This is a genomic window from Flavobacterium sp. P1_E4 (assembly GCF_056405915.1).
The window spans coordinates 173,015-230,685 of the sequence record NZ_JBFUBE010000001.1; the positions used below are offsets into that span (position 1 = coordinate 173,015).

The 57,671-nt window shown below is 35.3% G+C and carries 42 protein-coding genes (1 of these 42 cut by a window edge); 12 read left to right on the plus strand and 30 right to left on the minus strand.

From position 1 onward, the window contains the following. Positions 1-443: 443 nt before the first annotated feature. The 4 genes from capB (at position 444) to AC1DY0_RS00825 (ending at position 4,151) form a co-directional block, all read left to right on the plus strand. Positions 444-1,706, plus strand: coding sequence for a cysteate-C-fatty acyltransferase (gene capB / locus AC1DY0_RS00810; RefSeq protein ID WP_477186789.1), 1,263 nt, complete (start codon positions 444-446; stop codon positions 1,704-1,706). A 247-nt stretch (positions 1,707-1,953) separates the two neighbouring features. Next, on the plus strand, positions 1,954-2,778 hold the full coding sequence (locus tag AC1DY0_RS00815; RefSeq protein WP_477186790.1) for an alpha/beta hydrolase: 825 nt from the start codon (positions 1,954-1,956) through the stop codon (positions 2,776-2,778). Between the two features lie 3 nt (positions 2,779-2,781). Next, positions 2,782-3,330 (plus strand): RBBP9/YdeN family alpha/beta hydrolase, encoded by a 549-nt coding sequence (locus AC1DY0_RS00820; RefSeq protein WP_477186791.1) that lies wholly within the window; start codon positions 2,782-2,784, stop codon positions 3,328-3,330. 2 nt (positions 3,331-3,332) lie between these two features. Continuing rightward, a complete protein-coding gene (locus tag AC1DY0_RS00825) occupies positions 3,333-4,151 on the plus strand; it encodes a sulfurtransferase (protein WP_477186792.1) in 819 nt (272 codons plus the stop codon). 168 nt (positions 4,152-4,319) lie between these two features. On the opposite strand, the gene AC1DY0_RS00830 is transcribed toward AC1DY0_RS00825, so the two are convergent. Next, positions 4,320-5,852 (minus strand): SulP family inorganic anion transporter, encoded by a 1,533-nt coding sequence (locus AC1DY0_RS00830; protein WP_477186793.1) that lies wholly within the window; start codon positions 5,850-5,852, stop codon positions 4,320-4,322. 452 nt (positions 5,853-6,304) lie between these two features. On the opposite strand from AC1DY0_RS00830, the gene AC1DY0_RS00835 reads away from it, so the two are divergent. Next, a complete protein-coding gene (locus AC1DY0_RS00835; protein ID WP_477186794.1) occupies positions 6,305-6,883 on the plus strand; it encodes a YceI family protein in 579 nt (192 codons plus the stop codon). A 35-nt stretch (positions 6,884-6,918) separates the two neighbouring features. Here AC1DY0_RS00835 and AC1DY0_RS00840 read toward each other — a convergent pair whose 3' ends face one another. From AC1DY0_RS00840 to AC1DY0_RS00855, 4 genes are all read right to left on the minus strand, one after another. Next, positions 6,919-7,254, minus strand: a complete 336-nt coding sequence (locus AC1DY0_RS00840; protein ID WP_116795720.1) for a tRNA-binding protein — start codon at positions 7,252-7,254, stop codon at positions 6,919-6,921. A 149-nt stretch (positions 7,255-7,403) separates the two neighbouring features. After that, a complete protein-coding gene (locus tag AC1DY0_RS00845; RefSeq protein ID WP_477186795.1) occupies positions 7,404-8,336 on the minus strand; it encodes a peptidylprolyl isomerase in 933 nt (310 codons plus the stop codon). A 242-nt stretch (positions 8,337-8,578) separates the two neighbouring features. Further along, positions 8,579-9,115, minus strand: a complete 537-nt coding sequence (locus tag AC1DY0_RS00850) for a GNAT family N-acetyltransferase (protein WP_477186796.1) — start codon at positions 9,113-9,115, stop codon at positions 8,579-8,581. Positions 9,116-9,188: 73 nt separating this feature from the next. After that, entirely contained in the window at positions 9,189-9,752 is a 564-nt protein-coding gene (locus tag AC1DY0_RS00855) for a DUF4256 domain-containing protein (RefSeq protein ID WP_477186797.1), read from the minus strand. Between the two features lie 257 nt (positions 9,753-10,009). Here AC1DY0_RS00855 and AC1DY0_RS00860 point away from each other — a divergent pair, with 257 nt between their 5' ends. Together AC1DY0_RS00860 and AC1DY0_RS00865 are read left to right on the plus strand one after the other, a co-directional pair. Next, the gene (locus tag AC1DY0_RS00860) at positions 10,010-11,575 is read left to right on the plus strand and encodes a protein adenylyltransferase SelO (RefSeq protein ID WP_477186979.1); all 1,566 of its coding nucleotides are present in this window, start codon (positions 10,010-10,012) and stop codon (positions 11,573-11,575) included. Positions 11,576-11,831: 256 nt separating this feature from the next. Next, on the plus strand, positions 11,832-12,170 hold the full coding sequence (locus AC1DY0_RS00865; protein ID WP_477186798.1) for a hypothetical protein: 339 nt from the start codon (positions 11,832-11,834) through the stop codon (positions 12,168-12,170). A 192-nt stretch (positions 12,171-12,362) separates the two neighbouring features. Here the strand turns inward: AC1DY0_RS00865 and AC1DY0_RS00870 are convergent, their stop codons facing one another. Then, positions 12,363-14,759 (minus strand): mechanosensitive ion channel family protein, encoded by a 2,397-nt coding sequence (locus tag AC1DY0_RS00870; protein WP_477186799.1) that lies wholly within the window; start codon positions 14,757-14,759, stop codon positions 12,363-12,365. Positions 14,760-15,252: 493 nt separating this feature from the next. Further along, positions 15,253-15,717, minus strand: coding sequence for a DUF1456 family protein (locus AC1DY0_RS00875; protein WP_477186800.1), 465 nt, complete (start codon positions 15,715-15,717; stop codon positions 15,253-15,255). A 198-nt stretch (positions 15,718-15,915) separates the two neighbouring features. Here AC1DY0_RS00875 and AC1DY0_RS00880 point away from each other — a divergent pair, with 198 nt between their 5' ends. After that, positions 15,916-17,427 carry a redoxin domain-containing protein gene (locus AC1DY0_RS00880; RefSeq protein ID WP_477186801.1) on the plus strand — a complete coding sequence of 504 codons (1,512 nt, stop codon included), beginning with the start codon at positions 15,916-15,918 and terminating at the stop codon, positions 17,425-17,427. 119 nt (positions 17,428-17,546) lie between these two features. Here AC1DY0_RS00880 and AC1DY0_RS00885 read toward each other — a convergent pair whose 3' ends face one another. Beyond that, positions 17,547-18,353: an alpha/beta hydrolase gene (locus AC1DY0_RS00885; protein WP_477186802.1), complete on the minus strand. Its 807-nt coding sequence runs from the start codon at positions 18,351-18,353 to the stop codon at positions 17,547-17,549. 58 nt (positions 18,354-18,411) lie between these two features. On the opposite strand from AC1DY0_RS00885, the gene AC1DY0_RS00890 reads away from it, so the two are divergent. After that, on the plus strand, positions 18,412-18,813 hold the full coding sequence (locus AC1DY0_RS00890; protein ID WP_477186803.1) for a TerB family tellurite resistance protein: 402 nt from the start codon (positions 18,412-18,414) through the stop codon (positions 18,811-18,813). Here the strand turns inward: AC1DY0_RS00890 and uvrB are convergent. The 21 genes from uvrB to AC1DY0_RS00995 all read right to left on the minus strand — a co-directional run bounded on the left by uvrB (position 18,810) and on the right by AC1DY0_RS00995 (position 48,342). After that, the gene (gene uvrB, locus AC1DY0_RS00895) at positions 18,810-20,801 is read right to left on the minus strand and encodes an excinuclease ABC subunit UvrB (RefSeq protein WP_477186804.1); all 1,992 of its coding nucleotides are present in this window, start codon (positions 20,799-20,801) and stop codon (positions 18,810-18,812) included. The genes AC1DY0_RS00890 and uvrB overlap by 4 nt on opposite strands. A 42-nt stretch (positions 20,802-20,843) precedes the next feature. Beyond that, positions 20,844-21,149: a type II toxin-antitoxin system RelE/ParE family toxin gene (locus tag AC1DY0_RS00900; protein ID WP_477186805.1), complete on the minus strand. Its 306-nt coding sequence runs from the start codon at positions 21,147-21,149 to the stop codon at positions 20,844-20,846. After that, positions 21,134-21,352, minus strand: coding sequence for a hypothetical protein (locus AC1DY0_RS00905; RefSeq protein WP_477186806.1), 219 nt, complete (start codon positions 21,350-21,352; stop codon positions 21,134-21,136). Before AC1DY0_RS00905 ends, AC1DY0_RS00900 begins: the two co-directional genes overlap by 16 nt. Before the next feature lie 152 nt (positions 21,353-21,504). Beyond that, positions 21,505-22,443, minus strand: coding sequence for an alpha/beta fold hydrolase (locus tag AC1DY0_RS00910; RefSeq protein WP_477186807.1), 939 nt, complete (start codon positions 22,441-22,443; stop codon positions 21,505-21,507). Between the two features lie 114 nt (positions 22,444-22,557). After that, positions 22,558-23,505, minus strand: coding sequence for a 23S rRNA (adenine(1618)-N(6))-methyltransferase RlmF (gene rlmF / locus AC1DY0_RS00915; protein WP_477186808.1), 948 nt, complete (start codon positions 23,503-23,505; stop codon positions 22,558-22,560). A 276-nt stretch (positions 23,506-23,781) separates the two neighbouring features. Beyond that, the gene (locus AC1DY0_RS00920) at positions 23,782-24,444 is read right to left on the minus strand and encodes a thiamine diphosphokinase (protein WP_477186809.1); all 663 of its coding nucleotides are present in this window, start codon (positions 24,442-24,444) and stop codon (positions 23,782-23,784) included. Between the two features lie 319 nt (positions 24,445-24,763). Continuing rightward, entirely contained in the window at positions 24,764-25,585 is an 822-nt protein-coding gene (locus AC1DY0_RS00925; RefSeq protein ID WP_477186810.1) for a DUF4249 family protein, read from the minus strand. A gap of 40 nt (positions 25,586-25,625) precedes the next feature. Next, the gene (locus AC1DY0_RS00930) at positions 25,626-28,034 is read right to left on the minus strand and encodes a TonB-dependent receptor (RefSeq protein ID WP_477186811.1); all 2,409 of its coding nucleotides are present in this window, start codon (positions 28,032-28,034) and stop codon (positions 25,626-25,628) included. A 330-nt stretch (positions 28,035-28,364) separates the two neighbouring features. Then, complete coding sequence (locus tag AC1DY0_RS00935) at positions 28,365-30,083, minus strand: T9SS type A sorting domain-containing protein (RefSeq protein ID WP_477186812.1); 1,719 nt, start codon at positions 30,081-30,083, stop codon at positions 28,365-28,367. A gap of 766 nt (positions 30,084-30,849) precedes the next feature. Then, positions 30,850-37,353, minus strand: coding sequence for a T9SS type A sorting domain-containing protein (locus tag AC1DY0_RS00940; protein ID WP_477186813.1), 6,504 nt, complete (start codon positions 37,351-37,353; stop codon positions 30,850-30,852). Between the two features lie 819 nt (positions 37,354-38,172). Then, positions 38,173-39,444: an MFS transporter gene (locus AC1DY0_RS00945; RefSeq protein ID WP_477186814.1), complete on the minus strand. Its 1,272-nt coding sequence runs from the start codon at positions 39,442-39,444 to the stop codon at positions 38,173-38,175. Positions 39,445-39,454: 10 nt separating this feature from the next. After that, the gene (locus AC1DY0_RS00950) at positions 39,455-39,682 is read right to left on the minus strand and encodes a hypothetical protein (protein ID WP_477186815.1); all 228 of its coding nucleotides are present in this window, start codon (positions 39,680-39,682) and stop codon (positions 39,455-39,457) included. 11 nt (positions 39,683-39,693) lie between these two features. Beyond that, positions 39,694-40,284, minus strand: coding sequence for a TetR/AcrR family transcriptional regulator (locus AC1DY0_RS00955; protein WP_477186816.1), 591 nt, complete (start codon positions 40,282-40,284; stop codon positions 39,694-39,696). A 179-nt stretch (positions 40,285-40,463) separates the two neighbouring features. Next, positions 40,464-41,627: an FAD-dependent oxidoreductase gene (locus AC1DY0_RS00960; RefSeq protein ID WP_477186817.1), complete on the minus strand. Its 1,164-nt coding sequence runs from the start codon at positions 41,625-41,627 to the stop codon at positions 40,464-40,466. Positions 41,628-41,658: 31 nt separating this feature from the next. Continuing rightward, complete coding sequence (locus tag AC1DY0_RS00965) at positions 41,659-42,417, minus strand: DUF6597 domain-containing transcriptional factor (RefSeq protein ID WP_477186818.1); 759 nt, start codon at positions 42,415-42,417, stop codon at positions 41,659-41,661. Positions 42,418-42,854: 437 nt separating this feature from the next. Continuing rightward, complete coding sequence (locus AC1DY0_RS00970; RefSeq protein WP_477186819.1) at positions 42,855-45,077, minus strand: NADP-dependent isocitrate dehydrogenase; 2,223 nt, start codon at positions 45,075-45,077, stop codon at positions 42,855-42,857. A 287-nt stretch (positions 45,078-45,364) separates the two neighbouring features. Beyond that, positions 45,365-45,715, minus strand: a complete 351-nt coding sequence (rplS, locus tag AC1DY0_RS00975; RefSeq protein WP_077370497.1) for a 50S ribosomal protein L19 — start codon at positions 45,713-45,715, stop codon at positions 45,365-45,367. Between the two features lie 211 nt (positions 45,716-45,926). Continuing rightward, positions 45,927-46,298 (minus strand): hypothetical protein, encoded by a 372-nt coding sequence (locus AC1DY0_RS00980; RefSeq protein WP_477186820.1) that lies wholly within the window; start codon positions 46,296-46,298, stop codon positions 45,927-45,929. A gap of 68 nt (positions 46,299-46,366) precedes the next feature. Beyond that, positions 46,367-47,044, minus strand: coding sequence for a tRNA (guanosine(37)-N1)-methyltransferase TrmD (gene trmD, locus AC1DY0_RS00985; protein ID WP_100841719.1), 678 nt, complete (start codon positions 47,042-47,044; stop codon positions 46,367-46,369). 176 nt (positions 47,045-47,220) lie between these two features. Then, on the minus strand, positions 47,221-47,868 hold the full coding sequence (locus AC1DY0_RS00990) for a DNA/RNA non-specific endonuclease (protein WP_477186821.1): 648 nt from the start codon (positions 47,866-47,868) through the stop codon (positions 47,221-47,223). A gap of 30 nt (positions 47,869-47,898) precedes the next feature. Beyond that, positions 47,899-48,342 carry a DUF1569 domain-containing protein gene (locus tag AC1DY0_RS00995; RefSeq protein WP_477186822.1) on the minus strand — a complete coding sequence of 148 codons (444 nt, stop codon included), beginning with the start codon at positions 48,340-48,342 and terminating at the stop codon, positions 47,899-47,901. Positions 48,343-48,523: 181 nt separating this feature from the next. Here AC1DY0_RS00995 and AC1DY0_RS01000 point away from each other — a divergent pair, with 181 nt between their 5' ends. Next, on the plus strand, positions 48,524-50,650 hold the full coding sequence (locus tag AC1DY0_RS01000; RefSeq protein ID WP_477186823.1) for a M3 family metallopeptidase: 2,127 nt from the start codon (positions 48,524-48,526) through the stop codon (positions 50,648-50,650). Positions 50,651-50,996: 346 nt separating this feature from the next. After that, positions 50,997-51,503: an OsmC family protein gene (locus AC1DY0_RS01005; protein WP_477186824.1), complete on the plus strand. Its 507-nt coding sequence runs from the start codon at positions 50,997-50,999 to the stop codon at positions 51,501-51,503. Positions 51,504-51,859: 356 nt separating this feature from the next. On the opposite strand, the gene sucC is transcribed toward AC1DY0_RS01005, so the two are convergent. Next, complete coding sequence (gene sucC / locus AC1DY0_RS01010; RefSeq protein ID WP_477186825.1) at positions 51,860-53,053, minus strand: ADP-forming succinate--CoA ligase subunit beta; 1,194 nt, start codon at positions 53,051-53,053, stop codon at positions 51,860-51,862. A 406-nt stretch (positions 53,054-53,459) separates the two neighbouring features. Between sucC and gltB the strand changes: the two genes are divergently transcribed. Continuing rightward, a protein-coding gene (gene gltB, locus AC1DY0_RS01015; RefSeq protein WP_477186826.1) for a glutamate synthase large subunit crosses the window boundary here: on the plus strand, positions 53,460-57,671 show its 5' portion. Its footprint extends 306 nt past the window's final position; 4,212 of the gene's 4,518 nt are visible here — the first part of the coding sequence; the start codon lies at positions 53,460-53,462; its stop codon lies beyond the right edge, outside the window.

Consider the following 57,671-nt stretch of genomic DNA (forward strand, 5'->3'; position numbering starts at 1 on the left):
ATTATAGATTATTGGATTGGTCGATTTTTGGATTTCTAATTTTTATAATGAAATCATCATAGTTATTGCCATTTTAATCGAACTTGATTCAAATATACGTGTTTTTATTGAAGAAAGTTGTTGATTATTGCATTAGCCCTGATGGAAATGGAAAGCCTCGACGGAATAAACCTATTTTTTCTTGTGCCGCAAGAGCGACCGGAGGAAGCTCCTTGCGGCACAATAGAAAAAAAGGTTTATGACAGAGAGCTTGTAATGGACAGCAGGAAATAGCTCCTACATCCGACTGAACTCAAAATGACAAGATTAGTTATTATAATGGTTTGGATTTTAAAAAATAAATATACTTTCAAGATGCTAATACATTATAAATAATTATTTTTGCACCCGATTCCGAAACTTCGGAACGAGACTTTAAATTAATAGTAGTAGAAATATATATTATGGTAAAAGATTTATTCGAAAGAATTCAAAACAATAAAGGACCTTTAGGAAAATGGGCTTCACAAGCGGAAGGTTATTTTGTATTCCCAAAATTAGAAGGAGACTTAGGTCCGAGAATGAAATTTCAAGGGAAAGAGGTTTTGAACTGGAGTTTGAATGACTATTTGGGTCTTGCAAACCATCCAGAAGTTCGTAAAGCAGATGCAGATGCAGCTATTGAGTATGGTGCCGCTGCCCCAATGGGTGCGCGTATGATGAGCGGTCACACTAAATATCACGAACAATTAGAGAATGAATTGGCTGCTTTCGTAATGAAAGAATCAGCTTATTTGCTGAATTTTGGTTACCAAGGAATGGTGTCTATCATTGATGCTTTGGTTACTAGAAATGATGTGATTGTTTATGATGTTGATGCTCACGCCTGTATTATTGATGGGGTTCGTTTGCATAGCGGAAAACGTTTTACGTACAAGCACAACGACATCGAAAGTATGGAGAAAAACTTGGATCGCGCTACAAAATTAGCCGAAACAACTGGTGGCGGTATCTTATTTATTACCGAAGGTGTTTTTGGAATGCGCGGACAGCAAGGGAAGCTGAAAGAGATCGTGGCAATGAAAGAGAAATACAATTTCCGCTTGTTAGTTGACGATGCACACGGTTTTGGTACACTTGGTGAAACAGGTGCCGGAGCTGGTGAAGAGCAAAATTGCCAAGACGGAATCGATGTTTACTTCTCTACATTTGCAAAATCAATGGCTAACATCGGTGCTTTTGTGGCTGCCGATAAAGACATTATCGATTACTTAAAATACAACTTACGTTCTCAAATGTTTGCAAAAGCATTGCCAATGATCCAAACTATTGGTTCATTGAAACGTTTGCAATTGTTGCGTGATAACCCAGGATTGAAAAACAAATTATGGGAAAACGTAAATACTTTGCAAAATGGTTTGAGAAGCAAAGGATTTAATATTGGTGATACCAATACTTGTGTTACACCAGTTTACTTGGAAGGAAGTGTACCAGAAGCAATGGTAATGGTGAATGACTTAAGAGAAAACTACGGTATTTTCTTGTCGATCGTAATTTATCCAGTTATCCCAAAAGGAATGATTTTATTGCGTGTTATCCCTACCGCTTCTCATACATTGGAAGATATTGCTGAAACGCTTACTTCTTTCGAAGCTATCCGTGAGAAATTAGTAAATGGAACGTACAAAGAGATTGCAAGTAGAACTACAGTAGATTTGGACGCTTAATTTTTAGCATTTCATTTAAATATAGAAAATCCATCGGTCGAAAGGCTGATGGATTTTTTTTTGAAGCAGACATTTTTGCATCTATGCTATTCAGTCCCGCTGTCCTTCCAATCTTATATGCCGAACACCGGCACATAAGGATTTTCCCTCCCATCGGGGCTCCCCTACAACTTTAGATTTTCATAAGAACCAATGCAAACAAAATATAAAAATGCTGTACTTTTATGGTTTCAAATAAAACCATATAATGAAAAAAACACTTCTTTCGTTAGTACTGCTGCTTTCCATAACATTAATTTCTGCTCAAAAAACAGAATATACCATAGTTACCAATATCCCCTATTATAACGAAGCCACAACCAATACCGATTCTTACATCAAAGAACGTTGTGTTCTCGATATCTATTACCCAAAAAACACTAAAGGATTTGCCACTGTAATTTGGTTTCACGGAGGAGGATTAACCGGTGGAAACAAAGAACTTCCCGAAGGGCTCAAAGACAAAGGATTTTGTGTTGTTTCGGTGAATTATCGATTGTCACCAAAAGTAAAAGCACAAAAATGTATTGAAGATGCCGCAGCAGCCGTTGCTTGGACATTCAAAAATATTACCACTTATGGCGGTGATAATTCCCTGATTATAGTTTCAGGACATTCTGCTGGCGCGTACTTAGCATTAATGGTGGGATTAGACAAAAAATGGTTAAAAGCAGATGGCATAGATGCTAATTCCATTGCAGGATTAATTCCGTTAAGCGCACAAACCATCACCCATTTTGAAATCCGAAAAGAAAGAGGCATTCCAGACACCCAACCTGTAGTTGATGAGTTTGCTCCGTTGTATCACGTTCGCGCCGATGCTCCGCCTTTATTGTTAATTACAGGTGATAGAGAATTAGAAATGTTGGGACGCTATGAAGAAAACGCCTATATGATGCGAATGATGAAAATTGCCGGCCACAAACAAACGACTTTATATGAACTACAAGGTTTTGGACACGGTATGACAGAACCAGCTTTCCCATTGGTTGTCAAAGAAATTCAAAGAATAATAGCTTCAAAAAAGAAATAAAAAATGATTCCACATTTATTGATTATTCCAGGACTTGGTGATTCTGGCGAAAAACACTGGCAAAGCTTTTGGCTACAAAAATTCACCAATTCAACCAAAGTCATACAAGACAATTGGGACGAACCTCAACTTGAGGAATGGCTTGAAAGACTTTCAAGAACCATTAAAAAAATAGATGAACCAACTATTTTGGTGGCTCATAGTCTGGCAGTTTCCCTAGTGATGCATTGGATTTCCCAAAACAACAATCCAAACATCGTGGGCGCTATGCTCGTTGCTCCCGCTGATGTAGATTCGCCCGAACACACACCCGATTTCCTAAGACACTTTTCCCCTATTCCAACACAAGCTGTTCCATTTCCATCACTGGTTGTAGGAACCGAAAACGACACTTATATGTCACTCGAAAGAGCCAAAGAATTAGCCGCTTATTGGGGAAGCGATTTTATAAACGTTGGCCAAAAAGGACATATAAATTCCGATTCTAATCTCGAATATTGGGAAGAAGGCCAAACATTTCTTCAGCAATTAATCACAAAAATAAAAAGCTAAAAATGACAAATCCAATAGTTTCTGCAACTTGGTTACAAGAACATTTAAACAATTCTAATTTAATCATACTCGAAGCAAGATTAGAGCAAAATCAATCGAATTTGGAGAATCAAAATCCAGATTTACAAATAAAAGGCGCTCGTTTATTTGACATCAAAAACAATTTTAGCGATACCAATAATCCGTTGCCCAATACTTTTCCTTCGGAAGAGAAATTCACTGCCGAAGCTCAAAAATTAGGCATCAACTCAAACAGCACAATTGTGGTTTATGACACTTTAGGAATCTATTCCAGCCCAAGAGCTTGGTGGATGTTCAAAGCGATGGGGCATCCGAATGTTTTTGTATTGGATGGTGGACTACCGGAATGGATTAAAGAAGGTTTTCCAACAGAAAATCAACAACAAACAACTTATCCAAAAGGGAATTTTACAGCAAAATTTCAGCCCGAATTAATCAAAAACAAAGAACAGATTCTGGAGAATATCGCAACCAAAGAGGCTGTTCTTATGGATGCTAGATCATCTGATAGATTTAATGCCACTCACGAAGAACCTAGAGCTGGATTGAGAAGCGGACATATTCCCGGTTCCATCAACGTTCCTTTCACTGATTTACAACAAGACGGAAAATTCAAATCAAAAGAAGAATTAAAGGAAATCCTAAAACTGAACGACCAGCCTTTATTCTTTACCTGTGGTTCCGGAATTACTGCCTGCATTGTTCTATTGGCCGCCGAATTGATTTCGGACAATCCAAAAGCCGTTTATGATGGTTCTTGGACTGAATGGGGCTCAACTGATTTACCGATTGAAAAATAAAAAAGGGGATTCTGACATAATAGACAACTTAAATAAATTAGGTTTAATGCTCCTGCAAGGTCTTTTTCCAGACCTTGTAGGTATCTTATTATCAACATTTACATTTATACCTACAAGGTTAAAAAAAACCTTGCAGGATATCCAATAAATAATCAACCCTGATTATTATTACTCGACCGCCACTTTATAAGTTGGATCTTCCAGAATATTCACGTCAATTACTGCATCCGCGTTTTGCAATAACTGCCTGCAATTTTCACTTAAATGACGCAACCGAATTGTTTTATTCACATTGGCGTATCGCTCAGTAATTTTATTCAAGGCATCAATGGCGCTCATATCCATAATTTTGCTTTCCTTAAAGTCGATGATAACCTCATCTGGATCATTGGCAACATCAAATTTTTCGGCAAACATAGTAGTGGATCCAAAGAAAAGAGGGCCGTATATCTCATAATGTTTCACTCCATTTTCATCAATGTATTTTCTTGCACGAATTCTTTTGGCACTTTCCCAAGCAAAAACCAAAGCGGATATAATCACACCTATCAATACAGCCAAAGCCAAATTGTGCAAAAAAACCGTTATTAAAGCCACGGTCACCAATACAAAAATATCGTGTTTGGGCATTTTATTGAATATTCGGAAACTAGCCCATTCAAAAGTTCCAATCGCCACCATCATCATTACCCCAACCAAAGCCGCAATAGGTAATTTTTCGATTACTGGAGCTCCAAATAATATAATTAACAAAATAGTTATCGCAGCAATTATTCCAGATAATCTCGCCCTAGAGCCCGCAGACACGTTAACTAGTGTTTGTGCAATCATCGGACATCCTCCCATTCCGAAGAAGAAACCATTTAAAATATTGGCACTTCCTTGAGCAATACATTCTCTGTTACTATTCCCTTTCGTATCTGTTAATTCATCAACTAGATTTAAAGTCAACAAACCTTCTGTCAGTCCTACACCTGCCATAATCAAAGCATAAGGAAAAACAATTTGCAATGTATTAAAATCCAAAGGAACATTCGGAATATGAAAGGGCGGGAAACCGCCACTAATGGAAGCAATATCTTTTACAGTTTTTGTATCAATATTCAGAACAATAGTTACTATAAAGATCACAAAAATAGCCACTAAGGATGCAGGAATCTTTTTGGTTAATTTTGGAAAACCAATCACAATCGCCACTGTCAAAGCCACCAAACCCAACATTACATACAATGAGTCTCCCGAAAGCCAAACGGTTTCTCCAATAACAACAGTTTTAAATTGTTCTATCTGTGACATAAAAATAACAATCGCCAGTCCATTTACGAAACCATACATAACAGGCTGTGGCACTAACCGAATGAATTTTCCCAGTTTGAACAAACCCACTAAAATCTGAAAAACTCCCGCCAAAGCAACTGCGGCAAATACATAATCTAATCCATTCGATTTCATTAAGGCAATCAAAACGATAACAGTTGCTCCTGCTCCACCCGAAATTAAACCAGGTCTCCCTCCAAATATTGCCGTAACCAATCCCATTATAAAAGCAGCATACAAACCTACTAAAGGCGGAAAACCAGCAAGTATAGCAAAAGAAAGTGATTCTGGAATCATTGTCATCGCTACAGTAAGACCCGCTAAAATTTCTATTTTATAATCTACTTTTTGATTAAAATTGAATAAATTAAAATAACGATTCATAAATTGAAAATGGTATTATTTTTAGAGGTGCAAAAATACAGTTTTAAACTTCAATGTAACTCAAAAATCATCCTACTGATCTTAATCTATTTTCAAATTTGAACTTGAACATCATTAAAATCAAAGCTCCCCGCCTACCACTCTGTTTCAACAAAATCTTAACATAAAATTTTTCTTTCTTTTGAAATAAAAACAAATTAAAACACTAAACAACAGCTCATTACATGATAAAAATCAATTAAAATTGAGTTTAAATCACTAACTTTGTTCGTTGTTCTTATGTTGTTTTATTCCTTACAAATTAAAAAAAGATAATTATGAAAATGAGCTATCCTTTGTCTTTTGAAGAATATTTATGCTCTTCTGATTATCATTTGATGCCAAAGCGTAGGATTAGAAAAACCTAAACCCCAATAGTTTCTTTTACAAATCTTTCCTAAACTTCAATAAAAATGTCACTACAAACAACCATTAAAGAAAACCCAAACATAAAAACCAGCATTATGGAAAATATGAAATGGGAAATAGATCCCTCACATTCAGAAGTGTATTTCAAAATTAGACATCTTGAAATTGCTACTCTAACAGGTAGATTCAATGAAATAACCGGAACAGCTGAAGCAGAAGAAGATTTTGAAAATGCGGTATTTTCTTTTACTGCAAATGTTGACTCCATTAACACCAATGATCAAAAAAGAGATGCCCACTTAAAAAGCCCGGATTTCTTCGATGCAGAAAAATTTCCAACAATCACTTTCCATTCCACTAAATTCAAAAGAATAGGTGATGCAACTTTTGAATTAATCGGTAAGCTGACCATCAAAGAAGTCACAAAACCAACCATTTTGGAAATAAAATATGGCGGTACCAATATCGATCCCTGGGGAAATACAAAAGCAGGTTTAAAATTCAAGGGCAAAATAAACCGTAGAGATTTTGGCTTGGTATGGAATGCCGCAATCGAAACTGGTGGTTTTTTGGTTAGCGATGAAGTAAAGATAGATGCCAATATTGAATTACTAAAGAAATAATACAAAATGCGAAATCCCAACAACAGTTCATAATACTAACCTATTCGCAATCCATTTTCTATTTTGAAATCAGGTGCCAATAAAATTACATCACCCTCCTCTCCTACTGCTCCCAGCACTAAACATTCACTCATGAACTTTCCGATTTGCTTTTTAGGAAAATTGACAACGGCTACGATTTGTCTTCCTGTCAGAACTTCTTTGGTATATCTTTTGGTAATTTGAGCCGATGTTTTTCTGATTCCAATGACACTTCCAAAATCAATAGTGAGTTGGAATGCAGGTTTTCTAGCTTCTGGAAAATCATTGACTTCTAATATAGTTCCCACTCGCATTTCTACTCTTTCAAATTCTGACCACGTTAAATCCATAGTTTTGTTTTTAAGATAATGAGTTGCTAATATACTAAGTTCTATAATTATGAAACCTATCATTTAAGAACAAAAAAATCCCAAAACTTTCGTTTTGGGATTCTAATTTATTTTATAATCACTGATCAAAAACTACTGATCACTGCTTATTATTTTACTTCCATCAATTCAACGTCGAAAATCAAAGTCGCATTTGGTGGAATAACACCACCTGCTCCTGCTGGTCCATATCCTAAATCAGATGGGATAACGAAACGAGCTTTGTCTCCTACTTGTAACAAAGCAATACCTTCGTCCCAACCTTCGATTACCTGACCTTGACCCAATCTGAATTCGATTGGTTTTTTTCTTGGATAAGAAGAATCAAAAACTTTACCGTTTTCCAATGAACCTTCATAGTGAACTGCAACTGTTTTTCCGCTTTCTGCTTTTTTACCAGAACCTCTTTGAATGAATTGGTAACGTAAACCGCTTTCTGTTCTTTCGAAACCAGCAGCCAATGTTTCCATTTTCGCTTCAGATTCCGCTTTCAAAGCTGCTTGTTTTTTCAAACGAGCTCCTTTTAAACCAACAAAAGCTTCAATTGCATTCCATTTTTGAGCTTCTTCACCAACTCTAACAATTTCAACTGATTCTAAAGCATCTCCTTGAGCAATCGCATCTACTACATCTTGTCCTTCTACTACATTACCAAAAACAGTATGTTTATCATCTAACCATGGCGTTGCAATGTGTGTGATGAAAAACTGAGAACCATTTGATCCTGGCCCTGAATTTGCCATAGACAAAACTCCTGGTGCATTGTGACGCAAATCTTTGTGGAATTCATCATCAAACTTATATCCTGGATCTCCAGTTCCTGTTCCTAGAGGACATCCCCCTTGGATCATAAAATCAGGAATTACTCTATGGAAATTTAAACCATCATAGAATTTTTGCCCTTGAGGTTTTATTTTATTTTCCATGTTTCCTTCGGCAAGAGCCACAAAGTTCCCAACAGTTCCTGGTGTTAAATCGTGTGTTAATTTTACCAAAATCGCCCCTTTAGCGGTGTTGAATTTAGCGTATATTCCGTTTTCCATTGTGTTTGTTTTTTATTGAGGTGCAAATTTACGAATAAAATTATAGAATCAGAAAATTTGGGGATTTGATTGTAAGCAAACAAAACACATGAGTCAAAGAAATGACCACAGATTCGCAGATTTTTTTTGAAAGCGGATAATTTATTTACTATTTTTTTATCTGCGAATCTGCGGTAAAATATTTTATGGGCTTGTTTTGGAATTTGATTACAGCAAATGTTTTTTTCTCTGTTAGTGCCAAATTAAACCATATCAGATTTTAAAAGCGAATACACATTCAAATCAATAAATGTATCATAAAGTAATTCTCCTTGTCGAATCACGCCTTCTTTTGTAAAGTTTAATTTCTCTGGAATAGTCTTACTTTTCAAATTTTCGGTCCCACATTTGATTTCGATTCTGTTCAGCTGTAAATCCGAAAAGCAAAAATCGATAATGGTTTTACAAGACTTTGTGACAATCCCTTTTCCTTGAAATCCTTCAATAATCCAATATCCAATTTCTCCAATTCTGTTTTGAATATCAATTTTATAAACACCAATTCGTCCAATCACTTTCTCATTTTCAATAATTACAAAAGCATATTCATTTCCTCCTTTGTTACGTTGCATAGCACCTTCCACAAAATTATCTGCGAATTCAACAGTTTGCATTCTGTCTACAAAAGGTAGCCAAGGTCTCAAATGAGCTCTGTTTGCATCAACCATCTCAAAAATAGGTTTTGCGTGATTTTCGCTAATTAATTCTAATTTAAGCGTGTTATCTACGGTAAGTGTCATAAGATATTCTGTTTTAAAATAATGGTTTGTTAACCAAATTAAATTAGTTTTTCCAAAACTGTCTATCAAAAATTTAAACCCTTAATGATCCGCGAAATCCTCTAACAGCATAGTAAGAAGAGGCTCCGTTGTGGTATATGAACACGTTCTTATAACGAAAGTCCGCAAAAATAGCACCACCAAGTTTTCTAATATCCGAAGGCGTCCTCAACCAGCTCGATGTTTTCTTGTCAAAATCTCCAAGTTGTTGCAACTCTCGGTATTCTGCTTCGGTTAAAATTTCAACTCCCATCGCTGTGGCCAAATCAATAGCGTTATTTTCTGGCTTGAATTCTTTTCTCGAATCGAGTGCTTCTCGGTCATAACAAAGACTTCTACGACCTTTTGGAGTTTCTGCTGAACAATCGTAAAAGATATATTCATTTGTCTTTTCATCGTGACCTACAACATCTGGCTCTCCTCCAGTTGTTTCCATTTCATTGAGTGACCAAAGTTTTCCGGGATTAACTTCCAATTTAGCCTGAATTTTGTCCCAATCAAGACCTATATGCCGATTTCTATTTTTTTCAAAACGTGCTTTTAATACACTGAGCAGTTGTTCTCCTTGTTCTGGTGACAACTCTTTTTTATTTTTCATTGTCATAATGTGTTATTTAAGTTTCGTAATCGGATAACATTCTAGATTTACCCTTTTCAAATATAGGAAATAATTACTACTGAAGTTTTAAATAGAAATTTTGTAAAACCAAATTGTATTATGCATTTTATAATATTCAACAAATCATAAAATTAAATCAAAGACTTGACAATAGTGACTTGCATCCACTACCTTTACACTTAGAAATAATGTAAAACTTGTATTAGTAGATACTAAAAAATTCTTTTTTGAATACTATGAAACTTCATATCCAAAATAATTTCACAACTGAATTACCTGCAGATCCAAGTGAAATCAATATTCCAAGACAGGTAGAGCAAGCTTGTTTTTCATATGTATTACCAAAGCAACCCTCAAATCCCTCTTTAATTCACGCTTCAATCGAGGTGGCCAATTCTTTAGGATTGTCTCAGGAAGATATTCTTTCAGAAGATTTTTTAAATACTTTTTCTGGAAATACCGTTTATCCTGGAACCAAACCTTATGCTTTGAGTTATGCTGGGCATCAATTTGGAAATTGGGCTGGACAATTAGGTGATGGACGTGCCATTAATCTAACCGAAGTTGTACATGATGATAAGTTGTACACATTGCAATTAAAAGGAGCTGGTCCTACACCATATTCCCGTACAGCCGATGGTTTTGCAGTGTTACGTTCTTCTATACGCGAGCATTTGTGCGCGGAGGCTATGCATTATCTGGGTGTCCCAACAACGCGTTCACTTTCGCTAATGCTTTCCGGTGATCAAGTAATGCGTGATATACTCTATAATGGAAATCCAGCTTATGAGAAAGGGGCCATCGTTTGTAGAGTAGCACCTTCGTTTATTCGTTTTGGTAATTTTGAATTGTTTGCCTCAAGAAAAGATCATACTACATTACAATTATTAACGGATTATACTATAAAGCATCATTTTCCGGAGATTAAGAGTGAAGGAGTAGAAAAATACCTTGCCTTTTTTCAAGCGGTAACTCAAACTACCCTGGATATGATAATACATTGGCAACGCATAGGCTTTGTACATGGCGTTATGAATACCGATAATATGTCTATTCACGGTATTACAATTGACTATGGTCCCTATGGATGGTTAGAAGATTACGACCCAAATTGGACTCCGAATACAACCGATAGAGAATATAAAAGATACCGCTTTGGCAACCAACCCGATATTGCTTTGTGGAACTTATATCAATTAGCAAATGCTTTGTATCCATTGATTAATGATGCCAAACCGCTTGAAACTATCTTGAATGCCTTTGGTAATGATTATCAAAAGGAATATTGGAGTATGATGCGAAATAAGCTTGGTCTTAAAATAATTAAGGAAGAGGATGCCATTTTAATTGAAAGCCTTACTGAGCTTCTTCAGTTAATTGAAACTGATATGACTATTTTCTTTAGAAACTTGAGTAGTGTTCAAAAAAAGGATTCGACCGAAATTGCTTTGGAAAAAATCAAAGAAGCCTTTTATAATGAAAAAGATCTTAATGAATCTATTCTGGATAAATGGTACATATGGTTAGAGCATTATAATAACCGAATCAGTGAAGAGTCTCTTAACGATACTGAACGTAAAGAACAAATGAATTTGGTTAATCCTAAATATGTATTGCGAAATTATATGGCACAATTAAGTATTGATGCTGCCGATAAGGGAGATTATTCTTTACTGAATGAACTGTTTGAATTGCTAAAAAAGCCTTATGATGAACAACCAGAGCATCAAAAATGGTTTGCAAAAAGACCCGATTGGGCGAGAGACAAAGTAGGCTGCTCAATGTTGAGTTGTAGTTCTTAAAGCTCTTTTAAGCCAATGTTATCAAAAAAGGTAATATACTTAAATGACATAAAAATCTTTTTTGTTGCTTTTTTATTACTTTTTTAGGGTTAAACGTTAAAAGTATTTATTTTTAATTCAATTGTATTAATGTTAATGCAATGAGGCAAGTAATTGAATGTTTTTTGAATTTTAAGAATTAGTTAAGTTGTTGATTTTGTGTTTTTTACATGGTTATTGTAGGTAAATTTGACACATAACCTTAAAACAAAAAATCATGAAAAAATTATTTTTATCCGCTATCGTCTCTTTATTTGTAAGCTCAGTATTTGCTTCTAACATTAGTGACGATCCTATTGTTGTTTTGTCCAGAACTACAAAAGAATTAACTCAAATATTAAACAAATCTTACACTGAAGAGGTGTTAGAAAAAGAAGAATTGGTTAAAGTCTCTTTTACTGTTAATGAATTGCACCAACTTGTAGTTTTGCAAGTGAATTCAAAAAATTCTGAAATTCAAACTTATGTTAAACAAGCGCTTAATTATAAAAACCTATCTTCTAATGAATTAACTATTGGAAAAGACTATATTTTTGAAATAAAATTCAAAAACTAACACATTCCTATAAAAAAATAGACATGTTTACTTAACGATAAGGAAAGTATTTGATTTTATTAAGATATCAATCAAAGGAAGCCAAATAGGCTTCCTTTTTTATTTATGATACCCAAATTCTAAAACATTGGAGTTTGATTATGGTACCTTATTTATTTTTTATAATTCACAGTATACCAACAAAATGCTAAGCTAGAGTTCTTTTTTGGGTTCAACTATGGCTTCTGGGTCTATGTCTTTATTTATAATATGAATATCCTGTTGTGAAAATGGTATAACAATATTATGTTCTTTTAATGTTTTGTCAATTGCAATTATCAATTCACTTCTAGTTTCATTATCAAAATCAAAATGACTTATCCAATATTTAAGAACTAAATCAATTGAACTGTCGCCAAATTTAGTAAACCAAATTGCTGGCATTGGTTTCATCAGTACATTTTGATTTTTTTCAAGGATTTCAAAAAGTAATTTTTTGGTTAATTCCAAATCGGTTCCGTAGGCTACTCCAAATCGGATTTCCGATCTTCGACTGCTACTTCCCAGAGTCCAATTGGTTAAATTTTGGTTTAATAATTCCCCGTTAGGAATGATTACATCGGCTCCATCAAATGTTGTGACCACGCTACTTCTAATGCCAATTGATTTCATTTTTCCGGACTGTGTACCAACTTCAATAATGTCGTCCAAACTCACTGGTTTTTCAAAGGCGATGATTAATCCACTTATTAGATTGTTTACAAGGCTTTGCATACCAAAACCAATACCAACTCCCAATGCACTAATGATTAAGGTTATTTTGTCCAAAGGAATTCCAGCAGATGCAAAAGCAAGTAAAACACCTAAAGTTACAATGGTTATACGGGATAGAAATAACCAACTTCCAAAATTTTTGGTTTTATTTTTAGAGTTGATGATTTGATTGTCTGAAGCCAAAAAAGAAACTACTCTTGAAAGGAAACTGGACAATAGAATCACAAGAATGAATGTTATAATATTTTCAAATGTGAATGTGATGTTTCCGAGACTTCTAGGCTCTGAGATGGTATTTCGGAAAGGATCAACGAAATTTTGAAAAGTATAGGTATTTCTTACCATCAACAAGAACCAACAAAGAAAGAGAATTAGATAAAAACCAAGGGTAAATTGATGAGGGATGCCGTATAGAGCTTTCTTTGTTTTATCTTCATCATCAGATTCTAGAATTTTGGATATCAAATTAATTTCTTTGACAATAATAAAAGTGGTATATAGAGAAAATATCACTATAATGGTGTAAACTCCTTTTGTCATTAGAAATTTACCTAAATTATAATGTCCATTTAGCAAATAATAGAATGAAAAGAATTGAAGGATGGTTGCTATAATAATATACCATAAATATACTTTTCTTTGGATTTGTGCCCTGTTAACGAATGCATAAACACCTATCCCAATCCCTAAACAATTAATCGCCAAAATTAAAAAGGATTCCCCAACAAAGTGAATCAAAATTATAATATCAAAAAAAGCAATCAAATTCAATAAAAAAATTGCTACCCAGATTTTCCAAACAAATGTATTGATCGATTTCCACATCAATAAGGTTAATGAAATGGTCGATATTGTCCAAATTATAATTGAAAAAATAAGAGGTGGCATAGGAAGAACGAATTGATATAAATTCAGGACAGCCAAAAGAGCGGTTGCAATAGGACTGTTTAGAATATATATATCAAACAACATATTTTTTTCATACCCCAACTCAAGAAATTTTCTCTTTTGCAATTTAAAATATATTGCAGCGCCAATTATTAGAACCAGCATCATAATAATAGCGTTTATATTGTTTATCAGATAAAAATATAATACCAAATAGTTCGTTTTTAATGAAAAAGCCAAAGGGTCTTCAACCATTATTTTTTTAATGTCAGGGCGCTCAAAAACAGGGACTTTTTTGGTTAATAATTGATCTACTTCTAATTTTCGGAGTCTGTCATTTTCAATTATATCGGATTCAATTTTAAATTTTAATTGGTCTCCCATAATTTCCAGTGTTTGGATACTGTCCACTGCATTTTTTAATCTTCCAGAGATTAGATTGATGTCGGTGTTCATCTTCAGAGATTGCAGACGGTAAATCTCTCTGGCAACAGAATCGGTAGGAACATAATACAGATTTTTTTCAGCCACCAAGGAATCGATTTTCTCTTGTGTTCTGCTTAACTGTTGGTTTTCTGTGCTTATTTTTTTTAAGCGATTGCTTGTACGTTTTAATAACTCATCAAGTAAGATGGAAGTTGAACTAAGATTTCTATCGGTTAAAACCCTGAATTTCTTCCCAACAATACCCTTAACTGCAAATTGTTCCCATTCTTTCAATTGATGGATTTCTGCAGTAATGTCTTTGTAAGCATATCCTCTTGTTAATAGAAACTTAGCGTTTTGAACTTCTAATTCAATTGAATTGAATATTTTATTTTGTTTTTGAACTTTTTGGTAGTTTATGTATTTTTCCAGTCTCGCTTTCTTTTCATTTTCCGCTTTGCTTTCAAGCATAAGCTGGTTTATTTTATTTTTGATTCCAATTTCTTTAACGATGGAATCCATTTCTTTTTTTTGGTTTTGGCCAGTAACTGAAAGAAAGGAGAATAGAGCAAAAAAAATGAAAACAAATTTCCAACTATTACCGTTATCATTCTTGTTCGGGTTTATATTTTGAAACGTAAATTTTAACATGGGATATGATGTATTTTTAATTGCGTAATTTTTTTTTGAATAAGTGTTTAATAAATGTATTTGTAGGAATTAAAAAAAAAGGCCTCAATATATTTATTCATCATTGGAATCAACAGAACAATTAAATTTCTATTTAGAATGCTTGTTTTTCTTACTATTTTAATTGAAGATTAATAGATGATGTATGTCAAATTTAACAAAAAAATATTAGTTTTTGCTACATAAACTTAAAAAAGAGTTTCTTATAAATATTGGGGAATGTTATCAATTATGGGGATAAAAAAAACCTGAACTTACATTCAGGTTTTTTAATTATTGTTATTCTATTTCTTGAATCAGATTCATAAATAGTAAAACTTATGGATTATGCTTTTTTGTTTTTTCCAAAATTGAATTTCACTTTTTCAACAATTGGCGTTTTACCATTACCTTTTGGGTACTGCTTTTTTGCAGGTTTTTTTGCCGTGTTAGATTTTCCTGAAGCTTGATCACCTCTTGCTCTTTCTTCATCTTTCGCTTTTGGTTTAAATTCCGTTCTTTTGGAATCGCCTTCTTTCACTGGAATTTGAGCTTTGTGTTTAGCAATAACCTCATTTGGGTTTTTAGGATTTTCTTTGGTTCCTCTCAAATGAATTACTAATCCGTTTAGGAAATTACGCAATACCTGATCTCCACATTCCACGTAATTTTCGTGTTTTTCATCACGAAAAAAAGCTCCTAATTCTGATTTTGAAATTCTAAAATCTACCAATTCTAAAATTTCCACTATCTGATCATCGCGTAACATCAAGGCTACACGAAGTTTTTTGAATATATCGTTATTTGTCATTTTTATGTATTTAAAGGGCAAAGATAAGCATTTACAAAATGAATTTGTTGTTATTGTTTTCTTGGTAGTAAAAACACTTTATGAATAATTTGAAATTAGATTTAAAATCAATTATTTTTGGGTGTTAATAATTAGAATTATTTTCTAAAAAATTGTTTAACCGCCATATATAAAGTGTCTCAAAGATTATTGTTAATTATGAAGAAAATTTTAATAAGTTTCGTTCTCTTTTTTGGTTTAATATCTGCTCAAGCCCAATCAGGCCATGAAATCAAGATTAATTTAAAGAATTGTAAAGATACCATCGCTTATCTAGCCTTTTACCAATTTGATAAATTGTATATTTCTGATACCTGCAAAAAAGTAGTGAACGGAAATATTGTGTTCAAGGGAAAGAAAAATTTAGACAAAGGAGTTTACTTTTTATTAAGTCAGGAAAAAGGCAATTATTTTGATTTCATCATAGACGAACAGACTCAAAAGCAACAAATCACTTCGGATAAAACCAATTTACTTGAGAATTTAAAAGCCGTTAACTCCAAACAAAATGAAAACTTCTTCAACTACATTCGTTTTGTCTCTACCAAAAACAAAGAGTTCGATACTTTTAAAAAGTCAATAAAAGAACAAAAAAAAACAGATTCTACAGCACTTTTGACAAAGGAATTCAAAGTATTGAATGAGGCTATTATGCAAAATGATTTGAATACTGTTACCCAAAATAAAGGAAATTACCTCTCTGAAATAATCAATTTAAAATCCGAAAAAGTAGCCAAGGATATTCCAAAAGCAACTAACGGAAGACCTGACAGCATTTTCTCCTATCATTATTACAAAAATCATTTTTGGGATGGAGTCAATTTTCAGGATGATGCCATGTTATACAACCCATTTTTCGCCAATAAAATAAAGCAATATTTTAATACAGCTGTGGTACAGCATCCCGATTCAATTTGTGTAGAGATTGACCGCATGATGCTAAAAACAAAGCAAGGAACCAAAATGAATATGCTTTTGTTAGCTTATTTTACCCAAACCTACGAAATTCCAAAAATCATGGGAATGGACAAAGTATTTGTCTATATGGTTGATAATTATTTCAAAACTGGCAAAGCCAAAGGTGTTTATGATGATAGTGTAATCAAAATTATAATAAACAGAGGTAATGTTTTAGCTCCGTTGCAACTCGGAAAAATGGCTCCTGAGCTTTATATGATAGACATTCCAGGTCATGATAAAATTGCTAAAATGGGTTTTGATACCGCCAAAACGAGTGAAGAAATCACCAAAATCTATTATGATAATAAGCCTGAAATTGAACAATCCTATGTGACTTTATCAAGTATAAAAGCCGATTATTTAATTCTGCTTTTTTGGGATGTGGACTGCGGTCATTGCCAAAAAGAAGTTCCGAAAATACTGGAGTTATACCACGATATGTTGAAAGAAAAGAAAGATGTCAAAGTTTTTGGGGTTTATACCCAAAATGAATTCGATAAATACAAAAAATACATCATTGATAATAAAATCGATTGGATTAATGTCTATGACGGAGTTCACATCAATAATCTTAAGGATAAATATGATGTCGTGACAACTCCCGTGATTTATATTCTTGATAAAAACAAAATTATCAAGGCCAAAGGAATTGGTTCTGAAGCCATAAAAAGTATCATTACCCAAATGGAAAAAGAATATTCCAAAAAATAAAGATTTAAGAATGATGATTAACGATTTTTGTTGTTGTTGTTGTTGTTGTTGTTGTTGTTGTTGTTGTTGTTGTGAAATCTAAAATCTAAAATCGTTAATCAAAAATCAGAAATCAGAAATTAATAACCCAACCATAGAAAAGCATCTGTAAAACCATCTCTCCAGAGCTTCTCGTTGTGATGGCCTCCTTTTACAATTACTTTTTTATTGAGATGCAGGCAATAGCAACGATTTGTGTTCAGCAAAAGCTCCATATGATTGAGGTCGGTTACCATACTGTCATCATCCCCTTCCGAATCACCACAGAGAAAGTAAATTTTAGCTTTAAGTTTTTTACTATTTGACATATAATCATTTATGTCTTTTCGATTGATCCAAAATGCTGGAGAAAAGACACCCGCTTTTCCAAAAACGTCCGGATATTTTATAACGGCATAAAAAGAAACCAAACCTCCCAATGAACTTCCCATAATGGTTGTGTTTTTAGCATTGGTTTTAGTTCTGTATTTTTTGTCGATTTCAGGTTTTAGGGTATTAACAATAAATTCGAGGTATTTATCAGCATTTCCACCACCATATTTTTCGTTTTTGTAGGGAGTTAATTCTTCTAAACGTTTGTCACCACCGTTTTCAATACCCACAACAATTACTTGTGCACTTAAACTGTCCAGTTTTTCGTCCACATTCCATTCTCCAGCAAAGGAAGTTTTGGCATCAAACAAATTTTGAGCATCATTCATATAAATGACAGGATATTTTTTGGTCGAAGTTTCGTAATTTTTAGGTAAGTAAAGCCAAATTTTTCTACTTGTTTTTAGTTGAGGAGCTTCGATGGTAAAAGTAGAAACCTGTTTGGAAGCGGTACTTTCTTGAGCAGTTGTTTTACTAAGAAATAAAAATAACGGGATTAGGAAAATTAACTTCAAGGTGATTTAATTTTTAGATTTAAAAAAAAAGAATATTTTAGCTAAAATAAATAATTAGATGAACACACACGTAGAAAAAATCAATTTGTTGTCTGAAATGATTGCATTTTCAGTTGTAGATGGCCGATTGCATGAACGCGAATATCAATTTGTTTGGATTGTTGCACAAGAATTAGGAATCAGTAAAAAAGAGTTCAGCGATTTATTTCATCAAGAATTACCTTCTGGCGTTATAAAATCAGAATTTGAAAGAATTCAGCAATTTTATCGTTTGGCATTATTGATGCACGTTGATGGTGTTTTACATCGAAAAGAAGAAGATGCCATTCGCCAAATTGCTATCAATATGGGGTTGAATCCAAGTGCAACGAATCGTATTCTTAAACTAATGAAAACATCTCCCAATGCAATGATACCTGCAGAAGTATTATTGGAACATTTTCAGGAACAACATAATTAATGAATTTTTGCTTGTAAAGCTTTAATCTCATCACGCAGTTTTGCCGCTTGCATAAAGTCCAAATCTTTTGCTGATTTCTCCATTGCTTTTCGTTTTTCACGAATGAGTTTTTCTAAATCGGGTTTGGACATATAAGCAGTTTCAGGTTCGGCTGCAACATTCATAATGTGTCCCAATTCATACTCAACCAATTTATTGTTGGTAAAGGCACTTTCGATTTTTTTATTTAAAGCTTGAGGAACTACATTATTCTCTAAGTTGAAATTAATTTGCTTTGTTCTTCTGTAATTGGTTTCATCAATAGTTTTTTGCATACTATTGGTGATTTTGTCGGCATACATTATAGCTTTTCCGTTTAGGTTTCTTGCCGCACGACCTATGGTTTGGGTGAGCGAACGATGACTTCTCAAGAATCCTTCCTTGTCTGCATCAAGTATGGCAACCAATGAAACTTCGGGTAAATCCAATCCTTCTCTTAATAAGTTCACTCCAATTAAAACATCAAATATTCCTTTTCGCAAATCCTGCATAATTTCGATGCGTTCCAGTGTGTCAACATCAGAGTGAATGTAACGACAACGAATGGACACTTTAGTCAGGTATTTAGCTAGTTCTTCGGCCATTCTTTTGGTCAAAGTTGTCACCAAAACTCTTTCGTCCAATTCACAACGTTGCTGAATTTCCTCAATCAAATCATCGATTTGGTTTAGACTCGGGCGAATTTCAATTATCGGATCCAATAAACCTGTTGGGCGTATCACTTGTTCTACATATACACCATCACATTTTTGCAATTCATAGTCGGCTGGAGTTGCAGAAACATAGATAACTTGGTTTTGCATGGCTTCAAATTCGTCAAACTTCAATGGTCTATTATCCATTGCTGCCGGCAATCGGAAACCATATTCCACTAAATTTTCTTTACGGCTCCTGTCCCCACCATACATCGCTTGCACTTGTGAAATGGTTACGTGGCTTTCGTCAACAACCATCAAAAAATCTTTTGGAAAGTAGTCCAATAAACAGAAAGGTCTCGATCCAGCTTCTCTTCCGTCCAAATAGCGTGAATAGTTTTCGATTCCAGAGCAATAACCTAATTCCCGAATCATCTCCAAATCAAAATTGGTTCGCTCTTCGAGTCTTTTAGCTTCAAGGTGTTTACCTACTTCTTTGAAATAATCAACCTGTTTGACCAAATCCTGTTGGATTTCCCAAATCGCTCCATTCAACACATCAGGAGAGGTTACAAACATGTTGGCTGGATAAATAGTCAGTTTTTCGTATCGTTCAATGACTTTAGCTGTCTTTACATCAAAGCTTTCAATTTCTTCTATTTCATCTCCAAAAAAATGAATTCTAAAAGCATCATCTGCATAACTTGGATATACTTCAACCGTATCTCCTTTTATGCGAAAATTTCCGGGAGTAAAATCGGCTTCTGTTCTGGAATAAAGACTTTGAACCAAACTTTTCAATAATTTGGTTCTGGAAATCATCTGGTTTTTCTCTACAGCAATAACGTTCTTTTGAAATTCTACAGGGTTTCCAATACCATAAATACAGGAAACTGAAGCTACCACTATTATATCTCTTCGACCAGAAAGAAGAGAAGATGTAGTGCTTAAACGCATTTTTTCCAGCTCTTCATTGATAGATAAATCCTTCTCGATGAAAACGCCGGTAACTGGCATAAAAGCTTCTGGCTGGTAATAATCGTAATAGGAAACAAAATATTCCACAGCATTATTTGGAAAAAACTGTTTGAATTCTGAATATAATTGTGCCGCCAAGGTTTTATTGTGTGCCAAAATCAAAGTAGGACGTTGTATTTCCTGAATGACATTGGCCACCGTAAATGTTTTTCCGGAACCAGTAACCCCAAGCAAAGTTTGAAATTGTTCACCATCCAGCACGCCCTGAGTTAATTTCTGAATGGCTTGTGGTTGATCCCCTTTGGGTTGGTATTCGGATATGACTTGGAAATTCATTTGTAAGGAACGATGGTTCGTAGATGAAAAGGTTGAAAATATCTATTTGTAAAATTTCGGATTTCTGCTAATGTGACGAACTCTAATTATGAAAATAATTTTCTGGGTAATTTTATATGAAATACGATAATTTAATTTTTCAAAAGCCCTAAAATTTTCATTAATTGGGATTCTCATTTCATCCGTTTCATAAATTTCCCAATCTGTTTTAAGTATTAAAACTGAATTTACTAGTGAATCAATGACTTTGTCAGGGATCGTAAAACTTTTAGTTTCTTCAAGTAAATAAAAATAAATGTCTTCTAATTGATTTTGAGAAGTCAAAGTCCAGACTATCTCTTTTTCCATTCAGCTATTTTTTCTAAAACTTGATTATGGGAAAATACATTTCCATTAGCAATATCATTTTCGGATTTTTGTAAATCTTGATTATAGCTTTCAATGCTTTCTGATTTACTGTCCAAAATTGTATTTATCGCCGACAAAAAAACTTCATCATCAATTTCGGATATTTTAGAAATCAATATATTTTTTAATTCGATTGTGCTCATAAGAAAATAATTTACACAAATTTAATCAAAAGAGTGTTAAGAATAGTAGAACTTACAATTTTTCTATTAAGTTTTATCATAGAATCTGAGGGGTATAATTCTTTATGAATGTATTCTATTCAATTAAAATTATAAAAAACTTGTATTGAGGTTTACTTTAAAAAATCAACAATAATTTCATTCACCTCATTGGATTGATCCATACTTAAAAAATGACCTGCATTTTTAATAGTTTCTGTTTTGTCATTACTTAAAAATTCATTGGCACGCAATAGGCTTTTCTCTGAATTGATGACATCATAATCACCAATAAGTACTAAAACGGGTATCGTTATCATTTTTAATTCGTCATCAGAGAAAGGTTGCATTTGTAAAAAACTAGCATTGGATTTAGAATATTTATTTGCCAAATAAAATTGTTTTTTATAAACAGAATTAATTTTATCGGGATAATAGGAAAAAGCGTCGAGTGTTTTTTTGAATTTATTTTTGTTTGGAAAGAATTTTAAAAATAATGCCGATGATGCTTTTCCTTTTTGATCCACACCGTCAAAAGTTTGTGCTGGACTTAGTAATACTAGTTTGTTAATTTTACTATTTTTTTGGATTGTCAATAGTGTTGCAATCCATCCGCCTCGTGAAGCTCCAATTATATCAATATTTTTGAATTTATAATAGTTAAAAATTTGAGTGTACCAATTTACGATTTCATCAGAAGTAAGTGAATTTCCTTTAAATTCAGATTTTCCAGCTTCCATCAAGAAGTCAATTGCATATACTCGATGATTTTTGGATAATGCTGCACTGTTAGGAAACCACATAGTAGAACTTGCATCCATACCATGAAGTAAAAGTAGTGGTTTGGCATCTTTTGGACCACTAATAATGATATGAGCTTTGCCAAAACTGGTAGCTATGTATTCTTCTTTATAGGGAACTTTCCAAAGTTGTAATGACTTATTGTAAGAGTTAATGTATTGTGTTTTTTCTTTTTTTCTTTTAAAAACGTATTCGTCAATTTTCTTCTCTTTGGATACGCTACAGCTTATAAGTAGAACAAATACAATGATTTTGGATACTAATTTATACATAGCGATTAAGTTGAATTTCTTTTAAATGTAGTGAAAGCAAATGGTTTTTTAACTTTTCTTACTGCTTTAAAAAGTGATTCATGCTTAAAATTGAAAATCAGTTTTTTACAAATATTAAAATTTCCAAGCCTTTTGTTGTGCTTCGCTCATAAAAGTCCAGGCAACGATTCGGCTTGTTTTTTGACCTTGTGCCATTTCTATAGTTTTATGAATGGCAGCCACATTATTCAAGGTTTTGTAGATTGTATTCAAATTGGATTGTTTGGATACTAATGTGGTAAACCAAAGGCATTGCATTGGATACTTGGCACTCTCAAAAATCATTTGCTTGATAAAGCCCAATTCCCCGCCTTCACACCATAATTCGGCATTATGACCACCAAAATTAAGTACTGGTTTTATTATTTTAGAAGTATTTGGAACCAAATTATTTACTTTTCGAAGGCTACTTTTTGTTGCTTCTTCGGAAGAAGAATGGAAAGGAGGATTACAAATGGTAAAAGTGAATCGATCCTCTGGAGCTATAATGTTTTTGAAAATAAAACGGGAGTTTACCTGTAATTGCAAACTGATTGCTTCAGTAAGTTTTGGATTATTGCTTATAATTTTTTTGCAATTCTGAATCGCATTTTCATCAATATCAGTCCCTACGAAAGACCAACCATAGATTGAATTTCCAAGAATCGGATAAATGCAATTGGCACCAATACCGACATCAAGTCCCATTACGGTTTCTCCTTGCGGAATTACACCATTGTTTGTAGTTGCCAATAAATCGGCAAGATAATGAATATAGTCTGCTCTACCTGGAATTGGCGGGCAAAGGAAATCGGCAGGAATATCCCAATTTTGAATATCATAATTGGTGATTAACAAAGCATTGTTAAGCGCTTTTACCGCAGTTGGATTACTAAAGTCAATTGTTTCAATGTCGTGTTCGTTGACAAAAACAAATTCACCCAATTCGGGATAATTTAGTGTCAATAGTTCAAAGTTATATCCAAATCGGTGTAGATTTCTTGGATGTAAAGTTGTTTTTTCGGTATTCTTTGTTGATTTCATTTCCTAAATTTCGCTGCAAAGATAGTCAATCCTTTCTTGAAATTGATACAATGCTTATTTACAGCTGTTTTTGTTTGTCTTTATTACAAAAACCAAGCCAAAGCATTTGATATATAGCAAATTACATATTTCAACATTAAGAGAATGGGATATTTTTTTGCTTGAAAAGCACTTTTTGTGTAAAGTACAATTTTAAAAGAGACATAAATTTAATCTAGCTTTAGCACTTTGAATACCAAAGTCTTAGTATTTTCTTTTAGAATTAAACAAATTTAACTAATCGATACATTCCATTAATAATAAGTCGCCATCACTGTGGTTGATGGTAACAATTCCGTCATTGGCTACAGCATTACTGCTTCCCGTTCTATAACCCATAGTCAAGGTATCATTTTCCAAAGGATAGACTAAATTTTGAGAATAGATTCCGTTTACAATTCCAATAGGAATTAATGAAATAGGTGTACCTGCGGTGTACCATTTTTCAAATTTATTGGGAAGCAAAAATATTTTGGAGTGGTCGTCGAGTATGACGATTTTAATTAAATTTCGATAACGAACAATATTCGTGAGATTAGTAATGGTATGGTCAGCTCTTTTTCCTGTGGCCCAAACGACATTTACGGCAGGAATTTTTCTGTCGATTAAGTAATCCAGTGCTTTCTCCAAATCGGTTTTGTTTTGGTCTGGAGTGTGGATAATTTCAATTGGATATTGGGAGGTTTGGTATTTTTCGGGGTCAAAACCACGGTCAAAATCTCCCAAAAGTACGTCAACTTTTACATCTAGTTCCATTACGCGTTCCATGGCCGAGTCCAGTACAATTACCAGTGGTGACCATTCCAGTAACTGTCCCAATAATTCTGGATGACAAGCAGCTCCGTTGGCAATAATTAAAGCGGGTTCTTGGTCGTCGCGAACGATATGGTGTGAAGACATTTTACTTTAGATTTTAGAATACAGATTTCAGAAAGCAGAACTCAGATTCTAGATTTCAGAAAATAGAAGTTAGAACAAAGAATTTCAGATTTTTTGTAAAAGTATGAAAAATCTAAATTCTAAAAGCTTAAATCTGCATTCTAAAATCTAGAATCTGAAACCTTCTGTCATTAGCCCTGATTGAAACAGAAAGCCCGGAACTCTAAAAACTTATTTTTTCTTGCCCTAAAAGAGCGACCAAAGGAAGCTCCTTTTAGGGTATAGAAAAATTGTTTTTAGAGTGAGGACTTGTCGTGGAAAGCAGGAATAGCTCCTTATTTTATTCAATAGTATATTCTTTGGAGTCGATTTCGCTTACTGAAAAATAGCCCAAAGGATAATTGTTCGAATTGGTAGTATTGACTACGTTACCTCTGACAGTTGATGGTGGGGACTGAAACGGACCGCCGCCGTTTTGCCCCGCTAGGCTAACAATAATACTCATGTAGTTGTAATAACTTTTGGAAATGCCCAAATGGGTAATGTTGATTTTTCCTCCCACTTTTAAAGAGTCATTTTGTGAGATACTAAAAAATTCATTTCCGTTAAAAAAAGTATCATCGTCTGTATAGAGATTTGACGTTTTTTGATTTTCATAATTATAATGGTATAAATAGAAATTAACTTCATCGGCAGGGTCATTAAAATAGGCTTTTACCTCAATGTCTTTTCCGGAAAATCCTCCATCATTCTTTTGCACAAATTTTGTAATGGCCGCAACTGGGTACATTTTTTCGGTGGCAGTATATGTTTCCCCATTTGTTACAATGGTTAACGTGTAGGTTTCATTTAGTTGAGGTTCAAAATCAGAACAAACATAGACTCCTGTTTTGGGGTTTTCAATAAAATTAAAAATTTTGTTGGAACTATTGGTCACGGTTACAACGGCTCCGGAGACCACAGGAATTACGTTTTCAAAATAACCCGTTGAGGTGGTCAATTTTATATATTGAATGTTACCATCTGTTCCTTTTTGCCAGTTGATTGCCGCTTCAATAGCCAATCTTGGTGCTGCAGTATCAACATCTACTTGAATAACTTCTTCACAGCCTGTGCATACAAAAGCGAAGATTAATATTATGGTTGCCATTATTTTTTTCATGAGTTCTATGTTTTGTTTCTTGCCTGAGCAAAAAAGTTTTTTAAAATTTGAAATTATAACTTACTGCTGGAACAATACCAAAAATTGATGTTTTGACAGCTTCGTTTGCACCGGTGTCGATATTTTCTCTAAAGCCAACCGAGGCAGCATTTTTTCTATTGTAAACGTTGTAAATACTAAAAACCCATTCGCTTCTCCAACTTTTATTGTAATTTGGTTTTGGAGTTAATGTGGCCGAAAGATCCAAATGATTAAAAGAAGGTAATCGTTCCTTATTGCGCAATCCGTAAATTGGGATGGTCATTCCCAGGTATTGGTACTGTCCGTTTGGATAAGTGGCAGGCTGTCCCGTTTGATAAATGAAGTTGGTACCAAAAGACCATTTTGGATTAAGATAATAAGAACCGGTTACAGCTAGATTGTTGACTTTATCGTAAGCAGTATTGTACCATTGGCCATTGTTTATTCCTGTTTCTTCAGGCGTTCGTCCTGGGGTTTGCTGTTCGGATTTTGAAAGTGTATAGGATATCCAACCAGTTAAATTCCCTTCATTCTTTTTAAGCATCAATTCCAATCCATAAGAACGTAATTGGCCATTCAATAAAACTTGCTCAATTGCTTTATTGGCAATCAGGTTTGCTCCATCAATATAATCCAATCTGTTTTGCACTTCTTTATAAAAACTGCTCAGCTCGGCAGAATAGGCTCCTTCCTTAAATTTTCTAAAATACCCTAAGGCTACTTGGTCGGCAATTTGAGGTTTGATATAGGTCCCACTTGGAGTCCAAACATCCAATGGAGTTGGTGAAGAAGTGTTGGAAATCAACTGTAAATACTGAACCATTCTGTTGTAACTCGCCTGAAAAGATTGATTATCGTTGAGCTGGTAATTCACAGTTAAACGTGGTTCCAAGTTGTTAAAGCTTTTAATTACTTCATTTTTGTTGTAAACCTTTGTACCAATCGGAGTCGCTTTTTCATAGATTTGAAACTCCGAATTGAACAAAACGGGATTGTTATTCTCATACAAATTTTCAGTATAAGTTCCCACATTGTAAAACAAACTGTAACGCAATCCATAATTAATATCTAATCGATCAGTTATTTTTTGTTCGGCATTGATATAAATAGCGGGTTCATATGCATACTTTTTTTCGAGTTGATCAGGATTAATTCCAGATTCAGGACTTGAAGGTTTGATAGTTCCTGGATTGAATTCATAGTAAATAGCATTTACGCCATAATTCAATTTTAGTTTGTCTGAAATATAACTTCTCAAATCGTATTTGATATTAAAATTTCTAATACCAGATCTCCATTCAAAACCAACAAAATCAAGATCTAGACCATAATAATAGTCACTATAAATAGCGGATAGATTGGAAAACAATTTATCTGAAAATAAGTGATTCCATCGGGTATTAAAAGTGGTATTCCCATATATATTGGTAAAACTTTTATTCAATGCAAATACATCTCGACCAAAATAGCCCGACATGTATAAATTATTATTTGGGTCTAATTTATAACTCAATTTTGCATTCAAATCATAAAAATAGGCGGCGTTGTCTTTTTGCTCTTCGGATAGTTTCAAAAATAAATGCGCATACGAAGCACGGCCGGCAATAAGGAAAGAACCTTTATCTTTTACTATTGGACCTTCGGCCAAAAGACGGCTGCTAATTAATCCAATTCCTCCATTCATATGGAAATCATTACTATTTCCATCTTTTTGATAAATGTCCAAAACCGAAGATGCCCTTCCTCCATATCGGGCTGGAATTCCGCCTTTGTAGAGTTTGATATCCTTGATAGCGTCTGGATTAAAAATAGAAAAGAACCCAAAAACGTGTGAGGAATTAAAAATACTGGCTTCGTCCATCAAAATTAAATTCTGGTCGGCACCTCCTCCACGAACATTAAATCCGGAGGCTGCTTCGCCAGCACTGGTAACACCTGGAAGTAATAAAATGGATTTGATAATATCGACTTCTCCCAGTACAACCGGCATTTTTTTGATTGTTGCAACCGAAAGTTTGTTTACGCCCATTTCAGGTTTTCGATTTTCCGTTTGACTATCATTGCCATTGATAACAACTTCTTTCAAAACATTTTCGTCACCCGTTAATTTGAAATTCTTTTTGGTGTTTTTATCCAAATTAATCGTTTCCTCAATTGTCTGAAACCCTATTGAGGTGATTTGAATTTTATAACTCCCTTTTGGCAATGTGATGGAATAAAAACCATACTCATTTGTAGTAACTCCAGTTTTTAATTCAAGTATTGAAATATTGACTCCAATTAATGTTTCATTACTATGGTCATCTGCGATGGTTCCGCTAAGAGTGAATTTTTGTTTAGCTGATTCGTTATTGCTCGCATCTTGCGAAAAAGTATGTAACGAAGTGAGTAATAGTATAAGTATGTAAATAATTTTCTTTGAAATCATTGCTTTTCTTTTGAATTACAAATGTCATTAAAATAGGATTAATTCCTATATATAAGATGTTAATCTATAGTTAATAACGCTTGTTTATTTTTAGTTTTGGGATTGTGAGGAATATTGCTAAAAATAGTAAGGAGCGAATGAATGGGCTTTATCGGCAAACAAAGTTCCTGCTGTCCGCTATATTCCATCAGGGCTAAAGAGCCAGCATATTCTATTTTTGAAAAAAAACAAAACTACTATCATTACCAATACCTTAAATATAAACTCTCACATGATTCCAAAAAAAAGCATCCGTTTGTGGCGGATGCTTTAATTAAAATTGGTTTAGGTTTATCTTGAAGAAATCACTTTTTGAACACTGCTTCCTTTATCAGTAGTTACTTTTACAAAATAAACTTCATTTTGTCCTGTACGATTAAGGTTCAGTTGAACTTCTTTGTTAAAATGACTGTTAGAATCTCTTTTTGAAAGTATCTTATTTCCCTGGGAATTAAACACTTCTATTAATACTTGTGAGGCATCTTCAAAATTATATCTGACAGTAAGTTGATCTTTGAAAGGAACTGGGAATACTGTAAAACCGGCTTTTTCGGTTTTGTCTGCGGACGTTTTTTCAGAAGAAATTTTCCCCGTCGGAGTACCGGCTAGACCTGCTGGACAATCCTTGGTCGCACTACTACAACTAGCAGGTGTAGAAGTACAACCTGCCCCATTTGTAACAGTAACACTTGGATTAGATCCCGCAGCGAGATTACCAAATATCACTGGTGAACCCGATGCTAGAATACTTGACCCTCCAACTAATGTATAAGTGGATCCACTAATTGGATTACATACCTCAATACTACCCGCTGACGGTCCGCAAAGTGATGGCTCAGTTATCTTCAATGATGGTGCACCTGGTGTTCCAGGTTGTGGATTTACTGTTTTGTCAGGTCCTTGTGTACTACATATACCAATGGACGCAAAAAATTGATAAGTTCCTGGTATTACAAAACTGAACACACCACTTACTGCTGTATATTTTAGAACCCCACCTTGCTTAAGCGTATAGGAGACACCTGCTGTCGGCGATGTTACATTAACAATTCCCGTACCAACACTACAGGTCGGCTGGACTACCGTTGCCGCTGGAGCACCTATTGGAGTTGGTCCTCCAACGGTTATAGGTTTGGTAACACTACAGCCAGTAGGAACCGTAGAATCGGTAATGGTAACATTGTAATTACCTGCAGCAACATCATTAAAAGTTGTTGATCCACCGGCAGCAACGTTGACTGGGCTACCATTTCCTAATTTTACGCTGTAAGGAGGTATACCGCCAAATGGAACCACGGTAATGGAGCCACCAGCAGTACAAGTCGCACTTTGGGCAGTTACAGTTCCGTTAACTCCTGCATTGATTTCTATTGAAGGTAATGTACCACATTTTGGAGCAATTTTACTCGGATCCAATGGACATGATGCATTATCAGCAGCTGAAGTCCATGCTAAATACAAATTCCTAATAACCAATCTTTGCCCACATAAATATGCAATTTGATCAAAGGGTAAATCTGTTATTGTATTAGGTGGAACTGCGGATGTATTTCCAGGAAGAGGAGTACTATTACATCCACTTATTAGTGAAGAAGAAGCTAAAACATCTCCATTATATCTATCTAAAATTCCCCAGAAAGCAAAAGAAGTTCTGTTTGATCCTGTCGAATTTTTAATAGATAATATCAATGTTCTCACCACTGGAGCACCTGTTTCACATGCAATACATTCACCTTGATTAAACACTCTTGCTCCAACTAATTCTAAATCTTTGGAAGTACATCTCTTTTCAGATGGAAGATTAACAGCAACTTGAGCAAATGCAGAAGAAAAGCACAAGAAAAACACTATAGAAAACAGTAAACTTCGAGTTGCATTGCCAATCTCTTCTTGGTAAATAAACTGTGATTTTTGTAAATCAGATTCAGAAATTATTCTTTTGGAAAACAAGTAATATTTGATATCACTCAATATTGTTCCCAAAAATTTAAAAGTCGTTTTATTTTTCATAATAATTTGATTTATAAGTTAATACCAAATTACTAGTAACTAAGTTTCAGTAGAAATTGTGGTTTCGGAAAAAGGTAAATTCTTGTTTCATTCATTACATTTTTTAATTAGTCATCTGAAAATTTGAATAAAATTTTGGGTAAATACATCCTATTCGAAATTAGTTTTACGTGCAAATTTATCCACGAAAAACATTCTAAAAATGTATTTTTTTTAATAGTGATGCACGTAAAAAATTCTTTACTGCAAAAAAATGATTGGCAAAAAAATGCCATAGAATTAATTGAATCAGATACAAAGAAAGTTCTTTGACTTGGGAAGTAAAACTTAAAGATAAATACAAACACTTTTATGAATAAATTCATAAAGTACACATTCATCAAAAGATATTTTATTGTGGGGAGCAATAATCAAATTCTTTTTTACCAGTAAAAAAAATTACGTAACAAATTTAAATTCAATTATTTAGGGAATATAAAATTAATCATCATGTTTGTAAGTTGATCAAAAGATTTGAATTAATCGGGGAATAAACAATTATATCCGACAAACGACTTCTTAAATTAAGAAAACACTGTCTTTGTTAATTATAAAATATTAATAATGAGTAATTAATGTTTTTATCATTATTACTTAGCATCATTTAAATTGATAAGATTTTAAATGTAAGAAAATAGCTTTAGTATCAGTTAGATTGCATTTTCACTTTTTTACATGATTTAAAAAAAGCACCCGCTTTCAGCGGATGCTTTTAATTAAAAATGGTTTATCTTGAAGAAATTACTTTTTGTACGCTGCTTCCTCTATTGGTAGTTACTTTTACAATATAAACTTCTTCTTGACCTGTGTTTGTTAGGTTCAAAGAAATTTCTTTATTCAAATAACCATTGGCATCGTATTTAGTAATCACTAGATTTCCTTTTGCATTGAAGACCTCAATTTTCACATCAGAAGTATAATCAAAATTGTATCTAATAGTAAGTTGATCTTTGAAAGGAACAGGATATGCGGTAAAATCGTCTGTTTTGATTTTACTGGTTGTCGTTGTTTCTGTCGGAGCAACTACTTCAGTTGTTTTTGCAACAGCCGCTAAAGTAGTCGGTGCAGAACAATTACTAACAAGTATATCACCTGCTGTGGTATTATCTATAATTGTATTGACGCTAGATATGAAGTAAGCATGGTAATCTACTGATGGTGCAATTTGCCCAATAATAGTCTTCGTATCATATTTCACTGAGATAACATAAGTACGCCCCATTATTGCATTGGGTATTGTAACTTTCGCCTGTCCAGATCCTCTTGGCGTTTCTTTACCTGTGGCAATTTTTCCACAATTACCATCAAAAACAAATACTTGATCTTGCTGAATAGCAAATTCCTTAACATGAGGGTTAGAGGTATTAAATTGAGTTACTACAATATCTAGATTTCCATTTGATGGAGCTATAATCTTAGCATAATAGAAGAATACCCCAGGTGTTGCATTAGAAATTAGTGTTTTAGTTCCTTTTTTAGCAACTGTATAACAAATTTTATCTAATGGTGGCTGATTGTTTAAGAAAGTAGTACAAGTGGTTGCAGTTGGATAAATCAATCCACCACAGTTATTAACCGGAATTACTATAGATTTAATATCTGTACAACCGCCTAGATTTGCAGGCGCAGTCGCTTTAATCCAATAAGTTCCTGCACTGACAGAAGCTGCTACTGCACTTGTGATTTGTGAACCTGCTACACCATTATTGTCTAAATAGTAACTAAATGTTGTTCCGGAAGGTAATGTACTATTAGCAGTTATTGCAAGTGCTGTAAGATTTACAGTTCCGGGTGAACAAGGGATAGTTGGAGTTGTAATGACCAAAGCTGGTTTTGGATTAACAGTAATCATAAAACTCGTTGGAGCACCAGGACAGGTCAAACCACCACTAAGCAATTGAGGTGTAACTGTTATTGTTGCACTAATTGGAACCAAGCTTAAGTCGACTCCAGAAAATGCTCCAATTGAATTTGTACCACTAATTGCTGGTAATCCTATAGTTATATTAGTGGCTTCCCAAGTGTAGGAAGTACCACTACCGGAGAAAGTTACTGCAGCCACAGTTTCGCCATTACAAACCGTTTTGTTAGCTAATGGAGTAACCGATGGTGTCGCATTCACCGTAATGGTGAAGCTCGTCGTAGGACCGTCGCAGGTTACTCCGTTATTGAGATAATGCGGAGTAACGGTAATGGTTCCGCTAATTGGGCTCGAGGTTGCATTGGTTCCTGCAAATACGGCAATGTTACCCGTACCGCTTGCGCCCAATCCGATGGCTGTATTGCTGTTCGCCCAGGTATAGGAAGTGCTGGTTCCCCCGAAAGTCACCAAAGTGGTGTTTGTCCCTCTACAGATTGTCTGGTTGCCCACAGAATTAACCGATGGGGTCGGATTTACCGTAATGGTGAAGCTCGTCGTTGGACCGTCGCAGGTCACTCCGTTATTGAGATAATGCGGAGTAACGGTAATGGTTCCGCTAATTGGGCTCGAGGTTGCGTTCGTTCCTGCAAATGCGGCAATGTTACCCGTACCGCTTGCGCCCAATCCGATGGCTATATTGTCGTTAGCCCAGGTATAGGAAGTACCGGTTCCCCCGAAAGTCACCAAAGTGGTGTTTGCGCCTTTACAGATTGTCTGGTTGCCCACAGAATTAACCGATGGAGTCGGGTTCACCGTAATGGTGAAGCTGGTCGTAGGACCGTCGCAGGTAACCCCGTTATTGAGATAGTGAGGCGTAACGGTAATGGTTCCGCTGATAGGGCTCGAGGTTGCGTTGGTTCCTGCAAATGCTGGAATGTCTCCAGTTCCGCTAGCGCCCAGGCCGATGGCGATATTGCTGTTCGCCCAGGTATAGGAAGTACCGGTTCCCCCGAAGGTCACCAAAATGGTATTGGCACCTTTACAGATTGTTTGGTTACCCACCGAATTAACCGATGGCGTCGGATTCACCGTAATGGTGAAGCTGGTCGTAGGACCGTCGCAGGTAACCCCGTTATTGAGATAATGTGGCGTAACGGTAATGGTTCCGCTAATAGGACTCGAGGTTGCGTTGGTTCCTGCAAATGCGGCAATGTTACCAGTCCCGCTTGCACCCAATCCGATGGCTATATTGTCGTTAGCCCAGGTATAGGAAGTGCCAGTTCCTCCGAAAGTCACCAAAGTGGTATTGGCACCTTTACAGATTGTTTGGTTACTCACCGAATTAACTGATGGGGTCGGGTTCACCGTAATGGTGAAGCTGGTCGTTGGACCGTCGCAGGTCACTCCGTTATTGAGATAATGTGGCGTAACGGTAATGGTTCCGCTAATCGGGCTCGAGGTTGCGTTCGTTCCTGCAAATGCGGGAATATCTCCAGTTCCGCTTGCCCCCAATCCGATGGCTGTATTGTCGTTGGCCCAGGTATAGGAAGTACCGGTTCCTCCGAAAGTCACCAAAGTGGTGTTTGCGCCTTTACAGATTGTTTGGTTGCCCACCGAATTAACCGATGGAGTCGGATTCACCGTAATGGTGAAGCTGGTCGTAGGACCGTCGCAGGTAACTCCGTTATTGAGATAATGCGGCGTAACGGTAATGGTTCCGCTAATTGGACTCGAGGTTGCGTTCGTTCCTGCAAATGCGGCAATGTTACCAGTTCCGCTTGCCCCCAATCCGATGGCCGTATTGTCGTTAACCCAGGTATAGGAAGTGCCGGTTCCCCCGAAAGTCACCAAAGTGGTGTTTGCGCCTTTACAAACGGTTTGACTACCCACCGAATTAACCGATGGAGTCGGATTCACCGTAATGATGAAGCTGGTCGTTGGGCCGTCGCAGGTAACCCCGTTATTTAGATAGTGAGGCGTAACGGTAATGGTTCCGCTAATCGGGCTCGAGGTTGCGTTGGTTCCTGCAAATGCAGCAATGTTACCAGTTCCGCTTGCCCCCAATCCGATGGCCGTATTGTCGTTAGCCCAGGTATAGGAAGTGCCGGTTCCCCCGAAAGTCACCAAAGTGGTGTTTGCGCCTTTACAGATTGTCTGGTTGCCCACAGAATTAACTGATGGCGTTGGATTCACCGTAATGGTGAAGCTGGTCGTTGGACCGTCGCAGGTAACCCCGTTATTTAGATAGTGAGGCGTAACGGTAATGGTTCCGCTGATAGGACTCGAGGTTGCGTTAGTTCCTGCAAATGCGGCAATGTTACCAGTTCCGCTTGCCCCCAATCCGATGGCCGTATTACTGTTCGCCCAAGTATAGGAAGTGCCGGTTCCCCCGAAAGTCACCAAAGTGGTATTGGCACCTTTACAAACGGTTTGGTTACCCACCGAATTAACCGATGGCGTCGGATTTACCGTAATGGTGAAGCTCGTCGTAGGACCATCGCAGGTTACTTCGTTATTGAGATAGTGTGGCGTAACGGTAATGGTTCCACTGATAGGGCTCGAGGTTGCATTGGTTCCTGCAAATACGGCAATGTTACCAGTTCCGCTTGCCCCCAATCCGATGGCTATATTGTCGTTAGCCCAGGTATAGGAAGTGCCGGTTCCCCCGAAAGTCACCAAAGTGGTATTGGCACCTTTACAGATTGTTTGGTTACTCACCGAATTAACCGATGGAGTCGGATTTACTGTAATGGTGAAGCTGGTCGTAGGACCGTCGCAGGTAACTCCGTTATTGAGATAGTGAGGCGTAACGGTAATGGTTCCGCTAATTGGACTCGAGGTTGCGTTGGTTCCTGCAAATGCAGCAATGTTACCAGTTCCGCTAGCGCCCAGGCCGATGGCCGTATTGTCGTTAGCCCAGGTATAGGAAGTGCCGGTTCCCCCGAAGGTCACCAAAGTGGTGTTTGCGCCTTTACAGATTGTTTGGTTACCCACCGAATTAACCGATGGAGTCGGATTCACCGTAATGATGAAGCTGGTCGTTGGGCCGTCGCAGGTAACCCCGTTATTTAGATAGTGAGGCGTAACGGTAATGGTTCCGCTAATTGGACTCGAGGTTGCGTTGGTTCCTGCAAATGCAGCAATGTTACCGGTTCCGCTAGCGCCCAGGCCGATGGCCGTATTGTCGTTAGCCCAGGTATAGGAAGTGCCGGTTCCCCCGAAAGTCACCAAAGTGGTGTTTGCGCCTTTACAGATTGTTTGGTTGCCCACCGAATTAACTGATGGCGTCGGATTTACTGTAATGGTGAAGCTGGTCGTAGGACCGTCGCAGGTCACTTCGTTATTGAAATAATGCGGCGTAACGGTAATGGTTCCGCTGATAGGACTTGAGGTTGCGTTGGTTCCTGCAAATGCGGCAATGTTACCAGTTCCGCTAGCACCCAGGCCGATGGCGATATTGTCGTTAGCCCAGGTATAGGAAGTGCCGGTTCCCCCGAAAGTCACCAAAGTGGTATTTGCCCCTTTACAAACGGTTTGGTTGCCCACCGAATTAACCGATGGCGTCGGATTCACCGTAATGGTGAAGCTGGTCGTAGGACCGTCGCAGGTAACTCCGTTATTGAGATAGTGTGGCGTAACGGTAATAGTTCCGCTGATAGGGCTCGAGGTTGCGTTGGTTCCTGCAAATGCAGCAATGTTACCAGTTCCGCTTGCCCCCAATCCGATGGCCGTATTGTCGTTAGCCCAGGTATAGGAAGTGCCGGTTCCCCCGAAAGTCACCAAAGTGGTGTTTGCGCCTTTACAGATTGTTTGGTTGCCCACCGAATTAACTGATGGGGTCGGATTAACCGTTAACAAAGCTGAGTCGCTATTTGTTGGAGGACAACCATCACTAGTTAAAACCGCACGATACAAATTACCACTCATTGCAATTGTTACCCCGGTTAATGTCAATGTTGCATTTGTTTCACCTCCTATGTTCGCCCATGAACCATTAGGAACATAAACTTGCCATTGTATAGTAGGTTCAGGTGAGCCTCCTGAAGATTCAACCGTAAACGATGCATTTTCTCCAACACATTTTGTTTGATCAGTAGGATGAGGATCTATCGTTGGGGAAGTACAAGGAAGTTTACTTGCTGTTGCATCATCCACCTCAGAAAAAATTGGGAAACCATATTGATCTAATCCCCTTGAATATGCAATATTTGTAACAGAACCGTTATCTATATCATCTTGAGTAACCGTATAACTTCCTATAAATATCCAGATTTCCCCAACCTGGAGGATACCATCGCTATTACTATCACCTGTGTGGCTAGTGATATTACCTACTATATGATCATCCACTACAAAAGGATTGGTAATCGGCGCATCTGAAGTGACAGAATATGAATATGCTATAATGTCTCCTACGTTAGCGAATGGATTCCCTGAAGTAATGGTTTTAGCTATCTTAAGATTAGATACTCTTAAACAAGTTCCAATTTCAGTTATATGGTTATAAATGAAAGAGTGCTCATGGTTGTACTTATCAGTGAAAACAAATATATAAATACCAGCTTTAATTGTTGCGGTAGTATATGTGCCAGTCGTGAAAGAAGTAGTACCAAAGACCAAAGCAGATTTCCCGCTTGATATCAAAGTATATGGGCCACAGTTATTATTATCCTTCAAGGTCATGGAAAAATAACTATTACTAGATGTACAATTCTGCCCTGTTTCTATATCTTGAAAAATAATACTAAGACATCCATCGTCTGACGTTTGACTACAACCAATACCTTCAGCAATTTGATTATCAGTGGGACATGTTGTAACAGTTGTTGTAGCGGTATATGTCAGTGTAATAGGTGAATTATTACCACTAGCTCCTCCGCTATTACCAGTATAGTTATAGATAATCCCTGCTACGGTTATAGATCCTCCACTACAGGGATCCGTTCCAGTTCCTCCATGTTTACGAACAAAATCACATGCTATATTCCGGTCGGCAGCGTCATTTCCCGCATCGAATTTAAATGTGATTTTCCCAGCAGTTGCCCCGACGGTTGGAGTACATGCATAACTGTTAGGACATTGTCCCAACGCAGAAGACGGTAGCAATGCAAATAGTAAAAATGCAATCCAAAATGGATAAAAAATATTGGATATGATTTTAGTGGTATTAATTGAAATTTCAACTTGTGGAACACTAAAACTCACAGTCCTTTCCTGTGTTTCGGATTTGTTGATTTTTGAATTGAGACAATCTACGTTTTCATTTTTTAAAAAAACTAATGTAGGAATTCTGTTTTTCGATAGAAAGCAACCGATTATTTTGCTTATTAAAACTTCGAAAAATTGCTGTAGTGTAATATTCTTTTCCATAATAAAAAAAGTTTTTATAACCATAATCATTGAAAAGAAGGAAACCAGTAGACTTGGGAAATAAAATGTGCAGATAAATACATACCACCTCCATAAATGATTTATGAAGTACTCCATCATCAAAAGGATATTTTACTTTGGGGGAATAAACTAACTTTTATTAACCGTAAAGGGCTTAAAAAAAAAGTAAAATCAATTTTTGAATTATTAAAATGTGTGCGTAAGGGGTAAAGAGTTTTTTTTTTTGTTTTGGCCATAAAAATCCACTGTCGCATAGCCTGCATAAATAAATTTATGAGGAATACAATCATCAAAAGACATTCTATTGTGGGGTGCAATAACTAAATTCTTTTTTAACCGGTAAACTGTTTATTGAACAGTTTGAGGAATTAATTCTAAAATACTGCTAATTAAAAAGTCAAAAAAAGTAAGAAGTTAATGGGTTAGAAAATAAGCAATAAACAACACCTCCTTCATAATAAATCTATGAAGAGCACAATCACCAAAAGGATATTTTATTGTGGGGAGCAATAACCAAATTCTTTTTTTACCAGTAAAATAATTTTACATAACAAACTTAAATTCAATTATTTATGGAGGTTAAAAGTAGTTAATATCATTGTAAATTAATTGAAAATTTTTGATAAATCGGGGAACTAACAATTATATCCGATAAACGACTTTTCATCTTAAGAAATTACTTCTTTTGTGAATATTGTTGTGTTGATATTCAAGTCTTAGATTATTTTTTATTGCAGTTCTATCCTTTTGAATAGTTATGCTTTTAGATATATACCAAATAGAATTATTTTTTTGGGACTATATTTCATGAACAACATAGAGATCCTCATTTTTCTCCTTATTCTTTCTTTTCACCATTTTATTGACGCGGTACATAAGCACAATAGTTAGGATTGAAATACAAATGATTATAATCCCTAATGTGTCATAATGTTCCAATGGACTCAATTTGTCCTTTTGCACAACAATTGTTCCTGCAAAAGCTGCTGCAATACCTCCGGCAATTTGTTGCAAAGACGAGTTTATACTCATAAAAGCACCTCTGTCCTGCATTTCGGGAATAGAAGTAACCAAAGCCGTAGATGGTACCATACGTCCCATAACTCCCATCATCATAAGCACGTTTGCAACAGCAACCAATCCGAAAGCTGTAACACCGAGATTGGTGTAGATTGCGACCATAACAATTGTCCATAATGAAGCATATACAAATATTTTGTATTTGTCTATTGAGTCACTCAGTTTCCCAACAAAAGGCATCACCAACAATGTAGATAAACCAGCTATCATAAATATCATAGGTAGTTGATGTTGGGTAATGTGCAAATTGTTGATTGCAAAAGCGCTACCAAAAGGCATCATCATAAAACCTCCAACAGAAAGTAAAGCTGTGGCTGTGAAACCAATTCGGTAATCTTTTTTGGCAATAGTATGTTTTAAGTGTTCAAAAGGAGATTTGTCCTGCTGAACTTCTAAATGTTTAGTGATGGGTTTTAATTTAACTGCAATAAAAAATACCACAATCGCAGCCATTCCTGCAACCCACAAAAATGGAGCGTGCCATCCCCATGCATTGGCAAGATATAAGCCAATAGGAATTCCTAAAATTTGGCTTGCTCCAAATCCCATTTGAATAAATCCCATTACTCGTCCACGTTGTTGCATGGTAAATAAATCGGCTACAATTGCCATAGATATTGAACCGATAACACCTCCAAACAATCCTGTGATGATTCTTGCGACAACCAACAAAATGTATGAATTTACGATTCCACATAAAATGGTTCCCGCAATAAAACCTATATAAAAGAAAAGCAATAATTTTTTACGGTCAAATTTATCTGCAAAACCAGCTGTAAGAAGCCCAGAAATACCTGCGCTAAAAGCGTATGCCGAAACAACCAAACCAAAATGAGTTGGTTTTAGACTAAGTGATTTCATTAGTATATCGCCCAAAGGAGACATGACCATAAAATCGAGTATTACCGTAAATTGAGTTATTGCAAGTATGAAAACAGCAAATTTTTGATAGCCTGTAAATGGTGTTGCTTTTGGTTTTTGTTCTTTCATTTTCTATTGTTTATTCCAATGCAGAGCATTTGAAATTTTGATTATCTAAAAGGTTTATTATTTGTTCTTCGGATAAAGTTTCGCTAACAATTCGCAAAACACAATCAATATCTTCCTGGTCAAGTGTCCATTGATCTATTTCTGAGTTTTGATTCAATATGTTGCCTATCGTTTGTTTATCGCTTTCGGTTCTTATATTGGTTGCAAATACCAATATGTTTTCTATTTGGTTTTCCATAGTTAAACTTTTTACGGTGTCAATGCTTTTATCACTAATTCAAATGCTTCGTCAGTCGCTTCTTTGGTAAGTTTGAAAGGAGTTCCTGCCATATTTTTTCCTTCATTATGAAAACGGAGTAAAGTATATAAAGGGCCGTATGCTATACTCCAAAATATCTCTTTGGGCATACAAACTAATTCTTTTTTGTCAATCGCATTTTTTAAAAAATCACCCATTATTGTTTTGAAATCAAACAAGCTTTTTTCCAAAATACTATCTCGATAGCTAGAATGGCTCAAAAGTTCCCAACAAGCCACACTCAAAGGATGTTTTATTGTAAATCGTGCCCTGTTTTCCCATTGTTTACGCAATCCTTCTTTAAAAGGCATTTCAGGAGAAAAATCTTTTACCATCTCATTAAAGAAATCTTGTCCAATTTCGATGCCGATTTTTTTTATCAAATCTTCTTTGTCCGTGTAATAGATGTATAAAGTAGCCACCGACACGCCAGATTCTTTAGCCAATCGATTCATTCCAAAACCTTCAATGCCCAGTTTTACTAGCATTTCTATGGCTTTTTGTTTGACTATTTCTTCTTTGTTAGTATCTCTTGTTCGCATTTTTACTTTTTTGAAAAAACAAAAGTATTAATTATAAATGAATGTTCGCTTATTTATAAAAAAGATTTGAAAAAATTAACCGCAAAGAGCACAAAGAATTACACAAAGTTCGCAAAGCTTTGCGTGCTTAGCGCTTCCCTTTGTGCTCTTTGCGGTTAAAAAAGTTTTTAAATAGTTAATTATGAAAATTGCTGAAACATTTCCAATAATTTTTTTAGTCCCTCAGGAGAGTGCATAAATTCGGTATTGTTCATTGTTTCCTTTCCTTTTTCGGCAAATCTTGTAAACATCTGTTCTTCGTAATCTGCTATTGCCGATTTTAAATCAGTAAATTTTCCGTTGGTTAAGCTTTCGCTTAGTTGCAAAGCATCAAGCATTGCCATATTAACACCTTCACCAGCATAAGGTGGCATCAAATGCGCAGCATCTCCAATAATTGTAATGTTTGCTTGAGCTTCCCATTTCTGATCTAAAGGCATACAATATTGCGGTCTTGGGGTATATGTTATATTATCAAATTCAAATAATTCGAGCCAAACATTATCCCAATTGGAGTACTCTTTTTTGAACCATTCCAAAACTTGTTTACTGTTTTTAAAGTCTATGCCACTTTCTGTAATCCAGTCGGCATTTATTTTCCAACCCGCATAGAAATCCAAACTGCCATCGCCTTTGGCACTCATCGATACTGTTTTTGAATCTCCGAAAGCCATAATTTTTCCGCCTTGCAATAAGTTGTGGATTTTTGGAACGTTTTTTTTAGAATCAGGAATATTGCCTTCTAATACTGTAACACCTGAATAAAAAGGTTGAATTGGTGTCACGAATGGACGAATTTTAGATTTTGCTCCGTCTGCTCCAATTACAATATCGACTATAACAGTCTCGCCGTTTTCAAAAACTATTTTCCAACTATTGTTAATGCTTTCAAGAGAAACAATATGGCTGTTCCAAACTACAGTATTTGGCTGTAAAGAATCCAATAAAATAGTTCTTAGCGGTCCGCGGTCAATTTCGGGTCTGAACCATTCATCTCCAAAATTACCGGTAGATTCATCATTGTGATCATCGAAGAAAATTTTTGCATTTTCATCAACAATACGAAGTCGGTCAGCACCTGGTCTGTAATTTGCGTTAAAAGCTTCCATCAAACCTGCTTCTTCAAGCGCTTTTAATCCTGATTCATAATGCAGGTCAAGTGTTGCGCCTTGTGCTCTAACCTCTCTATTAAAATCCCTTTCGTATACTTTTACATTTGCTCCTTTGAGTTGCAAAAGTCTTGCTAATGTCAATCCACCTGGACCTCCACCAATGATTGCTATTTTTTTGTCTTGTAATAACATTGCTTTATAAGTTTAAAATTATAAGGCAAAACTACTTCTTTGGCAAAGCTGAAAATTGTAAAAATCGGTCGTTTTTATTTTTGAATAATTCTTTTGGAGTGACACCCGAAAGTTTTTTTACTTCTTTAATGAAATGAGCTTGATCGGTAAAGTTTTGTTCAGGGAATAAAATGCCTTCTTTGATGTGCTGCACAGACGTTCTAAATCTCAAGATATTGCAATAGGCTTTCAAGGAAAGTCCAAACATTTGATTGAAATAACGATTGATTTGTCGGCTGCTCCAAAATACTTTTTCAGATAATTCTGTAACAGATAATGATCCGTTTGAAGAATAGATGAGGTTGAAAAGTTTTTGCTTTCTGTCGTCAACTTCTTTAGGTATAAGTGATTTTATTTTGTTGGTGATTTTAATGCAGAGTGTGTCAAAATCATTTAAATCTTCCTGTGTAATTCCCCAAAAGTTATTTGGCAATTGCTGCCCAATATTCAAAATTGTTGAAATGCTGGTGTCAAGCAAATATTCAATAGCCAAAAGTTTTAAATTGACTGCAAAAATAACAGTTTTAGCTGGAAGCATTGTTTGGGTTGGTTTGCTTTCTAATCCCTTTAAGAAAGTAGAAAAAGGCTCGGAGGATGAATATAAAAAGAAAACATCTATTCTTCCATCGGGAATAACCACAATTTCTTTTTCGATATCCGAATGGTTGGTAAGCATCCAAAACCTTTCCACAAAATCGGAAATGGATTCTTCGGCTTGGATTATTTTATGTTCAATATCGTTGTTGGACATTTGGTTTGCTTTTGTGCTTTGTAAAAAAATTATATAAGCATATTTCAAAGATACAAAAGATGTGCATAAAAAAAGGGGAGACTTAATTGGCCACGGATAACACTGATTAAACGGATTAGGACAGATTTTTTTAGTTGGGGTTTTATTATTTTTTTTGAATGATGATAAAAAAGCGAAATCTTCACCTTTAGCCCCGATTGCAGTGAAAATCCTTATAAGTCTCGTCTTTTGGGACGAGACTTATAAGATTGAAACGGAAAGCGGGACGATATTGCATAAAAAGCCTAATCTTTCTGCTCCAAAATAATCGACTCCGTTTTTAGATGTTTTTATCTGTGTGAAATCCGTTCAATTATTAAAATCCGTGGGCTATCTTAACAAAAAAAAGACAACCCTTTCGAGTTGTCTTTTGAATATAAATAGAAGCTTTTTTTGAATTAAGCTAGTTTTGCTAAAATACCATTGAAAGTATCGCTTGGACGCATTGCTTTGTCTGTCAAGGCTGGATTTGGTTGGTAATAACCACCAATGTTTTGAGCTTTACCTTGAGATCCTATTAATTCTCCGTTGATTTTAGATTCATTTGCAATAAACTCAGTAGAAATAGGAGCGAAAGTTGCTTTCAATGCTGCGTCTTTGTCTTGTGCTGCCAAAGCTTCTGCCCAGTACATTGCCAAATAGAAGTGTGAACCACGATTGTCAATTCCGCCTAATTTGCGAGTAGGCGATTTGTCTGTTGCTAAGAATTTTTCAGTAGCGACATCCAAAGTTTCAGCAAGAACAATTGCTTTAGAATTGTTTAATGTTTGTCCTAAGTGCTCTAATGAAGCTCCAAGTGCCAAAAATTCTCCTAGTGAATCCCAACGCAAGTATCCTTCTTGGATAAATTGCTCAACGTGTTTTGGTGCCGATCCTCCTGCGCCAGTTTCAAATAAACCACCACCATTCATTAACGGAACGATAGAAAGCATTTTTGCTGAAGTTCCTACTTCTAGGATAGGGAATAAATCGGTTAGGTAATCACGTAATACGTTCCCTGTTACTGAGATAGTATCCAATCCTTTTATAATACGCTCCAAAGTAAAGTTGGTAGCATCAATAGGATTTAAGATTCTGATGTCTAAACCAGTTGTATCGTAATCTTTTAAATATTTCTCTACTTTCTGAATTAATTGTCTGTCGTGCGCTCTGTTGTTATCCAACCAGAAAACCGCAGGAGTACTAGACAAACGAGCTCTGTTTACGGCTAGTTTTACCCAGTCTTGAATTGGAGCATCTTTCGCTTGGCACATTCTGAAAATATCGTTTGCTTCTACGCTTTGTTCCATCAAAACAGTTCCGTTTATATCGACAACGCGAACAACTCCGTCTGCTTTCATCTGGAATGTTTTGTCGTGAGAACCGTATTCTTCAGCTTGTTGTGCCATCAATCCTACGTTTGGAACACTTCCCATTGTAGTTGGTACAAAAGCACCATGTTTTTTACAAAAATCGATAGTGGCTGTATAAACACCAGCATAACATCTGTCTGGGATAATTGCTACAGTATCTTGTTGTTTTCCGTCTTTATTAAACATTTGCCCAGAAGTACGAATCATTGCAGGCATAGAAGCATCTACAATTACATCTGAAGGAACGTGAAGATTGGTGATTCCTTTATCTGAATTTACCATTGCTAAAGCAGGTCCGTTTTCGATAGCTTGTGCAATTGCAGCTTCCACTTCGGCTTGTTGAGGATGTCCTGCAATTTTTGCATACACATCTCCTAAACCGTTATTAGTGTTGATGTTCAATTCTGAAAATAAAGCAGCATATTTTTCGAATACATCTGCAAAATAAACTTCAACGATAGCACCAAATATGATAGGATCAGAAACTTTCATCATTGTTGCTTTCAAGTGAACTGAAAGTAAGATGTTTTGTTCTTTGGCTTCTTTAATTGTTTTTGCAACAAAAGACTTTAAAGCATTAAGGTGTAAAACTGAACTGTCAATAATTTCTCCAGATTTCAAAGGAGTACTTGCTTTAAGAACGGTAGCTGTACCATCTTTGGCAACAAATTCTATTTTAACATCAGTGGCATCAGCCAAAGTAATTGATTTTTCACTTCCGTAAAAGTCACCGCTTTCCATAGAAGCTACGTGAGTTTTTGAATCAGCAGTCCAAGCACCCATTGAGTGTGGATTTGCTTTTGCGTAATTTTTAACTGCTTTTGGAGCTCTACGGTCTGAATTTCCTTCACGTAAAACTGGATTTACAGCCGATCCTAAGATTTTAGAATATTTTGCTTTGATTGCTTTTTCTTCTTCGCTTTGTGGATCTTCTGGGAAATCAGGCAAAGCATAACCGTGAGATTGTAATTCCGCAATGGCAGCTTTCAATTGTGGAATTGACGCTGATACGTTTGGTAATTTTATGATGTTTGCTTCAGGAGTAGTAGCCAATTGACCTAATTCCAATAAAGCATTTTTGGTTTTTTGATCTTCCTTTAAAAATTCCGAAAAATTCGAGATGATTCTTCCAGCAAGTGAAATGTCTCTTGTCTCAATTTCGATATCAGAAGTAGCAGTAAATGCCTGAACAATTGGTAAGAAAGAATAGGTTGCCAATAAAGGAGCCTCATCTGTAAGTGTGTAAAAAATTTTAGCTTTTGGTGTCATTTTTTTTATTTTTATAATCTAAATCACAATTAATTTAAGGCCTTATTAAGAATTACATCGTTTGAGATAAGGCGGGCAAAGATACGAAATGCTCTTGTAATAGAGATTTTATTTGTATATAAAAAAATAAATTAAAAGAGACATTCTGTGATATTTTGAATTTGATATTTTTAGTGTCGTTTGATTTCTAAATTATGAATTTTGGCACTGTAAAATTATCAAAAAAAAAGTCCCAATCTCGATTTTCATCGGTTGGGACTTTTTTATCATTAAAGAAATAGTGTAAACTATCTTCTTTTGTCTCTAATCTTAGCTTTTTTACCAGTAAGTTGTCTGAAGTAGAAAATTCTAGCTCTACGTACAGCACCTTTCTTGTTGATTTCAATTTTTTGCAAAGCTGGCAAGTTTACTGGGAAGATACGCTCTACTCCAATTGCACCTGACATTTTACGAATTGTAAAAGTTTCTGTGTTAGCAGAACCTCTTCTTTGAATTACAACACCTTTAAAAAACTGTGTTCTTGTTTTTTCACCCTCTTTAATTTCGTAGTAAACTGTGATTGTGTCTCCAGCTCCGAATACAGGGAAATCTTTTCTTGTTACGAATTCGTCTTGAACGAATTTCATTAAATCTGCCATGATAATTTTTTTAATTATGGTTTAAATAGAGCAACATTCGCGGTTTTCGCCAGAGGTTGGTCTAATGAGGGTGCAAAATTAATTATAAATTATTAATTATGAAGTATAAATTATATTTTTTTTTGATTGATTCGTCTGTTTGGAAAAGGCATAAAAAAAAAGCCTTTATAATTAAAAGCTTTTTTTTGTCAATTGTATAACTATGAAAAAATTAAGGAACCATTTTTGCTTGTTTTACTTTCTTTATGATTTCTGCAGTTTTCTCGTCTGTTTTTGCTTTAATATCACTGTATTTGTTTATCCCCAACGACGAAGTCAACGTTTTGTCTCTTTTATCAAATAATTTGTCAATTTCTTTATCGCGATTTTCTTTTGATAAATTCTTTTCGTCTAGACCAAACAGTTCCAATACTATTGTACTGTTTGCATTTCCAAAATAGGTTTTTTCATCATCACTTAGTGCGATACCGTAAGTTTTGTTGAGTTCATTCAATAAGGATGTTCTATTTATTCCTTGAGCAAATGAAACAGCTGAAATGAAAAAAGTAACAATTAAAATTACTTTGAAGATTAATCCTTTCATGATTTTATACTTTTAAAGGTTATTAAGAAGCGAACTAATTCTTATTTTAAAGCATAAATATATGAAAATTAATCGTTTAACAAATCAGGTCTTCTGTTTTTCGTATGCTCATAGGCAGTATCTTCTCTCCATTTGTCAATTTTAGCAAAATGACCACTCAACAACACATCGGGAACTTTCCAGCCTTTGTAATCGGCAGGACGTGTGTAAATTGGGCCTGAAAGCAATCCATCCTGAAAGCTATCGGTCAATGCCGATGTTTCGTCACTCAAAACTCCTGGAATCAATCGGATCAAGGCATCGGATAAAACCAAAGCTCCCAATTCTCCTCCAGACAAAACATAATCACCTATCGAAATTTCCTTGGTGATAAAATGGTCGCGAACGCGTTGATCGACACCTTTATAGTGCCCACACAAAATGATAATATTTTCATACATCGACATCGTGTTGGCCATTTTTTGGTTTAGTGTTTCACCATCGGGAGACATATATATGATTTCATCATACGATCTTTCACTTTTCAGGTGGGTGATGCAGGCATCTATGGGCTGAACAGTCATAACCATTCCGGCTCCACCGCCAAAAGGATAATCGTCAACGCTTTTTTGTTTGTTTGTCGTATAATCTCTTAAATTATGAAAATGAACCTCCACTAATCCTTTGTCAATGGCGCGTTTCATAATCGAAGCTTCAAATGGACTTCTCAATAATTCAGGTAATACGGTTATAATATCAATTCTCATTTCTCTTTTTTAGGAACAGCAAAGGTACAAATAAATTAACAAGCCCATTTGTAACTTTAATTCAAAACAAATGGAATTTTGAGAACGTTTTTTTTTAAAACCATATAAGTAATATAAGGCCATATAAGAAAACTTAAATGAACTTATATTACTTATATGGTTGTTATTAAAAAGGGCTAACTAAAACTCCATTCCTTGTAACTCAACTCTTTTTCTATTTTTTCTTCTATTTTTTCAGATAGTTTTTGGTTGAAGTCAATCTTTGTGATTTGTTCAATATCTTCGATAGTTGTGGCAAAAGTAAAAAGAGGAGCATCCGATTTTTCATTGGGAACCAAAAATGCAATCATAACCAAAGCATTGTCCTGCACCCGAACAACGATTTTAAAAAAATAATCAGGAACCGAAACTTCCTCGTCACCAATAGTAATCAAATTATCATGTAAGATGCTTCCTGTCACAATAAAAACAGCCTTGTATTTATCTGCCCAATATCTGATTTTTTGTTCCAGTCGGTTCCAGACTCCGGCGTTGAAAGCTTTGTTCTGTGGAGCTACATTCGATGTGTAAAAAGTATCTTTGTAGGCCTCTCCGGAAAATTTCATATCGGCTGCTGGAACTAGATGCCCTTTGTCGTAACCGGTATCTTTATAATTTTTCCAATGTGCCGATTCAGTATCAACCAAAGGATCTTGTTTAAAATAAGGTCTCTCAAAATGATGCTGTTGCTGAGACTCCGCTGTCAAATAATACGCTGCCCACTCTGCTTGTTCGTGTTCTTCAGAATACGACAGAAAGAAATGCTTATGCCTGATGATACTCATAAACGAATATTTTTTTAAATATTTTTTGGACTAAACTCCAAACTGCCTCAAATGGTGATCCGTATGTCTCCACATCAATTTATCCCAATCCTCATAAGTCATTTTGCCCCAAAAAGGATGATCCATAAGCTTGATAACTTGAGTGCCATTTGCAAATTGGCTAAAACTTTCGGCTAATTCTTTTCTGCTGGATTCAAAATCATAAGAACCTTCAAATTTCAGTTCTTTGGCCGTAGGGCTATTTTTTCCAAAGTCACTATTAAAGGCTTTGTTTTTAATTAATCTACCTAAAATGCGCAACAGGAAATGCGTCTTCAGCTCTTTTGTACCAAACGCAATCTGAATCGAAGCGTTGCAATGCTTGCACATTTGATCCACCGTCATCTTACCCCACTGGGCTTTACTCTCAGGCAATAAGGAGTTGATTCGGGCAATTATAGCCTCATTATCAGCTTTATCATATATTGAACCCATTTTTCTTTGGTTTAAAGTGATTAACAAATATAAAATATATTTCACATGAATTAATCTTAATTTTTTGCAGATATATCATAATGACTCAAAATTTTGCGAATATTTACTAATAGTTGTGATTTTAACACATTAAATACTTTATTTGACTATTTTTATATCCAAAATTAAACAATTATCAACTATGCAAATTTTTTCAAAACTATTTATCACTAGTTCATTGTGTTTTGTTTTGTCCCTGCAAATGCAAACAATGAGTGCTCAAAACAATGATGTAAAAATGACAAATCCGCTATTACAAAAAAGTACGTTACAGTATCAAACTCCCGATTTTAGTTTGATCAAAGACGAACATTTTAAACCTGCTTTTGAATATGGATTGAAAGTTCATGATCAAGAGGTAGAAACTATTACAAATAACACTGCTAAGCCTACTTTTCAAAATACCGTTTTAGCTTTAGAGACCTGTGGAGTAGATTTAAACAGAGCCGTAGGGATTTTTTATAACCTAACAGGTTCCAACACCAATCCAACCTTACAGGCTGTTGAAGCGGAATATGCTCCGATTTTCTCAGGGCATAACGACAAAATTTATTTGAACAGTAAATTATACAATCGTTTCAAAACAATCGATTTGAATAAACTAAAAGGAGAAGACAAAAAGTTAACTCAATATTATTTGCAGCAATTTGAATTAGCAGGTGCTAATTTATCCGAAGCAGATAAAGAAAAAATGAAAAAAATCAATGAAGATCTAGCTACTTTGAGTACTCTTTATGGAAATAAATTATTGTTGGCTCGTAAAAATGCAGCAGTGATATTTGATAATGTAGCGGATTTGGATGGATTAGGTGCTGATGAAATTGCTGCGGCAAAAGCAAAAGCTAAAGAGGCTGGTTACGAAGGTAAATATGTAATAGGTATTATGAACACCACACAACAACCTTTACTATCTAGTTTAAAAAATAGAGCAACAAGAGAAAAAATATTCAAAGCTTCGTGGTATCGTGCCGAAAAAAATGATGAAGGGGACACTCGCGAAGTATTGGAAAAAATAGCAAAATTGCGTTTACAAAAAGCCAATTTGATGGGCAAGAAAAGTTTTGCTGAATGGAAATTACAAGATCAAATGGCACAGAAACCAGAAGTGGCAATGGAATTATTAGCCAAAATTGCTGGACCAGCGGTTGCCAAATCAAAAGTTGAAGCCAAAGAAATTCAAGATTTAATAGACTCTCAAAACGGCGGCTTTAAATTAGAGCCATGGGATTGGAACTTTTATGCAGAGCAAGTACGTAAAGCCAAATACGATTTAGACGAAAGTCAAACAAAACCTTATTTTGAATTGAATACAGTTTTAGAAAAAGGAGTGTTTTTTGCAGCCAAACAAATGTATGGTATCACATTCAAGGAAAGAAAAGATTTACCAGCCTATAACCCAGATGTAAAAGTCTATGAGGTTTTTGATGACAAAGGGACTTCAATCGCAATTTATTACCTTGATTTTTATACGAGAGATAATAAAAACGGTGGAGCCTGGATGAATAATATAGTGAGTCAATCACATTATTTAAAACAAAAACCAGTAATTGTAAACGTCTATAATTTCTCTAAACCTGTGGAAGGAAGTCCATCATTAATCAGTTTCGATGATGTAACTACTATGTTTCACGAGTTCGGACATACCTTGCACGGATTGTTTGCCAACCAAGAATACGTAACACTATCTGGAGCAGCGGTACCAAGAGATTATGTTGAATTTCCTTCTCAAATTAATGAACATGCAGCATTAGACCCTATAGTCTTAAAAAATTACGCAATTCATTACCAAACCAAACAACCGATTCCGCAGGAATTAATTGACAAAATTAAAAAAGCCGAAACTTTCAATAAAGGTTATGATGTAACCGAATTACTAGCGGCAGCAACTCTTGATATGGCTTGGCACAGTGTCGAGAAAGAATCTGATTTCAAACCTACTTTAGTTTTTGAAAAAGAAGCTCTTGAAAAATACGGATTGTTAGTCAATGAAGTACCTACAAGATACCACACACCTTATTTTGCTCACATTTGGGGTGGTGGTTATTCAGCAGGGTATTACGCCTACACCTGGTCAAAAACTTTGGACTACAACGCATTCGACTGGATGCAAGCCAATGGTGGTATGACTAGAGCAAACTGCGAGCGCTTCAAGAAATATATTTTATCCGTTGGGAACAGTGTTGATTTAAATAAAGCTTTCAAAGATTTCATAGGTCACGACATGCAAACTGAACCATACCTGAAAAATGCGGGGCTATCAGCTCATTAATTTTTTTTTACCAATACATTAAAATGACATTCGAAAGGATGTCATTTTTTTTTTTGGAGCAACTTCCTGCTCTCCGTTTCAAGCTTACTCGTAGCCTTGTTTTTTTTCTAGGGCAAAAAAGTAGCTTCCGCTGGTCGCTCCTTTTCGCCCAGAAAAAAATACAAGTCTCCTTCGCAAGGCTTTCCACTGTGATCAGGGCTAGGCTGTAGTGGAATTAAGAATTTCAGAAAACATTTTCATTTCATAACAAAAGGACTCAAAACGCAATTCTTGTTTTAGAACTAATAAAGAAAAATTTTAATATCTTTATTGTGTATGATAAATAACCATTAAAAATCTTTGACAGATGAATGCAGAAGAACTAAAAAACATACAGACACCAATTAAAGAAAAATATCGGGAACAACCTGATGCCGCAATAATAACGCTCAAAGCACAGGGTAAAATTGGTGACGGGATTTCTTGTAAAGTTGAGACCGGAAGGGTTTTGGCCGAGGCAGGTCTTCATCCAGCAACGGGTGGGAACGGAATGCTAGCCTGTTCAGGGGATATGCTTCTTGAAGCATTGGTTGCTTGTGCAGGTGTAACTCTTAGTGCAGTATCTACAGCTCTTGGTATTGAAATTAAAGATGCAACTATTAAGGCTGAAGGTGATTTGGATTTCCGAGGTACTTTGGGAGTTTCCAAAGAAGTCCCTGTAGGATTTCAGACAATTCGTCTTTCATTCATTTTGGACAGCGATGCAACTGACGAGCAAATACAAACACTTGCAAAACTAACAGAAAGATATTGCGTCGTATATCAAACACTGGTAAAAGGGCTTCAGATAGAAACGGCGTTTAACAAAATATGAATAATATACAAAACCATGTTTTGGAATATGTATCTACAACCAATCAGAAACATATAATTCATATAAAACAACCACAAAATCCAAACTTGTTTAAGTTTCTTTTTAAACCAAAAGATTACTTCACTATACTTTTATTTACATAGGAGTTCAGTGAACTTCGTTTGTAACGCAAAACAGGACGATATTGACTAAAAAATAAAATGTTTCTGCTCCAAAAAATAACAATCAAACTCAGGTTTATAATTTATTAATAATAAAAAATCCTGAATTAAAATACATTGTTATGTATCTCTACTCAGGATTTTAAATTTAGTATAGTAGAAACACACCGCAGTATGTTTCAACAAAATATAATATTAAGAAAGTGCAGCTTGTACTTGATCAGCAGCTTCTTGAAATTGCACTGCAGATAAAATTGGCATTCCAGAATTATCAATTAATTCTTTAGCAATTTCAGCATTAGTACCTTGTAAACGTACAATAATAGGCACTTTAATAGCATCACCCATATTTTTGTATGCATCAACAACTCCTTGAGCAACACGGTCACAACGAACGATTCCACCAAAAATATTAATCAAAATTGCTTTTACGTTTGGATCTTTCAAGATAATACGGAAAGCAGTTTCAACACGTTTTGCATCAGCAGTTCCACCTACGTCTAAGAAATTTGCAGGTTCAAAACCAGCATATTTAATTAAATCCATAGTTGCCATTGCAAGACCTGCACCATTTACCATACATCCTACAGTACCGTCAAGATCTACATAGTTCAATCCTACTTCTTTTGCTTCAACCTCGATTGGATTTTCCTCACGAATGTCACGCATATCAGCATATTTCTTTTGTCTGTATAAAGCATTATCATCGATATTTACTTTAGCATCTACAGCTAAAATTTTATCATCTGAAGTTTTTAAAACTGGGTTGATTTCAAACATAGAAGCATCAGAACCAATGTAAGCATTGTATAATGAATCGATGAATTTAACCATTTCTTTGAAAGCATTTCCAGAAAGACCTAAGTTAAAAGCAATTCTTCTTGCCTGAAAACCTTGCAATCCAACAGATGGATCAATTTCTTCAGTAAAAATTAAGTGTGGAGTATGTTCCGCCACTTCTTCAATATCCATTCCACCTTCAGTAGAATACATAATCATATTACGTCCTGTACCTCTATTCAAAAGAACAGAAACATAAAACTCAGAAGTTTCACTTTCACCTGGATAATAAACATCCTCAGCAATTAAAACTTTGTGTACTTTTTTACCTTCAGCAGAAGTTTGAGGAGTGATTAATTGCATTCCGATAATTTCTTCTGCAATTCCTTCCACTTTGTCAATTCCTTTGGCAAGCTTTACTCCACCACCTTTTCCACGACCACCTGCGTGTATTTGTGCTTTTACAACATACCAACTTGTACCTGTTTCGGCAGTTAATTGTTTTGCAGCAGCTACAGCTTCTACTGGACTATTGGCTACAATTCCGCGTTGAATGCGAACTCCATAGCTAGCTAAAATTTCTTTTCCTTGATATTCGTGTATGTTCATAATATAGAATTTGTCTGGATTCTGAATCTATTTCAGAATAAAAGTGGCACAAAAATAGCAAAATTTAATTTAATTGAAATTTTTTTTAATTATAATAACATATAAAAGTAAAAAATACTGAATCTTTCATCTCAATCGTTATAGTGTGAAAAATTTAAAAATTCTCAGTGTTTTTGTTAAAATAATTATCCCCAAAAAGTATAATCCTATATTTATTACAAAAATGAAGGGTTTTTAAAATTTAAAAAAATATTTTTTGAAGATATGTCAATTCAGAAAGGAAATTTCAGCATTATTATCAAATATTCATACCTTTTTTAATTTTATAGCAAAAATAGAACCAAAACTATGTATTCATTAGTTATATGTTATGAAATCTTTAATTTTGTAAAAAAAAATATCAAGCATGAGAGTTAAAGAACAAGGCCTTTATTTACCCGAATTTGAACACGACAACTGTGGCGCAGGATTTATATGTAATTTGAACGGAATTAAGTCTAATGACATTATTCATAAAGCTCTAGATATCCTTATAAAGTTAGAACATCGTGGAGCAGTAAGCTCTGATGGAAGAACTGGAGATGGTGCTGGAATCTTATTTGATATCCCACATGCATTCTTTAAGAAAGTTTGTGATTTTGAAATCCCAGAAGTTAGAGAGTATGCTGTAGGAATGGTTTTTATGCCTAAAAGTCCAAACCAAGTGACATTTTGCAAAACCACTTTTGAAGACGCTATAAAAGATCAAAATCTATCTATATTAGGATGGAGAGATGTTCCTGTTGATGTTTCTAATTTAGGACAGATCGCCGCAGAAAAAGAACCAACCGTTAAACAAGTATTTGTTGGTAAAAACGGTTTAGATATTACAGAACAACAATTCAATGCCAAATTATTTTTGGCTAGAAAAATTGCTGAACATACAATACGTAATTCAAGAACTTCGGAAAGTCATATGTTTTACTTTTCAAGTTGTTCTACTACTACTATTATATATAAAGGTCTATTGATGCCAGAAGACATCAGCAGATACTATACAGACTTACTAGACAGCGACTTAGTGACCCGTTTAGCTTTGGTTCACCAACGTTTCTCTACAAACACTTTCCCTTCTTGGGATTTGGCACAACCATTTAGATACATGTGTCACAATGGAGAAATCAATACTTTGAGAGGAAACGTAAGCAGAATGCGTGCTCGTGAAGAATTGATGAAAAGTGACGTTTTTGGAGAAGATCTAAAAAAATTATTCCCAATCATTTTAGAAGGAAAATCAGATTCAGCTTCTATGGATATGGTTGTTGAGTTATTATTAATGACTGGACGTTCTTTACCGGAAGTTATGATGATGGTTGTTCCTGAAGCATGGGAAAAACACAAAACTATGTCTGATGAGAAAAAAGCATTCTACGAATATAATGCTTGTATCATGGAGCCATGGGATGGTCCTGCGTCTATACCATTTACAGATGGAAACGTAATTGGAGCATTATTAGATAGAAATGGATTGCGTCCTTCTCGTTATACATTAACCAAAAGTGGATTTGTAATCATGTCATCCGAAATTGGTGTTCTTGACATAAAACCAGAAGATGTAGTACAACACGGAAGATTGGAACCAGGAAAAATGTTCCTTGTTGACATGAATGAAGGTCGTATTATTGAAGACGAAGAAATCAAACATTCAGTTGTAACTAAGCGTCCGTATAGAGAATGGTTGGATAACAATTTATTGCAATTGGCTAAAATTCCTTACACGAACAATCCAATTCCAACTGAAAAAATCGACTTTGAAACAAGACAACGTCTTTTTGGTTATACAATTGAGGATTTAAAAACTATCATCAATCCAATGGGTGCTCAAGGTAATGAAGCATTGAGTTCTATGGGTAATGATACTCCTCTTGCGGTATTATCAGATCAACCACAATTATTGTACAACTATTTCAAACAATTATTTGCACAAGTAACCAATCCACCATTGGATGGTATTCGTGAAGAAATAATCACTGATACTAGTTTGGCAATTGGAGGAGATTACAACATCTTTGACATTACTGATGTTCACTGTAAAAAAATTAAAATTCAAAATCCTGTAATATCAAATGAGGATTTAGATAAAATAAGAAGCATTGACCACGTCGATTTCAAATCGGTTACCATTTCTACTTTATACAAAATAGAAAAAGGGGTAAATGGTATGGAGCGCGCTTTAGAAAAATGTGTACAAGCTACTTTCAAAGCGGTTTCCGAAGGATGTAATATTGTTATCCTTTCAGATAGAGGTGTTAGCAAAGAATTGGCACCAATCCCAATGTTATTGGCGACATCTTATATTCACCACTCTTTGAACATTCTAAAAGTTCGTTCTAAATTTGGTATTATAATCGAATCTGCTGAACCACGTGAGCCACATCATTTTGCTTTATTATTTGGATACGGTGCAAGTGCGATCAATCCTTATATGGTAAATGAAATTATTCATAACCAAGTAAACGAAGGATTTATTACAGGTGTAAAAGCTGATTATGCAATTACAAACTTTAATAAAGCAATTGCAAAAGGGATTCTAAAAATCATGAACAAAATTGGTATCTCTACTTTACATTCTTATAGAGCTGCACAGATTTTTGAAATTTTAGGTTTAAACAAAACATTCACTTCGAAATACTTCCCTTACACTCCTTCTAGAATTGAAGGTATTGGACTAATGGAAATTGAAAGGGAAGTTAAGAAAAGATACCAAAATGCATTTCCAAAATCAGAAATTGCAAATCTATTACCATTAGAAATTGGAGGTATTTACAGATGGAGAAGAAACGGTGAAAAACACATGTTCAATCCAACTACCATTTCAAAATTACAACAAGCTGTTCGATTGAATAGCCCAGAAAGTTATAAAGAATACTCTAAAATGGTAAATGATCAAAGTGAAAACTTGATGACCATAAGAGGTTTGTTCGAATTCAATAATCTTGACCCTATCTCTATTGACGAAGTAGAACCATGGACTGAAATTGTAAAAAAATTCAAAACTGGTGCTATGTCTTACGGATCTATCAGCCAAGAAGCTCATGAGAATCTAGCGATTGYCATGAACAGAATTGGTGGAAAAAGTAATTCAGGTGAAGGTGGAGAAAACGCAACTCGATTCCAAAAAGAATTAAATGGTGACTCTAAAAATAGTGCTATCAAACAAGTTGCTTCTGGAAGATTTGGAGTTTCGATCAACTATTTGACGAATGCTCAAGAGATTCAAATTAAAATGGCTCAAGGTGCAAAACCTGGAGAAGGTGGACAATTACCAGGTGAAAAAGTAGTGCCTTGGATTGCAGAAACAAGAAACTCTACTCCTTATGTAGGTCTTATTTCTCCTCCTCCACACCACGATATTTATTCAATTGAAGATTTATCTCAATTGATATTTGACTTAAAAAATGCCAATCGTGAAGCGAGAGTAAATGTTAAGTTGGTTGCAGAAGTTGGGGTTGGAACAATCGCTGCCGGTGTTGCTAAAGCAAAAGCCGATGTTATCTTGATTTCTGGATATGATGGAGGAACTGGTGCTGCACCATTAACATCATTACAACACACAGGTATTCCATGGGAACTTGGTCTTGCCGAAGCTCAACAAACTTTAATCTTGAATGACTTAAGAAGTCGTGTGGTTTTAGAATGTGACGGTCAATTGAAAACAGGTCGTGACGTAGCTATTGCTGCCTTGCTTGGAGCTGAAGAATTTGGATTTGCAACTGCACCTCTTGTAGCTTCTGGTTGTATCATGATGAGAGCTTGTCACTTGAATACTTGCCCTGTAGGTATTGCAACACAAGATCCAGAATTGAGAAAAAATTTCAAAGGAACACCAGAACACGTTATTAACTTCATGTACTTTATTGCCGAAGAGTTAAGAGAAATCATGGCTCAACTTGGTTTTAGAACATTGAAAGAAATGGTTGGACAATCGCAAAAACTGAATGTTAACAAAGCAATTAAGCATTATAAAGCTAATGGATTGGATTTATCTACCATTCTTTATAAACCAGAGAAAGCAAAAACAGTTCCAAATCATAATACTTCAACTCAAGACCACGCATTAGAAAACGTACTTGACTTTGATATCATTAAAGCTGCTATTCCTTCTATCTATAGAAAAGAAAGAACCAGAGTTACTTTTGACATCAAAAACACAGACCGCTCTGTTGGTGCAATTTTGAGTAATGAGATTTCAAAAATATATGGTGCTCAAGGATTACCAGAAGATACAATTCTTGTTGACTTTACAGGTTCTGCAGGACAAAGTTTTGGAGCGTTTGCTACTAATGGTTTGTCTTTCAAAATACACGGAAATTGTAATGACTATTTAGGAAAAGGACTTTCTGGAGGAAAATTAATTATTAAAGTCCCTCCTACTGCCACTTTCAGCCCAGAAGACAATATTATCATTGGTAACGTGGCTCTTTATGGTGCAATTACTGGAGAAGCCTACATTAATGGTATGGCCGGAGAACGTTTTGCTGTTAGAAATTCTGGAGCGACAGCAGTTGTTGAAGGAATTGGAGACCACGGTTGTGAATACATGACTGGGGGAACAGTAGTTGTTCTTGGTAAAACAGGT

Bases quoted from the DNA above. Each gene is read 5' to 3' on its own strand.
- AC1DY0_RS00940 (WP_477186813.1), bottom strand. From the start codon at position 37,353: ATGGAAAAGAATATTACACTACAGCAATTTTTCGAAGTTTTAATAAGC.
- AC1DY0_RS00840 (WP_116795720.1), bottom strand. From the start codon at position 7,254: ATGGATTTAACGTGGTCAGAATTTGAAAGAGTAGAAATGCGAGTGGGA.
- rlmF (WP_477186808.1), bottom strand. From the start codon at position 23,505: ATGAAATCAACAAAGAATACCGAAAAAACAACTTTACATCCAAGAAAT.
- AC1DY0_RS00965 (WP_477186818.1), bottom strand. From the start codon at position 42,417: ATGTCCAACAACGATATTGAACATAAAATAATCCAAGCCGAAGAATCC.
- AC1DY0_RS00970 (WP_477186819.1), bottom strand. From the start codon at position 45,077: ATGACACCAAAAGCTAAAATTTTTTACACACTTACAGATGAGGCTCCT.
- AC1DY0_RS00990 (WP_477186821.1), bottom strand. From the start codon at position 47,868: ATGAGTATCATCAGGCATAAGCATTTCTTTCTGTCGTATTCTGAAGAA.
- trmD (WP_100841719.1), bottom strand. From the start codon at position 47,044: ATGAGAATTGATATTATAACCGTATTACCTGAATTATTGAGAAGTCCA.
- AC1DY0_RS00920 (WP_477186809.1), bottom strand. From the start codon at position 24,444: ATGTCTTCACACCATATCGTTCGCGACGACCAAGAACCCGCTTTAATT.
- AC1DY0_RS00815 (WP_477186790.1), top strand. From the start codon at position 1,954: ATGAAAAAAACACTTCTTTCGTTAGTACTGCTGCTTTCCATAACATTA.
- AC1DY0_RS01000 (WP_477186823.1), top strand. From the start codon at position 48,524: ATGCAAATTTTTTCAAAACTATTTATCACTAGTTCATTGTGTTTTGTT.
- AC1DY0_RS00855 (WP_477186797.1), bottom strand. From the start codon at position 9,752: ATGAAAAATAAAAAAGAGTTGTCACCAGAACAAGGAGAACAACTGCTC.
- AC1DY0_RS00945 (WP_477186814.1), bottom strand. From the start codon at position 39,444: ATGAAAGAACAAAAACCAAAAGCAACACCATTTACAGGCTATCAAAAA.
- AC1DY0_RS00845 (WP_477186795.1), bottom strand. From the start codon at position 8,336: ATGGAAAACGGAATATACGCTAAATTCAACACCGCTAAAGGGGCGATT.
- AC1DY0_RS00930 (WP_477186811.1), bottom strand. From the start codon at position 28,034: ATGATTTCAAAGAAAATTATTTACATACTTATACTATTACTCACTTCG.
- AC1DY0_RS00950 (WP_477186815.1), bottom strand. From the start codon at position 39,682: ATGGAAAACCAAATAGAAAACATATTGGTATTTGCAACCAATATAAGA.
- AC1DY0_RS00820 (WP_477186791.1), top strand. From the start codon at position 2,782: ATGATTCCACATTTATTGATTATTCCAGGACTTGGTGATTCTGGCGAA.
- AC1DY0_RS00905 (WP_477186806.1), bottom strand. From the start codon at position 21,352: ATGAGCACAATCGAATTAAAAAATATATTGATTTCTAAAATATCCGAA.
- AC1DY0_RS00925 (WP_477186810.1), bottom strand. From the start codon at position 25,585: ATGAAAAAAATAATGGCAACCATAATATTAATCTTCGCTTTTGTATGC.
- AC1DY0_RS00850 (WP_477186796.1), bottom strand. From the start codon at position 9,115: ATGACACTTACCGTAGATAACACGCTTAAATTAGAATTAATTAGCGAA.
- sucC (WP_477186825.1), bottom strand. From the start codon at position 53,053: ATGAACATACACGAATATCAAGGAAAAGAAATTTTAGCTAGCTATGGA.
- AC1DY0_RS00900 (WP_477186805.1), bottom strand. From the start codon at position 21,149: ATGGAAAAAGAGATAGTCTGGACTTTGACTTCTCAAAATCAATTAGAA.
- AC1DY0_RS00995 (WP_477186822.1), bottom strand. From the start codon at position 48,342: ATGGGTTCAATATATGATAAAGCTGATAATGAGGCTATAATTGCCCGA.
- AC1DY0_RS00980 (WP_477186820.1), bottom strand. From the start codon at position 46,298: ATGAAAGGATTAATCTTCAAAGTAATTTTAATTGTTACTTTTTTCATT.
- AC1DY0_RS00870 (WP_477186799.1), bottom strand. From the start codon at position 14,759: ATGGATTCCATCGTTAAAGAAATTGGAATCAAAAATAAAATAAACCAG.
- AC1DY0_RS00935 (WP_477186812.1), bottom strand. From the start codon at position 30,083: ATGAAAAATAAAACGACTTTTAAATTTTTGGGAACAATATTGAGTGAT.
- AC1DY0_RS00830 (WP_477186793.1), bottom strand. From the start codon at position 5,852: ATGAATCGTTATTTTAATTTATTCAATTTTAATCAAAAAGTAGATTAT.
- capB (WP_477186789.1), top strand. From the start codon at position 444: ATGGTAAAAGATTTATTCGAAAGAATTCAAAACAATAAAGGACCTTTA.
- AC1DY0_RS00880 (WP_477186801.1), top strand. From the start codon at position 15,916: ATGAAGAAAATTTTAATAAGTTTCGTTCTCTTTTTTGGTTTAATATCT.
- AC1DY0_RS00860 (WP_477186979.1), top strand. From the start codon at position 10,010: ATGAAACTTCATATCCAAAATAATTTCACAACTGAATTACCTGCAGAT.
- AC1DY0_RS00875 (WP_477186800.1), bottom strand. From the start codon at position 15,717: ATGACAAATAACGATATATTCAAAAAACTTCGTGTAGCCTTGATGTTA.
- AC1DY0_RS00910 (WP_477186807.1), bottom strand. From the start codon at position 22,443: ATGTATAAATTAGTATCCAAAATCATTGTATTTGTTCTACTTATAAGC.
- AC1DY0_RS00890 (WP_477186803.1), top strand. From the start codon at position 18,412: ATGAACACACACGTAGAAAAAATCAATTTGTTGTCTGAAATGATTGCA.
- AC1DY0_RS00825 (WP_477186792.1), top strand. From the start codon at position 3,333: ATGACAAATCCAATAGTTTCTGCAACTTGGTTACAAGAACATTTAAAC.
- AC1DY0_RS01005 (WP_477186824.1), top strand. From the start codon at position 50,997: ATGAATGCAGAAGAACTAAAAAACATACAGACACCAATTAAAGAAAAA.
- AC1DY0_RS00960 (WP_477186817.1), bottom strand. From the start codon at position 41,627: ATGTTATTACAAGACAAAAAAATAGCAATCATTGGTGGAGGTCCAGGT.
- AC1DY0_RS00955 (WP_477186816.1), bottom strand. From the start codon at position 40,284: ATGCGAACAAGAGATACTAACAAAGAAGAAATAGTCAAACAAAAAGCC.
- uvrB (WP_477186804.1), bottom strand. From the start codon at position 20,801: ATGAATTTCCAAGTCATATCCGAATACCAACCCAAAGGGGATCAACCA.
- AC1DY0_RS00865 (WP_477186798.1), top strand. From the start codon at position 11,832: ATGAAAAAATTATTTTTATCCGCTATCGTCTCTTTATTTGTAAGCTCA.
- AC1DY0_RS00835 (WP_477186794.1), top strand. From the start codon at position 6,305: ATGTCACTACAAACAACCATTAAAGAAAACCCAAACATAAAAACCAGC.
- rplS (WP_077370497.1), bottom strand. From the start codon at position 45,715: ATGGCAGATTTAATGAAATTCGTTCAAGACGAATTCGTAACAAGAAAA.